Origin of the sequence: Vibrio cholerae (assembly GCF_008369605.1) — a bacterium.
Lineage (GTDB): Bacteria > Pseudomonadota > Gammaproteobacteria > Enterobacterales > Vibrionaceae > Vibrio > Vibrio cholerae.
In genome coordinates, this window is the sequence record NZ_CP043554.1 from 2875001 (window position 1) to 2932671 (window position 57671).

56 protein-coding genes and 1 riboswitch (2 of these 57 running past the window's edge) are annotated in these 57671 nt (G+C 49.3%); of the genes, 16 read left to right on the top strand and 40 right to left on the bottom strand.

Annotated elements, in window-relative coordinates:
- Positions 1–358, bottom strand: the start of a protein-coding gene (locus F0316_RS13440) for a TrkH family potassium uptake protein (protein WP_149560549.1). The gene continues 1100 nt to the left of window position 1, outside the view; the window shows 358 of its 1458 coding nt (coding positions 1–358); it begins with the start codon at positions 356–358; its stop codon lies beyond the left edge, outside the window.
- A 19-nt stretch (positions 359–377) separates the two neighbouring features.
- Complete coding sequence (locus F0316_RS13445) at positions 378–1010, bottom strand: YigZ family protein (protein ID WP_001048718.1); 633 nt, start codon at positions 1008–1010, stop codon at positions 378–380.
- A 210-nt stretch (positions 1011–1220) separates the two neighbouring features.
- Here F0316_RS13445 and fadB point away from each other — a divergent pair, with 210 nt between their 5' ends.
- Together fadB and fadA are read left to right on the top strand one after the other, a co-directional pair.
- The gene (gene fadB, locus F0316_RS13450; RefSeq protein WP_000640240.1) at positions 1221–3392 is read left to right on the top strand and encodes a fatty acid oxidation complex subunit alpha FadB; all 2172 of its coding nucleotides are present in this window, start codon (positions 1221–1223) and stop codon (positions 3390–3392) included.
- Positions 3393–3417: 25 nt separating this feature from the next.
- Entirely contained in the window at positions 3418–4581 is a 1164-nt protein-coding gene (gene fadA, locus F0316_RS13455) for an acetyl-CoA C-acyltransferase FadA (RefSeq protein ID WP_001099262.1), read from the top strand.
- A gap of 66 nt (positions 4582–4647) precedes the next feature.
- On the opposite strand, the gene punR is transcribed toward fadA, so the two are convergent.
- On the bottom strand, positions 4648–5553 hold the full coding sequence (gene punR, locus F0316_RS13460; RefSeq protein WP_000491961.1) for a DNA-binding transcriptional activator PunR: 906 nt from the start codon (positions 5551–5553) through the stop codon (positions 4648–4650).
- 158 nt (positions 5554–5711) lie between these two features.
- Between punR and punC the strand changes: the two genes are divergently transcribed.
- The gene (punC, locus tag F0316_RS13465; protein WP_000868543.1) at positions 5712–6914 is read left to right on the top strand and encodes a purine nucleoside transporter PunC; all 1203 of its coding nucleotides are present in this window, start codon (positions 5712–5714) and stop codon (positions 6912–6914) included.
- A gap of 59 nt (positions 6915–6973) precedes the next feature.
- On the opposite strand, the gene glmU is transcribed toward punC, so the two are convergent.
- The 23 genes from glmU to F0316_RS13585 form a co-directional block, all read right to left on the bottom strand.
- A complete protein-coding gene (glmU, locus tag F0316_RS13470; protein ID WP_001892013.1) occupies positions 6974–8335 on the bottom strand; it encodes a bifunctional UDP-N-acetylglucosamine diphosphorylase/glucosamine-1-phosphate N-acetyltransferase GlmU in 1362 nt (453 codons plus the stop codon).
- A gap of 246 nt (positions 8336–8581) precedes the next feature.
- On the bottom strand, positions 8582–9004 hold the full coding sequence (locus F0316_RS13475; RefSeq protein WP_000719050.1) for a F0F1 ATP synthase subunit epsilon: 423 nt from the start codon (positions 9002–9004) through the stop codon (positions 8582–8584).
- A gap of 18 nt (positions 9005–9022) precedes the next feature.
- Positions 9023–10426, bottom strand: coding sequence for a F0F1 ATP synthase subunit beta (gene atpD, locus F0316_RS13480; protein WP_000190491.1), 1404 nt, complete (start codon positions 10424–10426; stop codon positions 9023–9025).
- 34 nt (positions 10427–10460) lie between these two features.
- Positions 10461–11327, bottom strand: coding sequence for a F0F1 ATP synthase subunit gamma (atpG, locus tag F0316_RS13485; protein ID WP_000896515.1), 867 nt, complete (start codon positions 11325–11327; stop codon positions 10461–10463).
- Between the two features lie 44 nt (positions 11328–11371).
- Positions 11372–12913, bottom strand: a complete 1542-nt coding sequence (atpA, locus tag F0316_RS13490) for a F0F1 ATP synthase subunit alpha (protein WP_001176739.1) — start codon at positions 12911–12913, stop codon at positions 11372–11374.
- 13 nt (positions 12914–12926) lie between these two features.
- On the bottom strand, positions 12927–13460 hold the full coding sequence (gene atpH, locus F0316_RS13495) for a F0F1 ATP synthase subunit delta (protein WP_001281808.1): 534 nt from the start codon (positions 13458–13460) through the stop codon (positions 12927–12929).
- A 14-nt stretch (positions 13461–13474) separates the two neighbouring features.
- Positions 13475–13945, bottom strand: a complete 471-nt coding sequence (gene atpF, locus F0316_RS13500) for a F0F1 ATP synthase subunit B (RefSeq protein ID WP_001886316.1) — start codon at positions 13943–13945, stop codon at positions 13475–13477.
- Between the two features lie 73 nt (positions 13946–14018).
- The gene (gene atpE / locus F0316_RS13505; RefSeq protein ID WP_000450922.1) at positions 14019–14276 is read right to left on the bottom strand and encodes a F0F1 ATP synthase subunit C; all 258 of its coding nucleotides are present in this window, start codon (positions 14274–14276) and stop codon (positions 14019–14021) included.
- A 43-nt stretch (positions 14277–14319) separates the two neighbouring features.
- Positions 14320–15132 (bottom strand): F0F1 ATP synthase subunit A, encoded by an 813-nt coding sequence (gene atpB / locus F0316_RS13510; protein WP_000729881.1) that lies wholly within the window; start codon positions 15130–15132, stop codon positions 14320–14322.
- An 8-nt stretch (positions 15133–15140) separates the two neighbouring features.
- Complete coding sequence (locus F0316_RS13515; protein WP_000226753.1) at positions 15141–15530, bottom strand: F0F1 ATP synthase subunit I; 390 nt, start codon at positions 15528–15530, stop codon at positions 15141–15143.
- Positions 15531–15719: 189 nt separating this feature from the next.
- Positions 15720–16601, bottom strand: coding sequence for a ParB/RepB/Spo0J family partition protein (locus F0316_RS13520; protein WP_000166627.1), 882 nt, complete (start codon positions 16599–16601; stop codon positions 15720–15722).
- A gap of 26 nt (positions 16602–16627) precedes the next feature.
- Entirely contained in the window at positions 16628–17401 is a 774-nt protein-coding gene (locus tag F0316_RS13525) for a ParA family protein (RefSeq protein WP_000516546.1), read from the bottom strand.
- A 14-nt stretch (positions 17402–17415) separates the two neighbouring features.
- On the bottom strand, positions 17416–18048 hold the full coding sequence (gene rsmG / locus F0316_RS13530; RefSeq protein WP_114743414.1) for a 16S rRNA (guanine(527)-N(7))-methyltransferase RsmG: 633 nt from the start codon (positions 18046–18048) through the stop codon (positions 17416–17418).
- Positions 18048–19943: a tRNA uridine-5-carboxymethylaminomethyl(34) synthesis enzyme MnmG gene (gene mnmG, locus F0316_RS13535; RefSeq protein WP_149560550.1), complete on the bottom strand. Its 1896-nt coding sequence runs from the start codon at positions 19941–19943 to the stop codon at positions 18048–18050. Before mnmG ends, rsmG begins: the two co-directional genes overlap by 1 nt.
- 474 nt (positions 19944–20417) lie before the next feature.
- Positions 20418–20852 carry an FMN-binding protein MioC gene (mioC, locus tag F0316_RS13545; RefSeq protein WP_000581314.1) on the bottom strand — a complete coding sequence of 145 codons (435 nt, stop codon included), beginning with the start codon at positions 20850–20852 and terminating at the stop codon, positions 20418–20420.
- 9 nt (positions 20853–20861) lie between these two features.
- Entirely contained in the window at positions 20862–22223 is a 1362-nt protein-coding gene (mnmE, locus tag F0316_RS13550) for a tRNA uridine-5-carboxymethylaminomethyl(34) synthesis GTPase MnmE (RefSeq protein WP_000205962.1), read from the bottom strand.
- A 93-nt stretch (positions 22224–22316) separates the two neighbouring features.
- A complete protein-coding gene (gene yidC / locus F0316_RS13555) occupies positions 22317–23942 on the bottom strand; it encodes a membrane protein insertase YidC (RefSeq protein WP_000378233.1) in 1626 nt (541 codons plus the stop codon).
- A gap of 2 nt (positions 23943–23944) precedes the next feature.
- On the bottom strand, positions 23945–24202 hold the full coding sequence (gene yidD / locus F0316_RS13560) for a membrane protein insertion efficiency factor YidD (protein ID WP_001886301.1): 258 nt from the start codon (positions 24200–24202) through the stop codon (positions 23945–23947).
- Positions 24169–24492 (bottom strand): ribonuclease P protein component, encoded by a 324-nt coding sequence (gene rnpA / locus F0316_RS13565; protein WP_000957257.1) that lies wholly within the window; start codon positions 24490–24492, stop codon positions 24169–24171. The genes yidD and rnpA overlap by 34 nt, the downstream gene beginning before the upstream one ends.
- Positions 24493–24537: 45 nt before the next feature.
- Positions 24538–24675 carry a 50S ribosomal protein L34 gene (gene rpmH / locus F0316_RS13570; protein WP_000044781.1) on the bottom strand — a complete coding sequence of 46 codons (138 nt, stop codon included), beginning with the start codon at positions 24673–24675 and terminating at the stop codon, positions 24538–24540.
- Between the two features lie 241 nt (positions 24676–24916).
- Positions 24917–25654: an amino acid ABC transporter ATP-binding protein gene (locus F0316_RS13575; protein WP_000593852.1), complete on the bottom strand. Its 738-nt coding sequence runs from the start codon at positions 25652–25654 to the stop codon at positions 24917–24919.
- Positions 25651–26322: an amino acid ABC transporter permease gene (locus F0316_RS13580; protein WP_000505205.1), complete on the bottom strand. Its 672-nt coding sequence runs from the start codon at positions 26320–26322 to the stop codon at positions 25651–25653. The genes F0316_RS13575 and F0316_RS13580 overlap by 4 nt, the downstream gene beginning before the upstream one ends.
- A gap of 77 nt (positions 26323–26399) precedes the next feature.
- The gene (locus F0316_RS13585; RefSeq protein WP_000683499.1) at positions 26400–27146 is read right to left on the bottom strand and encodes an amino acid ABC transporter substrate-binding protein; all 747 of its coding nucleotides are present in this window, start codon (positions 27144–27146) and stop codon (positions 26400–26402) included.
- 311 nt (positions 27147–27457) lie between these two features.
- Here F0316_RS13585 and dnaA point away from each other — a divergent pair, with 311 nt between their 5' ends.
- From dnaA to F0316_RS13620, 6 genes are all read left to right on the top strand, one after another.
- Positions 27458–28861, top strand: a complete 1404-nt coding sequence (dnaA, locus tag F0316_RS13590) for a chromosomal replication initiator protein DnaA (RefSeq protein ID WP_149560551.1) — start codon at positions 27458–27460, stop codon at positions 28859–28861.
- Between the two features lie 57 nt (positions 28862–28918).
- On the top strand, positions 28919–30019 hold the full coding sequence (gene dnaN / locus F0316_RS13595; RefSeq protein ID WP_000673169.1) for a DNA polymerase III subunit beta: 1101 nt from the start codon (positions 28919–28921) through the stop codon (positions 30017–30019).
- A 17-nt stretch (positions 30020–30036) separates the two neighbouring features.
- On the top strand, positions 30037–31128 hold the full coding sequence (gene recF, locus F0316_RS13600; protein WP_001884355.1) for a DNA replication/repair protein RecF: 1092 nt from the start codon (positions 30037–30039) through the stop codon (positions 31126–31128).
- 20 nt (positions 31129–31148) lie between these two features.
- Positions 31149–33566, top strand: a complete 2418-nt coding sequence (gyrB, locus tag F0316_RS13605; protein ID WP_000070027.1) for a DNA topoisomerase (ATP-hydrolyzing) subunit B — start codon at positions 31149–31151, stop codon at positions 33564–33566.
- A gap of 423 nt (positions 33567–33989) precedes the next feature.
- Entirely contained in the window at positions 33990–34412 is a 423-nt protein-coding gene (locus F0316_RS13610; protein ID WP_000934723.1) for a hypothetical protein, read from the top strand.
- Positions 34413–34813: 401 nt separating this feature from the next.
- Positions 34814–35251 carry an Hsp20 family protein gene (locus F0316_RS13620; RefSeq protein WP_001261062.1) on the top strand — a complete coding sequence of 146 codons (438 nt, stop codon included), beginning with the start codon at positions 34814–34816 and terminating at the stop codon, positions 35249–35251.
- Positions 35252–35337: 86 nt separating this feature from the next.
- On the opposite strand, the gene F0316_RS13625 is transcribed toward F0316_RS13620, so the two are convergent.
- The 3 genes from F0316_RS13625 to glyQ form a co-directional block, all read right to left on the bottom strand.
- On the bottom strand, positions 35338–36594 hold the full coding sequence (locus tag F0316_RS13625; RefSeq protein WP_149560552.1) for a valine--pyruvate transaminase: 1257 nt from the start codon (positions 36592–36594) through the stop codon (positions 35338–35340).
- A 318-nt stretch (positions 36595–36912) separates the two neighbouring features.
- The gene (gene glyS / locus F0316_RS13635; protein ID WP_149560554.1) at positions 36913–38994 is read right to left on the bottom strand and encodes a glycine--tRNA ligase subunit beta; all 2082 of its coding nucleotides are present in this window, start codon (positions 38992–38994) and stop codon (positions 36913–36915) included.
- Positions 38995–39008: 14 nt separating this feature from the next.
- Positions 39009–39926 (bottom strand): glycine--tRNA ligase subunit alpha, encoded by a 918-nt coding sequence (glyQ, locus tag F0316_RS13640; RefSeq protein WP_001174901.1) that lies wholly within the window; start codon positions 39924–39926, stop codon positions 39009–39011.
- 213 nt (positions 39927–40139) lie between these two features.
- Positions 40140–40250, top strand: a riboswitch (yybP-ykoY riboswitch).
- Between the two features lie 91 nt (positions 40251–40341).
- Here glyQ and F0316_RS13645 point away from each other — a divergent pair.
- Together F0316_RS13645 and F0316_RS13650 are read left to right on the top strand one after the other, a co-directional pair.
- Entirely contained in the window at positions 40342–40896 is a 555-nt protein-coding gene (locus F0316_RS13645) for a TMEM165/GDT1 family protein (RefSeq protein WP_000114372.1), read from the top strand.
- 105 nt (positions 40897–41001) lie between these two features.
- Positions 41002–41259: a hypothetical protein gene (locus F0316_RS13650; protein ID WP_000958001.1), complete on the top strand. Its 258-nt coding sequence runs from the start codon at positions 41002–41004 to the stop codon at positions 41257–41259.
- An 86-nt stretch (positions 41260–41345) separates the two neighbouring features.
- On the opposite strand, the gene tusA is transcribed toward F0316_RS13650, so the two are convergent.
- A complete protein-coding gene (gene tusA / locus F0316_RS13660; protein ID WP_000143763.1) occupies positions 41346–41594 on the bottom strand; it encodes a sulfurtransferase TusA in 249 nt (82 codons plus the stop codon).
- Between the two features lie 135 nt (positions 41595–41729).
- On the opposite strand from tusA, the gene F0316_RS13665 reads away from it, so the two are divergent.
- Positions 41730–41915, top strand: coding sequence for a hypothetical protein (locus F0316_RS13665; RefSeq protein ID WP_000958278.1), 186 nt, complete (start codon positions 41730–41732; stop codon positions 41913–41915).
- 171 nt (positions 41916–42086) lie between these two features.
- On the opposite strand, the gene acuI is transcribed toward F0316_RS13665, so the two are convergent.
- The 6 genes from acuI to ilvG form a co-directional block, all read right to left on the bottom strand.
- On the bottom strand, positions 42087–43067 hold the full coding sequence (acuI, locus tag F0316_RS13670) for an acrylyl-CoA reductase (NADPH) (protein ID WP_000481249.1): 981 nt from the start codon (positions 43065–43067) through the stop codon (positions 42087–42089).
- 247 nt (positions 43068–43314) lie between these two features.
- A complete protein-coding gene (gene ilvA, locus F0316_RS13675) occupies positions 43315–44847 on the bottom strand; it encodes a threonine ammonia-lyase, biosynthetic (protein ID WP_000524713.1) in 1533 nt (510 codons plus the stop codon).
- Positions 44848–44850: 3 nt separating this feature from the next.
- The gene (gene ilvD / locus F0316_RS13680) at positions 44851–46692 is read right to left on the bottom strand and encodes a dihydroxy-acid dehydratase (RefSeq protein WP_001127457.1); all 1842 of its coding nucleotides are present in this window, start codon (positions 46690–46692) and stop codon (positions 44851–44853) included.
- Positions 46693–46701: 9 nt separating this feature from the next.
- Positions 46702–47640, bottom strand: a complete 939-nt coding sequence (gene ilvE / locus F0316_RS13685; protein ID WP_000201999.1) for a branched-chain-amino-acid transaminase — start codon at positions 47638–47640, stop codon at positions 46702–46704.
- A gap of 11 nt (positions 47641–47651) precedes the next feature.
- Positions 47652–47936, bottom strand: a complete 285-nt coding sequence (gene ilvM, locus F0316_RS13690; RefSeq protein ID WP_001190201.1) for an acetolactate synthase 2 small subunit — start codon at positions 47934–47936, stop codon at positions 47652–47654.
- An 11-nt stretch (positions 47937–47947) separates the two neighbouring features.
- Positions 47948–49594, bottom strand: a complete 1647-nt coding sequence (gene ilvG / locus F0316_RS13695; RefSeq protein ID WP_149560555.1) for an acetolactate synthase 2 catalytic subunit — start codon at positions 49592–49594, stop codon at positions 47948–47950.
- Between the two features lie 535 nt (positions 49595–50129).
- On the opposite strand from ilvG, the gene F0316_RS13700 reads away from it, so the two are divergent.
- Complete coding sequence (locus F0316_RS13700) at positions 50130–51653, top strand: YifB family Mg chelatase-like AAA ATPase (RefSeq protein ID WP_148530777.1); 1524 nt, start codon at positions 50130–50132, stop codon at positions 51651–51653.
- Positions 51654–51742: 89 nt separating this feature from the next.
- Entirely contained in the window at positions 51743–52627 is an 885-nt protein-coding gene (locus F0316_RS13705; protein ID WP_042987770.1) for an acyltransferase, read from the top strand.
- A 77-nt stretch (positions 52628–52704) separates the two neighbouring features.
- Here the strand turns inward: F0316_RS13705 and F0316_RS13710 are convergent, their stop codons facing one another.
- From F0316_RS13710 to F0316_RS13725, 4 genes are all read right to left on the bottom strand, one after another.
- Positions 52705–53307 carry a thiol:disulfide interchange protein DsbA/DsbL gene (locus F0316_RS13710; protein WP_000732281.1) on the bottom strand — a complete coding sequence of 201 codons (603 nt, stop codon included), beginning with the start codon at positions 53305–53307 and terminating at the stop codon, positions 52705–52707.
- Positions 53308–53337: 30 nt separating this feature from the next.
- The gene (locus F0316_RS13715; RefSeq protein WP_000189623.1) at positions 53338–54324 is read right to left on the bottom strand and encodes a serine/threonine protein kinase; all 987 of its coding nucleotides are present in this window, start codon (positions 54322–54324) and stop codon (positions 53338–53340) included.
- Between the two features lie 47 nt (positions 54325–54371).
- Positions 54372–55796 carry a cytochrome c oxidase accessory protein CcoG gene (gene ccoG, locus F0316_RS13720; protein WP_000076155.1) on the bottom strand — a complete coding sequence of 475 codons (1425 nt, stop codon included), beginning with the start codon at positions 55794–55796 and terminating at the stop codon, positions 54372–54374.
- Between the two features lie 400 nt (positions 55797–56196).
- Positions 56197–56463 carry a YihD family protein gene (locus F0316_RS13725; protein ID WP_000649654.1) on the bottom strand — a complete coding sequence of 89 codons (267 nt, stop codon included), beginning with the start codon at positions 56461–56463 and terminating at the stop codon, positions 56197–56199.
- Between the two features lie 29 nt (positions 56464–56492).
- On the opposite strand from F0316_RS13725, the gene F0316_RS19870 reads away from it, so the two are divergent.
- Both F0316_RS19870 and F0316_RS13735 read left to right on the top strand, forming a co-directional pair.
- Entirely contained in the window at positions 56493–56723 is a 231-nt protein-coding gene (locus tag F0316_RS19870) for a hypothetical protein (RefSeq protein ID WP_001051899.1), read from the top strand.
- Between the two features lie 300 nt (positions 56724–57023).
- Positions 57024–57671, top strand: the 5' portion of a protein-coding gene (locus F0316_RS13735) for a sporulation protein (RefSeq protein WP_000008136.1). 144 nt of this gene lie beyond the right edge of the window; only the first 648 of its 792 coding nucleotides appear in the window; its start codon is at positions 57024–57026; its stop codon lies beyond the right edge, outside the window.

Here is a 57671-nt window from a genome sequence, read left to right on the forward strand (position 1 = left end):
AGCCAACAATCACGGTCGCCCCCGTGGTCGTTAACGCCGAAAAGGATTCGAAAAACGCATCGGTGACTGAAATGTTGGGATCGGCTGCGAGCAAAAAAGGTAATGCGCCAGCGCTGCCGATTACTGTCCAGAACAATACGACGATTAAAAAACCATCCCGTGCCTTGAGTTCATGTTTATGATGGCGGTTCGGAAACCAAAATAAACCACCGCACAGCAGCAGAACAAAAAAAGTTGAGACAAACGGCACACCTGCCCCATCGCGGTAGATCAAAGCCACCAACGCAGGCGCAAGCATAGAAACGCTAAATAGAGCGAGCAAAAGCCCGACAATACGGATAATTGAACGAAATTGCATTATGGTTCGAGCTGACTCGCTAATTCTGACTATGTTGTGGTGAGCGACTCACCTGTATTTTCGCGCCACTTTTATTGATCAAGGCTTGTGTGAAAGCATCTGATTGCAATGCCTCTAATTCCACCACCATTTCGACTTGTTCATTATAGTGAGCCTCCATTTCCGTCGCAGAAAATTGCGCCATTAAGGAATGGAGTAATGGAATCATGGCGTAGTCTAGCGTCAGGTGCACAGATGTGGTGATTTTTTTCTCAATAGTTTGAAGTCGCTTGAGCGCTTGTTGCACACCGCCACCATACGCTTTCACTAAGCCACCGGTTCCCAATAGAACACCGCCATAATAACGGGTCACTACCGCCGTAATTTCGCCGATATGAGACCCCGTGAGCTGAGCCAAGATGGGTTTTCCCGCAGTACCGGATGGCTCACCATCATCACTCAATCCCCACAGCATGGAGTTTTCAGGTCGCCCAGCCACAAACGCCCAGCAGTTGTGTCTCGCATCCGCATGACGCTGCTTAATCTCATCAACAAACGCTTTGGCACTGGCAAGATCTGGCGTATGTGCCAAATAGGTAATAAACAGACTCTTTTTAATCTCTTCTTCAAACCGAACAGAAGCCATGGGAATGAGGTAGGGATGAAGATTCATAACTCAGGTCTCAATAAAAAAGGCGCCCAGTGTAACACGGCCTCACCATAAGCTCGACTCGACTTAACGCACAATGTTAAACACTTGTTTAAAAAATGTATTGAAATTAGCTAATCTCAGGTTCAAACTTAGGCAACTGGTCAAACCAGAACATAAAAATGACAACCGCTCTCTCACACAATCACTGATTGTATGTCACGGAGATAGACAATGATTTACCAAGCCAAAACCCTACAGGTAAAGCAACTCGCTAATGGAATTGCCGAGCTCTCTTTCTGTGCTCCTGCTTCCGTTAACAAACTGGATTTACACACACTGGAATCCCTCGATAAAGCGTTAGATGCGCTCGCTGCCGATTCCAGTGTCAAAGGCCTCCTACTCAGCTCAGATAAAGAGGCTTTTATCGTCGGCGCTGATATCACCGAATTTCTGGGGCTATTTGCCAAACCGGAAGCAGAATTGGATGAGTGGTTGCAGTTTGCTAATCGCATTTTTAACAAGTTGGAAGATTTACCTTTCCCCACCTTGTCAGCGTTAAAAGGCCATACACTTGGCGGCGGCTGTGAATGTGTACTCGCCACCGATTTTCGGATTGGTGATGCCACCACCAGCATTGGCTTGCCTGAAACCAAACTGGGCATCATGCCGGGATTTGGCGGCACCGTGCGTCTGCCACGTTTGATTGGCGCTGATAGCGCGATGGAAATCATCACCCAAGGTAAAGCGTGCCGCGCGGAAGAAGCGTTAAAAGTGGGATTACTGGATGCGATTGTCGATAGCGACAAACTGATCGATTCCGCAATCACCACGTTGACTCAAGCGATTGAAGAAAAACTGGATTGGCAAAAACGCCGTCAGCAGAAAACCTCAGCGCTGACTCTAAGCAAGCTGGAAGCCATGATGAGCTTTACCATGGCAAAAGGCATGGTGGCGCAAGTGGCAGGTAAACACTATCCAGCACCGATGACATCTGTCGTGACCATTGAAGAAGCGGCGCGTTTACCACGCGATGCTGCGCTGGATATCGAGCGCAAACACTTCATCAAGCTCGCAAAATCTACCGAGGCGCAAGCACTGGTTGGTATTTTCCTCAATGATCAATACATCAAAGGCTTAGCCAAACAATCCGCGAAAGCGGCAAGCCAAGACACCCAACACGCCGCCGTGCTCGGCGCGGGCATTATGGGTGGCGGCATCGCCTATCAATCAGCTCTCAAAGGTGTACCTGTGCTGATGAAAGACATCGCACCGCACTCTTTAGAACTGGGCATGACCGAAGCGGCCAAGCTCCTCAACAAACAGTTAGAGCGCGGCAAGATCGATGGTTTCAAAATGGCTGGCATTCTGGCTTCCATCACCCCTTCTCTGCATTACGCTGGGATTGATCAGGCGGATGTGATTGTTGAGGCCGTGGTGGAAAATCCGAAAGTAAAAGCCGCGGTACTGAGCGAAGTGGAAGGATTGGTCGATGCAGAAACGATTCTGACCTCCAATACCTCGACCATTCCCATTAACCTGCTCGCCAAATCACTCAAGCGCCCACAGAATTTCTGTGGCATGCACTTCTTTAACCCTGTGCATCGCATGCCTTTGGTGGAAATCATCCGTGGTGAACACACCTCAGAAGACACCATCAACCGAGTGGTTGCTTATGCGGCGAAAATGGGCAAATCACCGATTGTGGTCAATGACTGCCCAGGCTTCTTCGTTAACCGCGTACTCTTCCCTTACTTTGCAGGCTTTAGCCTACTGATGCGTGATGGTGCAAACTTCACCGAAATCGACAAAGTGATGGAGCGTCAATTCGGCTGGCCAATGGGCCCTGCGTATTTGCTTGATGTGGTCGGCATTGATACTGCACACCATGCTCAGGCAGTGATGGCGGAAGGCTTCCCAACTCGCATGGCGAAAAGCGGCCGAGAAGCGATTGATGCCCTGTACGAAGCGAAAAAATTTGGCCAGAAAAATGGCAGCGGCTTCTATCAGTACACCGTTGATAAAAAAGGCAAACCGAAAAAAGCCTTCAGCGATGACGTGCTCGCCATTCTTGCGCCTGTATGCGGCGCACCACAAAGCTTTGACCCACAAACCATTATCGAACGCACTATGATTCCAATGATTAATGAAGTAGTGCTCTGTCTTGAAGAAGGGATCATCGCCTCCGCGCAAGAAGCTGACATGGCGTTGGTGTACGGTCTTGGCTTCCCTCCGTTCCGTGGTGGTGTATTCCGTTACTTAGATACCATCGGCATCGCCAACTATGTGGCTATGGCGGAAAAATACGCTGACCTCGGCGCGCTCTATCAAGTACCGCAGCTGCTGAAGAACATGGCGCAACAAGGAACATCTTTCTACAGCGCTCAGCAAGCCAGTGCCCTGTAAATCGGTTTAGAAAAGGAATAACAAAATGAATACAGTAGTGATTGTTGATTGCCTACGTACTCCGATGGGACGCTCCAAAGGCGGTGCGTTTCGCCACCAACGTGCGGAAGATCTTTCAGCACATTTGATGAAGGGCATTCTGGCGCGCAACCCACAGGTCAATCCCAAAGAGATTGAAGACATTTATTGGGGCTGTGTGCAGCAAACGCTTGAACAAGGCTTTAACGTTGCGCGTAACGCAGCGCTGCTTGCGGGTCTGCCAATTGAGATTGGCGCGGTCACCGTCAACCGTTTGTGTGGATCGTCCATGCAAGCACTGCATGATGCGGCGCGCGCAATCATGGTTGGCGATGCAGAGATCTGTTTAGTGGGAGGCGTTGAGCACATGGGCCACGTGCCAATGACTCACGGCGTTGATTTCCATCCGGGCCTGTCTAAGAACGTGGCCAAAGCAGCGGGAATGATGGGACTGACCGCAGAGATGCTTGGCAAGCTGCATGGTATTAGCCGTCAGCAGCAAGATGAGTTCGCTGCGCGCTCCCATGCGCGTGCTCATGCGGCAACATTAGAAGGTCGCTTTAAAAACGAGATTCTGCCCACCGAGGGGCATGCTGCCGATGGTACGCTGTTTACCCTCGATTACGATGAAGTGATCCGCCCGGAAACCACAGTGGCGGGATTAGCTGAACTGCGTCCCGTATTCGATCCGGCTAACGGAACTGTGACTGCAGGAACCTCTTCAGCCCTTTCGGATGGTGCTTCAGCGATGTTGGTGATGAGTGAACAGAAAGCCAAAGCGCTCGGTTTAACCATTCGCGCCCGCATTAAAGCGATGGCCGTGGCCGGTTGCGATCCTTCCATCATGGGTTACGGCCCAGTACCTGCAACCCATAAAGCGCTCAAACGTGCGGGTTTAACCATGCAGGATATGGATGTGGTGGAATTGAACGAAGCGTTTGCCGCGCAATCTCTACCTTGCGCAAAAGACTTGGGCTTACTGGAGATGATGGATGACAAGGTCAACCTCAATGGCGGCGCGATAGCGCTCGGTCATCCACTGGGTTGCTCGGGTACACGTATCTCAACCACGCTGATCAATTTGATGGAAGCCAAAGATGCGAAATATGGCCTTGCCACCATGTGTATCGGCTTAGGTCAGGGTATCGCGACCATTTTTGAGCGCCCATAACCCTTACGTTTTGTCTATCACTGAAGCGTCGTTTAAGAGCCAGCAACGCTGGCTCTTATTATTAGGTTATTTAGCTTGTAGCCAATCACTGTAAAGTTGATCGCTACTGCCCAGATAATTCACCATCCACTCAATCAATTTATGATTATCGTCTTTGCGCCACACTAGGCAGCAGTGGCTAAGCAGTTTTTCATCGGGCAGTACCTTCTCCACCAACTGACCGCTGGCCAGTAGCGGCTGCGCCATATGCCTTGGCATATAGCCGACCCCGAGTCCACTTTTTAAACTTTCAATCGCGCTGTACCAGTTTGGCAGCAGCAAACGACGCTGTTTAGGGTAGTGTTCAGTATGGCGTTTGGGTAATACGCTTGAGGTATCGTCCAAACAGATGGCTAAAAACTGGCTGATAAACTCTTCACTCAAATTCTGCTCGCGCACGCAGGGGTGATTGGGTGACATCACAAATGCCCAGTCAAGAATGCCCATATCGCGCACTTCAAAATCGCCGCCCACTGGTACTGCTGCCGTTGCGCCAATCACGATATCGGCGCGGCCTTGTGCAATCGCTTCCCACGAGCCGTTGAACACTTCCATGTTGATCTGTAGCTCGGCGAAATCAAAGGTTTGGTAGAAGGCTTCCACCATCGGCTTCATCTTGTCCAGCTTGACTACGTTATCGAGTGTCACTTTCAAGGTTTTACGCCAACCATGCGCAGCGCGTTTGGTTTGCGCGCGGATCTCCTCCATCTGGCGCAGTAACTGCCTTGCCTCAAGCATAAACAGCTCACCAGCCGGGGTTAGCTCGACCTTACGCGGTAAACGGCGAAACAGCACCACACCCAGTTCACTCTCTATTTGGCGCACACTGTAGCTGATCGCCGAAGGCACTTTGTGCAGCACCTCTGCTGCCGCAGTAAAACTGCCTAAACGCGCTACGGCATCCAACATCTCCAAAGAGGATTTGGAAAACATCACTCACCTACCTATCAATTTTTTTGCATGATAACCGAAAAATTTGCCGTTTCTCTTCATCAAAAGACAAAACTAGAATGTAACTACAGAAAAATCCTGGTTGGCGCCAACGGATACTGAAAAAAACATGTGTGAATAATTTTGATGGACATGAAAAAATGAAAGTATCTTTCTTCCAGTTGGTTTACCTTTCGGCACTCTCCATGCTCGGTTTTATTGCCACCGACATGTATCTGCCTGCGTTTAAAATGATGGAAACCGCTTTTGCGACCGGCCCTGAACAAATCGCTCTATCACTGACGGTGTTCTTAGTGGGGATGGCGCTTGGCCAGTTACTGTGGGGCTTAGCTTCCGACAAATTTGGCCATCGTAATACGCTGATTGCTGGCTTACTCGTTTTTACCCTCGCCTCTGCCGGACTCGCGTTTAGCTCAACGGTATGGCAACTGCTACTGCTGCGTTTTATCCAAGCGATTGGGGTGTGCGCGCCAGCGGTCATTTGGCAGGCGATGGTGATCAAGCGTTACCCAAGCTCAGTCAGCCAACAGCTTTTTGCGACCATCATGCCACTGGTAGCGCTCTCTCCAGCACTAGCACCGCAACTGGGTGTGCTGCTGGCAGATTACTTTGGCTGGCACAGCATCTTTTTGACGTTAACCTTGATGGGTATTGTGTTGGTGGTGAGTACGGGCTTACAAACCAATGAAATTGCTGAGCCAAAAACCACTTCTATCGCGCAAGATATTAAAGGTTTACTGAAAAGCAAAACCTATCTCGGCAATGTGATGATGTTTGCTTGTGCATCGGCGGCGTTTTTTGCCTACCTGACCGGGATGCCGGAAATCATGGCGCAGCTTGGTTATCAAGCACGGGACATTGGCCTGAGCTTTATTCCACAAACCATTGCATTTATGGTGGGTGGCTACCTAGGTAAGAAAGCGGTTCAGAAATACGGTGATGAACTGGTGCTCAAACAGTTGATTGCGCTGTTTACCCTGTCAGCGGCGATGATTTTTGTCGCCTCACAATGGACGCTCAGCTCAATTTGGCCAATCTTGGCTCCATTCTGCTTGATTGCGGTGGCCAATGGTGCCATGTATCCGATAGTGGTCAACCGTGCTTTATCCAGTGCTAAGCAAAGCCCAGCAACCGCTGCCGGATTACAAAACAGCTTACAGATCAGTGTCAGCAGTTTATCCAGCGCCCTAGTGGCTGCGCTTGCCAGCCAAGCTCAGCCAGTGACAGGCATTGCGATTGTGTTGTGTACAGGCGGGTTGTGGATAGGTTACATACTCTCTAACCGTCAGTTACGTGAACAGTTCACCACCCCCGACAATGCTCGCGTGGTCAGTGACGAATAAACTGTACTTGAGTAATACAAAAAGAGCCGCGAATGCGGCTCTTTTTTCAATCGGTTCAATTATTTCTTTTTCGCCGGACGCTGCCAGCCAGCAATTTTGCGCTCTGGCGCACGAGTGATGACTAACTCACCTTCAGCGACATTCTTCGTCAGGGTTGTACCGGCACCAATGGTCGCACCGTTACCAATGGTTACAGGCGCTACGAGCTGGCAATCAGAACCCACAAACACATCATCGCCAATCACGGTTTTGTGCTTATTGGCACCGTCGTAGTTACAGGTGATCACCCCAGCGCCCACATTCACGCCTTTGCCAATCTCAGCATCGCCAAGATAAGTCAGGTGATTGGCTTTTGAACCTTCACCAAGACGAGCATTTTTCATCTCCACAAAGTTGCCGACATGCGCATCATCGCGTAGCTCTGCTCCGGGACGTAGACGAGTAAACGGCCCAACTGTACAGTTTTCACCGACCGTCGCCCCTTCAATTACGCTGTATGGGCGGATCACCGTGTTGTCATCAATCTCACAATCTTTGAGAATTGAGCCCGCGCCAATCACTACGTTATTACCGATCGATACATTGCCTTCAATAATCACGTTAACATCGATTTCCACATCCGAACCGCACTGCAGTGTTCCGCGCAGGTCAAAACGTGCAGGATCGCGCAGCATCACACCTTGCTCAAGCAGCTTCTTGGCCTGACGCGCTTGGAAAGCACGCTCAAGACGCGCCAATTGAATGCGATCGTTTACCCCTTCCACTTCGATTGAGTGTGAAGGATGCACCGCTTCGACGGCACGACCTTCATCATGCGCTGCCGCAATCACGTCAGTCAGGTAGTATTCGCCTTGCGCGTTATTGTTGTTTAGCCCTGCCAACCAACGCTTAAGGTCACGGCCAGTCGCCACCAGCACCCCTGTGTTGACTTCTTTGATCAGCTTTTGCTCTTCACTGGCATCTTTTTGCTCAACGATCGCCACCACAGGGCCACGTTTACGCACAATACGGCCGTACCCCGTTGGGTCTTCCAGAACAACAGTCAGTAGTGCAATGCCATCGGTGGGCTGTGCTTCAAGTAAACTTTCAATAGTGTCTTCAGAAATCAGCGGTACATCCCCGTACAACACCAAGATTTTTTCATCATCTTGGAAATGGGGAGAGGCCTGATCTACGGCGTGCCCTGTTCCCAGTTGCTGCGCTTGCAAAACCCAGTTGACGTTTTCGTTCACCAGAGCTTGCTGCATCTGGTCGCCACCATGGCCATAAACCAGATGGATATTTTGCGCGCCTAGGTTATTACACGTATCAATGACGTGTTTGACCATAGGCTTACCCGCCAATGTATGCAGCACCTTCGGCATATTGGAGTGCATACGAGTTCCTTTCCCTGCCGCGAGAATTACCGTACTGAATTTCATTTGTTATCTACCTAGTCATTTTTCTGCGTCGTATTCTAAACAGCAAACTGAAAATAGTTAATTGCCGATTATCTCGAAAATAAGAAGAGCGATTATTTTCATAGAAAATCACGTTTATTTATTAGTGATCAGTCAATAACGGGACAAAAAACATCCCATAACGTCACACGCTCTTACCGATAAGCGGAGCATAAGAGACAAAAAAGCCTGACATAAGTCAGGCTTTTTATCAGCTTATTTGCATGATTAACGACGCTTTTTGGTCAGTTCAATCACGCGAAGCTGTGCGATGGCTTTAGCCAGTTCACTGGCCGCTTGTGCAAAGTCCATATCGCCATGCTGGTTGAGAATACGCTCTTCCGCACGACGTTTGGCTTCTTCTGCCTTAGCTGCGTCCAGATCTTCTCCACGGATTGCGGTATCGGCCAACACAGTCGCTGTGCCCGGCTGAACCTCAACAATACCACCTGAGACATAAATGTACTCTTCGTGGCCGTGCAGTTTCACAATACGCACCATACCAGGCTTGATAGCGGTCAGCAGCGGTGTATGGCCGTGGAAAATACCCAGCTCACCTTCGCTACCGGTCACCTGAAACGTTTCAACCAAGCCAGAGAACAGTTTTTTCTCTGCGCTCACTACGTCCAGATGAAAGGTTATTGCTGCCATATCGCCTCCTAGTCAGCCTTATAGCTTCTTCGCATTCTCGATAGCATCGTCAATCGTACCGCAGTACATAAACGCTTGCTCTGGAATGTCATCGTAGTCACCTGCCAGCAGACCTTTGAAACCACGCAGGGTTTCTTTCAGAGGTACGTATACCCCTGGATCGCCAGTAAAGACTTCTGCTACGTGGTAAGGCTGTGTCAGGAAACGTTCGATCTTACGCGCACGAGCAACGACTTGCTTGTCCGCTTCAGACAGTTCGTCCATACCTAGAATCGCGATGATGTCTTTCAGCTCTTTATAGCGTTGTAGCGTTGCTTGCACGCCACGCGCCACATCGTAGTGCTCTTGACCAACAACCAGTGGATCCAATTGACGTGAAGTCGAATCCAGTGGGTCGATCGCTGGGTATAGACCCATAGCGGCGATGTTACGGTTCAGAACCACAGTTGCATCTAAGTGAGCAAACGTGGTTGCTGGTGATGGGTCAGTCAAGTCATCCGCAGGTACGTATACCGCTTGTACAGAGGTGATAGAACCTTTTTTGGTTGACGTGATACGTTCTTGCAGAACACCCATCTCTTCAGCCAGTGTTGGCTGGTAACCTACCGCTGAAGGCATACGGCCAAGCAGAGCAGATACTTCCGTTCCCGCTAGGGTGTAACGGTAGATGTTGTCGATAAACAGCAGTACGTCACGGCCTTCATCACGGAACTTTTCCGCCATAGTCAGACCAGTCAGTGCTACACGCAGACGGTTGCCTGGTGGCTCGTTCATCTGACCGTAAACCATCGCTACTTTCGACAGTTCTGGTTGTTCAACGTTTACAACGCCCGCTTCCTGCATTTCGTGGTAGAAGTCGTTACCCTCACGAGTACGCTCACCTACCCCAGCAAATACTGACAAACCTGAGTGCTGTAGCGCGATGTTGTTGATAAGTTCCATCATGTTAACGGTCTTACCTACACCCGCACCACCGAACAGACCGATTTTACCGCCTTTCGCAAACGGACAGATCAGGTCGATAACCTTAACACCCGTTTCCAAAAGTTCAGTTGCACTAGACTGTTCTTCGTAGCTTGGAGCAGGACGGTGAATCGAGTACACCTCTTCTGCGCCAATGTCGCCACGTTCGTCAATCGCATCACCAAGCACGTTCATGATACGACCTAGGGTTTTAGTACCTACTGGTACTGAAATTGGAGCGCCAGTGTTTTGTACTGTCATTCCACGACGTAAACCATCCGAGCTACCCATAACGATAGCGCGAATTACGCCACCGCCTAGCTGCTGTTGAACTTCCAGAACCAGACGTTCTTTGGAATCCACAACATTCAGAGCATCGTAAACACTTGGTACTTCGCTCTGTGGGAACTCTACGTCGACTACCGCACCGATGATCTGTACGATCTTACCTGTAGCCATCGTTAATCCTCTAAACTGTTTGTTTTACCTAAGCTTAAACCGCAGCCGCGCCGCCTACGATTTCCGACAATTCTTGTGTAATCGCCGCCTGACGGGCTTTGTTGTACACAAGTTGTAAATCATCAATCAGGTTGCTCGCGTTATCGGTAGCAGCTTTCATCGCAACCATTCGGGCTGCTTGCTCACACGCTAGGTTTTCTACAACACCTTGATAAACCTGCGACTCAATGAAGCGCAGTAAAAGCGCATCTAATAGAGGCTTTGGTTCAGGCTCGTAGATGTAGTCCCACATGTGATCACGCTGCATATCTTCGCTGTCCGATTTTGGCAAAGGTAGCAATTGATCGATCTTTGGTTTTTGCACCATGGTGTTCACAAACTGGTTGAACACCAGATAGAGGCGGTCTAACTCACCTTTATCGTATTTCTTCAGCATGACGCCAACCGAACCGATCAGATCTTCTAAGCTTGGGCTGTCGCCCAAACCAGAAACCTGAGCGGCAACTTTCGCGCCGCTGTTGTTGAAAAAAGCGGTCGCTTTCGAGCCGATAATCGCCAGCTCAATCTGCGCACCTTTCTCTTTCCAAGTTTGCATATCCGTGATGGCTTTTTTGAACAAGTTAATGTTCAAACCACCACACAAACCGCGGTCTGTAGAAATAATGATGTAACCAACTCGCTTCGCTTCACGCTCTTCTAGATACGGATGACGATACTCTAGACTTGCGTTGGCGACATGACCGATCACTTTACGTATTGTTTGTGCGTAAGGGCGTGATGACTCCATAGCGTCCTGTGAACGACGCATTTTTGAAGCAGCCACCATTTCCATCGCTTTCGTAATCTTCTGAGTGCTTTTCACACTCCCGATCTTAGTACGTATCTCTTTTGCGCCGGCCATCGTTACTCTCCGTTAGTTGGTGGCAGAAACTGCCACCGACCTCATTACCAAGTTTGGGTTGCTTTGAAATCGTCAACCAGCTTCTTCAGCTGAGCTTCGATCTCATCGTTGTAAGCACCCGTCTTGTCGATTTGCGCTGCCAATTCAGCGTAATGAGCACGAGCATACGATAGTAGAGCAGCTTCGAAGTCGAGAACTTTGTTCAGTTCTACGTCTGTCAGATAGCCACGTTCCGCAGCAAAGATCACCAGAGCCTGATCAAAGACAGACATTGGTGCATACTGTTTCTGCTTCATCAGTTCAGTCACTTTCTGACCGTGAGTCAGCTGACGCTTGGTCGCTTCATCCAGATCCGAAGAGAACTGAGCAAACGCCGCCAATTCACGGTAAGCAGCCAGAGCAGTACGGATACCACCAGAGAGCTTCTTAACGATCTTGGTTTGCGCTGCACCACCTACACGAGAAACTGAGATACCTGGGTCAACCGCTGGACGTACGCCCGCGTTGAACAGTTCAGTTTGTAGGAAGATCTGACCATCAGTGATCGAGATTACGTTGGTCGGTACGAATGCCGATACGTCACCAGCTTGAGTTTCGATGATTGGCAGAGCGGTTAGAGAACCGGTCTTACCTTTCACTTCACCCTTAGTGAAACGCTCTACGTACTCTTCGTTTACACGAGCGGCACGCTCTAGTAGACGAGAGTGGAGGTAGAACACGTCGCCAGGGAAAGCTTCACGGCCTGGTGGACGACGCAGAAGCAGTGAGATTTGACGGTAAGCAACAGCCTGTTTAGACAGGTCATCGTATACAATCAGCGCATCTTCACCGCGATCGCGGAAGTATTCACCCATCGCACAGCCTGAGTAAGGCGCGAGGTATTGCAGTGCAGCAGATTCAGACGCTGAAGCCACCACAACAATGGTGTTTTTCAGTGCGCCGTGCTCTTCCAATTTACGAACTACGTTCGCAATGGTTGACGCTTTCTGGCCGATAGCAACATAGATAGAGTAAATACCAGAGTTTTTCTGGTTGATGATCGCATCAATCGCCAACGCAGTTTTACCTGTTTGACGGTCACCGATGATCAGCTCACGCTGGCCACGGCCGATTGGAATCATCGAGTCCACTGATTTGTAACCAGTTTGAACAGGTTGATCAACCGACTTACGATCGATAACACCCGGTGCGATCACTTCAACTGGTGAAGTTTGTTTTGCACCGATTGGGCCTTTACCATCAATCGGCTCACCCAGAGTGTTAACTACACGACCTAGCAGCTCAGGACCAACAGGAACTTCCAAAATACGGCCAGTACCTGTTACTTTCATGCCTTCACGCAGATCCGCGTATGGACCCATTACTACCGCACCGACCGAGTCACGCTCAAGGTTCAGTGCCAGTGCATAACGGTTGCCCGGTAATTCAATCATTTCACCTTGCATAACATCTGCAAGGCCGTGAATACGAATGATACCGTCGCTTACCGATACGATAGTACCTTCGTTGCGAGCTTCACTAACAACGTTGAAAGATTCAATGCGTTGTTTGATCAGATCGCTAATTTCCGTGGAATTAAGTTGCATGCTCCAATCCCCATCAAGACTGCAATGCATCGCTCAGACGCTTCAAACGTCCGCGTGCTGAGTTATCGATGACTAAGTCTCCGGCTCGAATAATAACTCCGCCAAGCAGAGTCTCATCTACACTGCAATTCAGCTGAACTTTGCGCTCTAAACGCTGCTCAAGCTTGCTGCCAATTTCTGAACGCTGTTGTTCACTGAGTTCAGTAGCGGAAATCACTTCCACATCTACTTTCTTCTCATGTTCCTGCTTTAGCACAGCAAAGTGCTCATAAAGCGCAGGAATCGCCAACAGACGACCATTTTCTGCCATTACCTTAATCAGGTTTTGGCCATGACCATCAAGCTGTTCGCCACAAACTGCAATAAAAATCTCAGCCAATTTATTAGCTGAGCCCGAGCTGGTTAACAGCTCGTGCATTTGTTCGTTTTTTGCGACTTCAGCGGTGAAAGCAAGCATCTGGCTCCAATGGCCAAGTTGCTGTTTTTCTACCGCAAAATCAAAGGCTGCTTTAGCGTAGGGGCGTGCGATTGTAGTCAGATCCGACATATGCGCCCCCTCCGTTAAAGTTTTGCAGTAATGTTGTCGAGAATATCTTTGTGCGTATCTTTATCGATTGAACGCTCAAGAATTTTCTCAGCACCAGCAATTGCCAGAGTTGCAACCTGTTTACGCAGCTCATCGCGAGCACGGTTACGTTCTGCTTCAATCTCCGCTTCGGCTTGAGTCAGGATTTTCTGGCGTTCTGCCTGAGCTTCCTCACGTGCTTCGTCGATGATTTGTGCTTTACGTTTATTCGCTTGCTCAATGAGCTCAGTTGCTGTGCGTTTTGCTTCTTTCAATTGATCCGAAGCATTAGCTTGTGCCAGGTCTAGATCTTTCTTTGCACGCTCAGCGGCTTGCAAACCATCAGCAATTTTCTTCTGACGATCTTCAATCGCTTTGATAATCGGCGGCCACACATATTTCATGCAGAACCACACAAACATACCAAAGGCAATTGCTTGACCTAGCAGAGTTGCGTTCATATTCACAACAGCTACCCCCTAAAGTGGACTTAGTGTTAATCAACGACAAATCTTATCGATTTGTCAGGACAAAGCTTGATTAACCAGCTAGCTGACCAACGAATGGGTTTGCGAATGTGAATAGCAGAGCGATTACGATACCGATCATTGGAACCGCGTCCAGCAGACCTGCGATGATGAACATCTTAACTTGCAGCATAGGAGCCATTTCAGGTTGACGCGCAGCGCCTTCCAAAAACTTTCCGCCTAATACAGCGAAACCAATCGCAGTACCAACCGCACATAGACCAACAATAATAGCTACAGCGATTGCAGAGAAGCTCAATACAGTTTCCATCTAATTTCTCCAAAGATTCAATGGGTATTAAAAATTCAATTTATTAATGATCGTTATCTTCATGAGCCATTGACATATACACAATGGTCAACATCATAAATACAAACGATTGGATCAAAATAACCAAGATATGGAAGATAGCCCAAGGTAGGGATCCCATCCATTGCAGGTACCATGGCAGCATAGCCGCACAAAGAATAAACACTACTTCACCTGCAAACATGTTACCGAACAGACGCATACCGAGTGATAGCGGTTTCGCCAGCAGCGAAACAACTTCAATCAATAGGTTGAACGGAATCATGATCCAGTGATTAAACGGGTGTAGTGCCAACTCTTTTGCAAACCCGCCCAGACCTTTCACTTTGATGCTGTAGTAAATCATCAGAGCAAATACGCCTAGAGCCATAGCCATGGTGATATTCACATCAGCTGACGGCACCACTTTTAGGTAAGGGATACCAAGCCAATGCTGTGCTGGGTAAGGTAAGAAATCGATAGGCACAAGGTCCATCAAGTTCATTAAAAATACCCAACAAAAGATAGTGAGTGCCAAAGGAGCAATTAGTGGATTGCGACCATGGAAAGTGTCTTTGACGTTTTTGTCAACGAACTCTACCACCATCTCAACAGCACACTGCAGCTTACCCGGAACACCCGCTGTCGCTTTTCTGGCTACTGCACGGAATACTCCAAGGAATATCAGTCCAGTTAAAACAGAGAAGAACAGGCTATCGATGTGTACATTCCAGAAACTCGACTCTTCCGCCACTAGCCCCAACTTGTAAGTTGAAAGGTTAGTAAGGTGGTGAGTGATATAACTGGAAGGTGTGAGCGCTTCACCTGGCGCAGCCATAACTCATCCTATTTTTTGTTGTTAATGAATAGCACTGGCGCACAGATATTGATACCTAGAGCCAGCAAATAGGTTAGCTTCAGTGGAACAAGTTCCAACTGCATATACATGTAGGCAACGGAAAACAGGACGATAGTGATGAGAATTTTCAGCGCTTCACCCGTATAAAACGAGATGGCGACCATTTTTAACGCGCGCGCCCCTGCAAACAGGAAAGCACAACCCGCAAAAACAGCGTTAGCAATGACAAAAATGCCACCACCGACTAAGGCTGAAAGCCCCCAATCACCATTTACCGCCACTGCAAACACAGCTGCCGCAACCATAACTGCACTGAACTGGATCAATAACAATCGCTTTGCAAGCTCTCGTCCTTGCCTCGCTAGCACAGCTACCATGTATTCTTACCTCTAGTAATCACCACAGCTCGAACCGCTTTTTCGGACTGGGAAATTGGCGAAAATTATACGGTGGCATCAACTGATTGCAATGAAAACACCGCAAAAAGTTACAATTTTGCATACAATCCGACAACTTTCGCATAAACAATGTGATTTAACACAATTGATTTAAATCAATTATCTCACTTAGTTTTGCAGCTTGGCAATCAGTAGCTCTAATTTGTGAGGCTCATCAAGACTAATCGTCACTTTCGATTTACCGTTTGGGGTTCTCACTATAGAGACTTTTGCTGCTAATTTCTCACTTAAATTTTGTGACAATTGTTGTATTTCTAGGTCTTCTGACACGTTTTTTGCGTCAGATGGGTCAGATAAACATTTTTTTACAAGTTGCTCAGTTTGACGAACGGTCAGTTGCTTCTTCGCCACTTGCTGCGCAATTTCCACTTGCTGTTCACCTTCTAACATCAGAAGAGCACGAGCATGGCCCATTTCCAACTGTTTGGTCTCCAATAAGCGCTTTACGTCATCGCTCAATTGGTTCAAACGCAGCAGATTGGTCACGGTCGTGCGTGACTTGCCGATCACTTCCGCAACCTGCTGATGGGTAAGATTAAATTCGTTTTGTAAACGCTCTAGCGCTTGTGCCTCTTCCATCGCATTCAGATCTTCGCGCTGAATGTTCTCGATCAATGCCATGGCGATCGCACCACGATCTTCCACTTGCTTGATCAAACAGGGCACTTGCTTTAACCCCGCTTGTTTGGCGGCACGCCAACGACGTTCACCCGCAATGATCTCATATCCTCCGGTGGGCAGATGACGCACGACAATCGGCTGGATAATACCTTGAGACTGAATGGATGCCGCCAACTCTTCCAGAGCTTCTGGGGAAAGATCTTTACGTGGCTGATAGATACCGGGCTTGAGATTAGAGATGGAAAGATCCGCCAACTCACCTTCCGCCGACATCGACTGACTGAGTGAAGCAACTTGCTGCTTTTCGCGAGCCAATGAACTGGTCGCGAGTAGTGCATCCAGCCCTTTTCCTAAACCACGTTTAGTCATGTAAACGAATTCCTATAGTTGTTGTTTTATGCGGGAATCTCTTCGCGACGTAACATCTCACCAGCTAACGCTAAATAGGCCTTAGCCCCGGCCGATTGCTTATCGTAATACATCGCTGGTTTACCATGACTTGGCGCTTCGGCCAGTCGGACATTACGTGGAATAACCGTACGATACACTTTACTACCAAAGTGCTTTTTCAATTGATCAGACACTTCATTGGCCAAGCGGTTACGTGGGTCGTACATGGTACGCAAGATACCTTCAATTTTAAGGTTATCGTTAACCACGGCGGCCAGTTTGCTGATCGTATCCATTAACGCGGTTAAGCCTTCCAACGCAAAATACTCACATTGCATAGGAACCAGCACGGAATCGGCGGCTGCCATGGCGTTGATTGTAAGAAGGTTTAAAGAAGGCGGACAATCAATAAAGATGAAATCATAGTTATCACGCACTGAGGCGAGTGCGTTTTTCAAGCGCACTTCACGGGCAAACACTTCCATCAGTTTGATTTCAGCCGCAGTGACATCGCCATTGGCGGCAATCAAGTCATAGTGACCGGTGGTTTTGCGACATACCACTTGGTCAAACGGCGCATCTTCAACCAAAAGCTCATAAGCCGTGGAGTCAACCTGATATTTATCGACGCCACTAGCCATAGTGGCATTACCTTGTGGGTCAAGATCGACCACCAGTACTTTACGTTTGGTGGCGGCCATAGAGGCGGCCAGATTGATACAAGTTGTTGTTTTCCCAACTCCGCCTTTCTGATTGGCGATTGCTACGATTTTACCCACGGTATGCCTCGCTGTTATCCCTTGCGCGATAAGATTACAAGATGACGCTCACCTTCCAACTCAGGAACTTGCAAAGCTTTGATATCGGTCACAGAACACCACTCAGGGAGTAGGGAGATTTCATCATCAGGCCGTACTCCTTTGAGGGCTAAAAATACCCCACCATTCGGTTTTGGTAGATGCTGACACCAGTTGACCATGTCGGTCATCGACGCAAAAGCGCGGCTTAATACGCCATCAAAACCAGATTCAGGATCAAACTCTTCCACTCGACTCTGCACGGGTAACACATTGTTGATCTTGAGATCGTGGATCACCTGTTTTAGAAAACGGATCCGTTTACCAAGACTATCGAGCAGCACAAACTCTTTATCTGGGTGCATGATCGCAAGCGGGATACCAGGCAATCCAGGCCCAGTACCCACATCAATAAAGCGCTCACCGACGAGATGCGGACTGACCACTAAACTATCAAGAATGTGTTTCACCAACATTTCCATCGGATCCCGCACGGAAGTGAGGTTATAAGCTTTGTTCCATTTGTCGAGCAGCTGCACATACCCAACGAGCTGCTCACGTTGCTGCTCTGTCACCGTTAAGCTGGTTTTGCTGATCAAGGCGTCGAGTTTGACTCGTAACGGATTCATTACGCCGCTTCTCCCTTTTTCAGCATGCCGTGTTTTTTCAGGTGAACCAGCAAAATCGAAATCGCCGCAGGCGTGATACCTGAAATACGTGATGCAATTCCAATGGTTTCTGGTTTAGTCGCATTGAGCTTCAATACCACCTCGTTTGAAAGACCTTTGACTTGCTTATAATCAAGCTCTGCTGGCAACTTGGTATGTTCATGGCGCAGCGATTTTTCAATTTCATCTTGCTGGCGTTGAATGTAGCCATCGTATTTAACTTGAATCTCTACCTGTTCGGCGGCTTCAGCATCTTCCAAAGCTGGGGCAAAAGCCGGCAAAGTGGTCAGCAGCTCATAGGTCATTTCAGGGCGACGCAGTAAGTCTTCACCACTGGCTTCACGCGACATCGGCGTTTTAAGCAGAGTATTGAGCTGTTCGACGCCAACCGAGTTTGGATTCATCCAAGTTTCTTGCAAGCGTTGACGCTCTTTGGCCATGTTGTCGATTTTTTGGTTGAAACGCGCCCAACGCGCATCATCCACAAGGCCAAGCTCACGCGCTTTTTCGGTCAAACGCAGATCAGCGTTGTCTTCACGCAGCAGCAGACGATATTCCGCGCGCGAAGTGAACATACGGTAAGGCTCTTTAGTGCCCATGGTCGAAAGATCGTCGATCAACACGCCCATGTACGCCTGATCGCGACGTGGGCTCCAGCCTTCTTTGTCTTGGCTGTACAAGCTGGCGTTCAGACCCGCCATCAAGCCTTGCGCAGCGGCTTCTTCGTAACCAGTAGTGCCGTTGATTTGTCCTGCAAAGAACAAACCATGGATATATTTGGTTTCATACGTTTGCTTCAAATCACGTGGATCGAAGAAGTCGTATTCAATCGCGTAACCCGGACGAACGATATGTGCGTTCTCAAAACCTTTCATTGAACGTACGATCTGCATTTGCACGTCAAATGGCAAGCTGGTGGAAATGCCGTTCGGATAGAGTTCAGTGGTGGTTAAACCCTCTGGCTCAATAAAAATTTGGTGACTGTCTTTATCGGCAAAACGCATCACTTTATCTTCGATCGATGGACAGTAACGCGGGCCGATCCCTTCGATGATCCCGGCATACATAGGGCTGCGATCAAGGTTAGCGCGGATCACATCATGGGTGCGCTCATTGGTGTGCGTGATGTAACACGGAATTTGGCGTGGATGGTGCTCACGTTTACCCATAAAAGAGAATACTGGAGTTGGGTTGTCACCGTGTTGCGCTTCCAATACCGAGAAATCAACGCTATTGGCATCGATACGTGGTGGTGTGCCGGTTTTTAAGCGATCAACACGAAATGGCAGTTCACGCAGTCGGTGCGCCAAAGCGATCGATGGTGGATCCCCAGCACGACCTCCAGCATAGTTTTCAAGGCCGATATGGATCTTACCGCCAAGGAAAGTCCCTACGGTTAACACTACCGCTTTGGCATGAAATTTCAGGCCCATCTGAGTCACAACACCACGAATATGATCATGCTCGACGATCACATCATCTACCGCTTGTTGGAACAGGGTGAGATTCGGGGTGTTTTCTAACACATTACGCACATAGGCTTTGTACAGAGCACGATCGGCTTGTGCACGAGTTGCACGCACGGCTGGCCCTTTTGAAGCGTTCAGTGTACGAAATTGAATACCTGCGTGATCGATAGCTTGCGCCATCAAACCGCCCATTGCATCCACTTCTTTGACTAAATGACCTTTACCGATCCCACCAATGGCAGGGTTACAGGACATTTGGCCTAGGGTGTCAATATTGTGGGTAAGAAGTAACGTACGCTGTCCTGTACGTGCTGCAGCGAGAGCGGCTTCCGTTCCTGCGTGACCGCCACCAACCACAATGACGTCAAATGTTTCGTGATAAAGCATGAACGACCTCAGGTATTCATCGAGACTATGGGTTAACAAAAGAGGCGTATTCTAACCTCTTTCGGTTGGCTAGAAAATCGCTTTCCTGTTTTTTCGATCAAGGAGGGTCATTAAATATATATAAAGATCTATATAGAGATCTTTTTATTAGATCTACTATTAAGGAGCAGGATCTTTGTGGATAAGTGAAAAATGATCAACAAGATCATGCGATTCAGAAGGATTAGATCGTGTGATCAACCACTGATCTGATCAAGGATTAGCTGGGATCAAAATTCTATGTTATACACAGCCACCTTGGGATCTAAAACTTGTTATATGGATAACTATAGGAAGATCACCGGATAATCGTCTAGTTATCCACATTAGATTTGATTGAAAAAGCATCAATCAATTTTTTCACTACTATTAAATTTATCCACAATCCAAAAAAAAGAGCGGCATTAAGCCGCTCTGCATGGAATAGGTCATTATTTAGAAGCGATTGATGACGCGTTTGAGCCAAGCTTCAGCGGCATCTTCAGGCACTGGGTGCTCTTGTACATCGATGGTAAAGCAGTTGGCCAGAGGTTTAGCACCAATATCCCCCAGCAGCTGATAGGCATGTTTACCTGCCGCGCAGAAAGTATCGTAGCTTGAATCACCAATCGCGACCACGGCATAACGTAGTGCAGAGGTATTCGGTGGTGTATTCTGCAGAGCCTGAATAAAGGGCTGGATATTATCCGGGTACTCACCAGCCCCGTGGGTTGAGGTGATGATCAGCCAAGTCCCTTTAGCAGGGATCTCACTCATGTTGGGCTGGTTATGAATTTTGGTGTCAAAGCCTTGTTCTTGCAGTAAATCACTCAGGTGGTCACCCACATATTCCGCACCGCCTAGGGTGCTGCCAGTAATGATATGAATCATAGCGTTACTCTATTTCCCAATACAGAATGATGAAAAAATGCGGCCAAGCAGATCATCGGAGCTGAACTCGCCCGTAATTTCGTTAAGGTGTTGCTGGGCTATACGCAGCTCTTCGGCGAGGATTTCTCCGGCCATATAGCCTTCAAGTTGTTGCTGGCCAATCGCTAAGTGCTCTGCGGCTCGCTCTAGGGCATCGAGATGACGGCGGCGTGCCATAAAGCCACCTTCCTGATTGCCTGAAAAACCCATGCACTCTTTGAGGTGCTGACGCAAGGCATCGACCCCTTGGCCTGTTTTGGCTGATAGGCGGATCAAGGTGGGTTGATTAACATGGCAGATCCCAAGGGGCTCACCAGTTTGATCGGCTTTATTACGGATCACAGTGATCCCAATATTCTCTGGCAGTTTGTCAACAAAATCAGGCCAGATGTCCTGTGGATCGGTGGCCTCTGTGGTGGTGCCATCGACCATAAACAGTACGCGATCGGCTTGGCGGATCTCTTCCCATGCGCGCTCAATACCAATTTTTTCTACCGCATCAGAAGCGTCTCGTAGTCCCGCAGTATCGATGATGTGCAGCGGCATCCCATCAATATGGATATGCTCACGCAGAACATCACGGGTGGTACCGGCAATGTCGGTGACGATGGCAGACTCTTTACCTGAAAGCGCATTGAGTAGGCTCGATTTACCCGCATTAGGACGCCCAGCAATCACCACCTTCATCCCTTCGCGCATAATGGCGCCTTGGTTGGCTTCACGGCGCACTGCGGCAAGATTATCTATGATGGTTTGCAGATCAGCGGAAACCTTACCATCGGCCAGAAAATCGATCTCTTCTTCTGGGAAATCAATTGCTGCTTCAACATAGATGCGCAGGTGAATCAGCGATTCCACCAAGGTATGGATGCGTTTAGAAAACTCGCCTTGCAGTGATTGCAGCGCGGATTTTGCGGCTTGCTCAGAGCTGGCATCAATCAGGTCTGCGATGGCTTCCGCTTGGGTTAAATCCATCTTGTCATTGAGGAAAGCGCGTTCTGAGAATTCACCGGGACGGGCTGGGCGCACTCCTTTAATCTGCAAAATACGGCGGATCAGCATATCCATGACGACCGGGCCACCGTGACCTTGCAGCTCAAGCACATCTTCACCGGTAAATGAATGAGGATTGGGGAAAAACAGCGCAATGCCTTGATCGAGCTGCTGGCCATCTTCATCGGTGAAAGGCAAGTATTCGGCATAGCGGGGTCTGAGCGTGCGTCCAGTGACTGTCTGCGCGACGTGGGCAGCCAGTGGGCCTGATACACGAATAATGCCGACACCACCACGGCCGGGTGCCGTAGCCTGCGCGACAATGGTATCTGTTGTCATAGTGTTACCTGAACAGGATTGAATTAGCGCCATTGTAATCAGCAGCCAACAAAAAGGCGACCTTTTGGCCGCCTCTTTATTACTCAATCAAACTTACTTGGAGTGTAAGCCTTTTTTCTCTAGCGCTTTATAGATCAGCGTTTGCTGGATTAGCGTTACGATGTTCGACACCAACCAGTACAGAACCAGACCTGATGGGAACCACAGGAAGAAGAAAGTGAACATCACTGGCATGAAGGTCATGATCTTCTGTTGCATTGGATCGGTGATCGTGGTCGGGCTCATCTTCTGGATAACGAACATGCTCGCACCCATCAGCAGTGGCAAGATGTAGTAAGGATCTTGCGCGGACAAGTCATGAATCCAACCAAAGAATGGAGAGTGACGCAGCTCTACCGACTCCATCAGTGCCCAGTACAGCGCAATGAAAATCGGCATTTGCAGAAGGATAGGGAGACAGCCACCCAGTGGGTTTACTTTCTCTTTCTTATACAGCTCCATCATCTCTTGGCTCATGCGCTGGCGATCATCGCCAATCCGCTCACGCATCGCTTGCAATTTGGGTTGCAGCATGCGCATTTTCGCCATTGAGGTGTACTGTGCTTTGGTCAGTGGGTACATCGCACCTCGAACAATAAAGGTTAAGCAGATGATGGCCACACCCCAGTTGCCAACAAAGTTCTGAATCACAGACAGCAACCAGTGCAATGGCTTAGCAATGAACCACAACCAACCATAATCAACCACCAGATCAAGATTAGGCGCTGTTGCAGCCATTTGGTCTTGCAGTTTTGGGCCTACCCATAAGGTTGCTTCAAACTCTGCTTTATCACCGTTGGCAATGGTTTTGTTTGGTGTACGGATACCCATATCACCTAAATTATTGATAACGCGTGAGTAAAGCTGTGCTTGCGGCTCATCGCGTGGGATCCATGCTGAAGCGAAGTAGTGCTGGATCATCGCGACCCAGTTTACCGTCACATCGTTTGGTGCACTGAGGTTGCGATCTTTCATGTCATCGAAGCTGTACTTCTTGTAACGCACATCGCTGGTTGAGTAAGCACCACCACGGTAAGTTGGCATGGCGAGGTTGCCACCAGAATCCAGCAGATTTTGGCGCAGGTGAGCATACATACCTAGTGTGGCTTCGCTACCTGAATTATTGGCGACGTCAAACACCACATCCACGGCGTAGCTACCACGCTTAAGAATGAAGGTTTTCGTGTAGTCAATGCCATTGGCTTGATAGGTCATAGGAATGCGCAGTTCATCTTGGCCTTCGGCCAGAGTGAAACTATCCGCACTCACTTGGTAAGCGGGACGATTATTGCTAGTGACGTCAATGCCTTGTGGGCCGACTAAACCACTTTGAGCAATAAACTGATGGCCTTGGGTGTTTTGCAACAAGACAAAAGACTCAGGCGAATTGAGCTCTTCTGAGTATTGATTCAGTTTTGCGCTAACCACATCGCCGCCGAGCGTATCAATAGACAGAGTCAGTACATCGGTTGAGACGGTAATGGTCTTGGCCTTCGCCGCCACATTTTGTGCAGGCGTTGGATCTAACTCATCGGAAAATGAAGGAGCAGGAGCTGCGCCTGTGGATTGGGCCTGCTGTGTCGCTTGCGGTGCAGGGTTCTTCGCTACTTGCCATTGTTGAAACAGTAGGAAAGAAACCAGCGCCAGAGCGATTAACAAGATATTACGTTGAGAATCCATCGTTATTTATCTCTGTCTTGTTTTTGGACTGGTGGAACGGGGTCAAAGCCCCCTTCGTTCAAAGGGTGGCATTTTAATAGACGTTTGGTGGATAACCAACATCCTTTTATAAAACCGTGAGCTCGCAGCGCTTCTATCGCATACGTGGAACAAGTAGGAGTGAATCGGCAGCGTGGGCCGATAAGTGGACTAATAAACCACTGGTAAAGTTTTACAATACCAATGGCTAACCACGAGAAGGGCGAGAGAGGCGTTGCCATAGTTTGCCAAGCAAGTTAAACAGTTCTTCATTGCTCAAATCTTGCGCGCTCTTTTTCGCGATGACAACAAAATCTTTGTTAGCCAGTTGATTTTGATGTAAGCGAAAGCTTTCTCGGCAAATACGTTTGAATCGATTACGGCCGACGGCAGTTTTGATCTGCTTTTTAGGAACCGCGAGTCCCAAACGAGGATGAGAAAGATTATTAGCGCGAGCGATGATTGTGAGATGGGGAGAACCAGCACTGTGAGCTTGCTGGAAGACTTTTTGATAATGTTCGGGAGTTAACAAACGTAACTCCCGATTGAATGCGTACGTACTCAAAATAATTCGAGATTATTTTGACAGGCGCTTACGGCCTTTTGCACGACGTGCATTCAGAACTTTACGACCGTTCGCAGTCGCCATGCGAGCACGGAAACCGTGAGTACGCTTGCGCTTCAGAACTGAAGGTTGAAAAGTGCGTTTAGACATGATGTTACCTTTACTGATCAGTAGTTTTAGGTTCTTGGTTAACCCGGCGTGGGCATTAAGGTCTTCACTGAAGACGCCGACGCCTCTCAACAAAGAGGCGGAATTGTAATCACTGTCACAAAAGGTGTCAATGATTGGGTTTTCCCCAGTCTGAACTCACTCAATGAGCTGGCTCATTCTGGTTGCCGCTTTATTTCCGGTCGGCCGATTATACGGACAAACCGCAAAATCTCAAGGATCCTTAACGGATCCCGACTTGATTGAGGAATTTTCTTAAGCGCGGATCCTGTGGATGGTCAAAGATATCCTGTGGAGAACCTTGCTCGACAATCTTTCCTTCGGCCATAAAGATCACACGATCGGCGACTTCTTTGGCAAACTGCATCTCATGAGTGACCACCAACATGGTTTGATGTTGAGTCGCCAATTTTTTCATAAGAGCCAGCACTTCACCCACCCATTCAGGATCGAGGGCGGAGGTGGGTTCATCGAACAGCAGCAGTTCAGGTTGCAGCGCCATCGCGCGGCCAATCCCAACCCGTTGCTGCTGGCCGCCAGAGAGTGCTGCGGGATAGCTATCACCTTTATCGCCAAGGCCGATATCATCGAGAATTTGCTGCGCTCGTTGGTGCGCTTGAGCTTTTTTCCAGCCGCGTACCGTGATCAAGGCTTCTGCAATGTTTTGTCGCGCGGTTAAATGAGCGAATAGCGCATAGTTTTGAAACACAAAACCGGTTTTACGGCGCAGTGCCAGCACATCAGCTTTGGTATGTTTTTGGGTATCGACGGTGAGTTCATCAATACGAATACTGCCCTGATCGGCTTGCTCAAGAAAGTTCACGCAGCGAAGTAGAGTGGATTTACCTGTGCCACTGGAGCCGATGATGACCACGATCTCTCCGCGTTGGATTTCAAGATCAATGCCTTTTAGTACTTCACTGGTACCAAACCTTTTGTGGATATTCTGCAATTTAATCATCGTGCGTACGCCTTATTGAGTTTCTGCTCTGCCCAAGATTGCAGGCGAGTGAGCACCAAAACCACCACCCAATAGATGAGGGCTACCGCCAAGAAGGCTTCGAAAAAACGGAAACTGGATGAAGCTTCCATCTGCGCTTTAGCCATGATCTCAGCCACGCCAAGGGTAAAGGCGAGGGAGGTTGATTTGATCATATCAATGAAATAGTTCATCAATGAAGGCAGAGCAACGCGTGTGGCTTGTGGCAAAATGATCCGGCGCATCGCCTGAGAAGTGGTCATTCCGACGGATAAGCTGGCTTCCATTTGGCTGCGATCTATACCGATGATCGCAGCGCGAATGCTTTCCGCCATGTAAGCGGCAAAATGCAGAGTTAAACCGATCACCGCAGCGCTGAATGCATCAAGCCCAACCAACAGGGGGAAGACTTGCGGTAAACCGTAGTAGAGCAAAAATAACTGTACAAGCAGCGGCGTTCCGCGGAAAAAACTGATGTAGAGCTGGCTAAGGGGATCCAACACTGGCACTTTGAATACCCGAATATTGGCTAGAAACAGCGCCAAAATCAGCGCGAAAACTAGCCCCCAGCTGGCCATTTCCAGAGTCGTACCCAGATATTTGAGCAAGATTGGCAGCAGCTCAAGCATGTAGTGAAAGTCAAAACCCATCTGCTTTCCTTCCTAAAATAATCAAAGGTGGGAAAGTCCCACCTTTATAGAATAGAGTCTAGCTTGGTGAAGCAGAATTATTGCGAGATATCGGTACCGAACCATTTGAGCGCGATTTGGCTTAATGTACCGTCAGCACGCATGGCGGCGAGCGCTTTATTGACTTCACCTTGCAGTTGCTGACCTTTTTCGTTATTCACAAATGGCCACGCGTTTTCGATAGTTTCAAACGGTGAACCCGCGAGTTGCAGTGGTAAACCGGTCTTTTCGATCAGCTCAAGCGCAGACAGACGATCCATCACAAACGCATCGGCACGGCCTAAAGCCACATCGTGTTCAATGCCGGTATCGTAGGTTTTGATGTTGATTTTGCCGTCTTTATCATGGTTGCGCAGGAGCTGTTCAAAGTTAGAACCTAAATTAACCGCAACGGTTTTGCCCGCTAAATCGTCAATACCTTTAATCGCTTCATTGCCTTTACGCACCGTAATTTGTGCACCATCAATCACATACGGATCGGAGAATAGATATTTAGCCTTACGCGCATCTGTGATAGTGATTTGGTTAGAAATGGTGTCGATGCGCCCAGTTTCGAGCAGGCCAAACAAACCGGAGAAGTTCGCAGTAACAAACTCGACCTTATAATCATTACGTTTACCAATTTCATTCCACACATCCACTTCAAAGCCTTGCAGCTCGTCTTGTTTCACGAAGGTGAAGGGGAAATAACGGCCCGACATGCCGACTTTCACCTCGGTAGCTGCCTGAACGGTGGCAGAAGAAAGGGCTAGGGCAGCCAGAGCGATGTTAAACCAGTGTTTCATTGTGTGACTCCTGTATAATTTATGTTTATATCCTACTGGCAATTAAATCATTAAAAGAAATAACCAGTAGTTATTAACAATAACTGATCAAAATCAAAAACATGGGGATAACTACTAAAGATCTTGAGATATGTGGATCTTTATGTGGGTAGCACGGGCAAAATGTGTGAGGATCTTAGTTATCGGTCGAAAAATAATGTGAATAACTTAGATCTTATTCACTGGATCGACGATCCAGCGCTGGCGATCTGAGTTATCAACAGGTAGAATTGCTCCTCTTTACCGATCGTTGATTTTTGAGTGAGGGAATCGTGTCATCTTCGCTATGGTTGCAATGTTTGCAACGGCTTCAGGAAGAGCTACCTGCCGCAGAATTCAGTATGTGGGTGCGTCCGCTTCAAGCGGAGCTCAATGACAATACTCTCACTTTATTCGCCCCGAACCGCTTTGTGTTGGATTGGGTACGCGATAAGTACCTCAATAACATCAATCGTCTGCTGATGGAATTCAGTGGCAATGATGTGCCTAATTTGCGCTTTGAAGTGGGTAGCCGCCCTGTGGTTGCGCCAAAACCCGCGCCTGTACGTACGGCTGCGGATGTCGCGGCGGAATCGTCGGCGCCTGCGCAATTGGCGCAGCGTAAACCTATCCATAAAACCTGGGATGATGAAAGCGCAGCGGCCGATATTACTCACCGCTCAAATGTGAACCCGAAACACAAGTTCAACAACTTCGTGGAAGGTAAATCTAACCAGTTAGGTCTGGCCGCGGCTCGCCAAGTCTCTGATAACCCAGGTGCGGCGTATAACCCCCTCTTTTTGTATGGCGGCACCGGTTTGGGTAAAACTCACTTGCTGCATGCGGTGGGTAACGCGATTGTTGATAACAACCCGAACGCTAAAGTGGTGTACATGCACTCTGAGCGTTTCGTGCAAGACATGGTAAAAGCCCTGCAGAACAACGCGATTGAAGAATTCAAACGCTACTATCGCAGTGTAGATGCCTTGCTGATCGACGATATTCAATTCTTTGCCAACAAAGAGCGTTCGCAGGAAGAGTTCTTCCACACCTTTAACGCGCTGCTGGAAGGCAACCAACAAATTATTTTGACTTCTGACCGCTATCCAAAAGAGATCAGTGGTGTAGAAGATCGTCTCAAATCGCGTTTTGGCTGGGGCTTAACGGTAGCGATCGAGCCGCCGGAGTTGGAAACCCGCGTCGCGATCTTGATGAAAAAAGCCGAAGATCACCAAATTCATCTGCCGGATGAAGTGGCTTTCTTTATTGCGAAACGCCTGCGCTCTAACGTGCGTGAGTTGGAAGGCGCACTGAACCGCGTGATTGCCAACGCCAACTTTACCGGTCGCCCAATCACGATTGATTTCGTGCGTGAAGCACTGCGTGACTTATTAGCGCTGCAAGAAAAGCTGGTCACGATTGATAATATTCAGAAGACCGTTGCCGAATACTACAAAATTAAAGTGGCGGATCTGCTCTCGAAACGCCGTTCGCGCTCAGTCGCTCGTCCTCGTCAATTGGCGATGGCACTGGCTAAAGAGCTGACCAACCACAGCTTGCCAGAGATTGGCGATGCGTTTGGCGGCCGTGACCACACGACTGTGTTACACGCTTGCCGTAAAATCGAGCAGTTGCGCGAAGAGAGTCACGATATCAAAGAAGATTATTCGAACCTGATTCGTACGCTTTCCTCTTAATTTGCGCTATGGTTAGCGCACTTGCGTATTTCGCTTTCACCCGTTTAAGAGAAGACTATGAAATTTACCATTGAACGTAGCCACTTGATTAAACCCTTGCAACAGGTGTCCGGCACTTTAGGTGGCCGCGCCAGCTTGCCGATCTTGGGCAATTTATTGCTTAAGGTGGAAGAGAATCAACTGTCGATGACCGCCACTGATTTGGAAGTGGAACTGATCAGCCGCGTGACGTTAGAAGGTGAATTTGAAGCAGGCAGCATTACCGTTCCTGCGCGTAAGTTTTTAGATATTTGCCGTGGTTTGCCCGATAGTGCGGTGATCACTGTGCTGCTTGAAGGCGATCGCATCCAAGTGCGTTCTGGTCGTAGCCGTTTCTCGCTCGCAACTTTACCTGCCAATGATTTTCCGAACATCGAAGATTGGCAAAGTGAAGTGCAAGTCTCACTGACTCAAGCGGAGCTGCGTGGCCTGATTGAGAAAACCCAGTTTTCCATGGCCAACCAAGATGTACGCTACTACTTAAACGGCATGCTGTTTGAAATTGATGGCACCACCTTGCGTTCTGTGGCGACTGATGGTCACCGTATGGCGGTGGCGCAAGCTCAGCTCGGTGCGGATTTTGCGCAAAAGCAGATCATTGTGCCGCGTAAAGGGGTGCTTGAGCTGGTGAAATTGCTTGATGCGCCAGAGCAACCTGTGGTGCTGCAAATCGGTCATTCGAACTTGCGTGCTGAAGTGAATCATTTTGTGTTTACTTCGAAGCTGGTTGATGGTCGTTTCCCTGATTATCGCCGCGTATTGCCGCAACATACCAGCAAAACGCTACAAGCGGGTTGTGAAGAATTACGTCAGGCGTTTTCGCGTGCCGCGATTCTGTCGAATGAAAAATTCCGTGGTGTACGGGTTAATTTGGCCGATAACGAAATGCGCATTACTGCCAATAACCCAGAGCAAGAAGAAGCGGAAGAGCTACTGGATGTGAGCTTTGAAGGCGAGCCGATTGAGATTGGCTTTAACGTCAGCTACATCTTGGATGTGCTTAACACCCTGCGCTGCGACAATGTGCGCGTTTCGATGTCGGATGCCAACGCCAGTGCCTTGGTGGAGAATGTCGATGATGACAGCGCCATGTACGTGGTCATGCCAATTCGTCTGTAAGGTATAACCGAGTTACCATGCCGCTTTCCCGGTTAATGATCCAACAGTTTCGTAATATTAAAGCCTGTGATATTCGCCTATCAGCAGGCTTTAACTTTCTTATCGGGCCGAATGGCAGCGGTAAAACCAGCGTGCTTGAAGCGATTTATCTGCTCGGCCATGGCCGTTCATTTAAAAGCTCGCTGACCGGACGGATCATTCAAAATGAGTGCTCAGAACTGTTTGTGCATGGCCGGATTTGTGAGCATTCTTTGAGCTCTGATCAATTTGAGCTACCCGTTGGCATTAATAAGCAGCGTGACGGCTCAACTGAGGTTAAAATAGGCGGCCAAACGGGGCAAAAGTTGGCGCAGTTAGCGCAGATTTTGCCACTGCAATTGATTCATCCGGAAGGCTTTGAACTGCTGACCGATGGACCGAAACAGCGTCGGGCTTTTATCGATTGGGGTGTGTTTCATACTGAGCCCGCTTTTTTCGATGCATGGGGTCGGTTTAAGCGGCTCAGCAAGCAGCGTAATGCGCTGCTCAAAAGCGCGCAAAGCTATCGTGAGCTCAGTTATTGGGATCAAGAATTAGCCCGTTTGGCTGAGCAGATTGATCAGTGGCGTGAAAGTTACGTCAATCAATTGAAAAATGTGGCAGAGCAGTTATGTCGCACATTTTTGCCAGAATTCGATATCGACTTAAAGTATTATCGAGGTTGGGAAAAAGATCAGCCTTATCAATCGATTCTGGAAAAAAACTTCGAACGGGATCAGCAGTTGGGCTATACCTTTAGCGGGCCTAACAAAGCGGATTTGCGGATTAAAGTGAACGCAACCCCGGTGGAAGATGTGTTGTCGCGGGGACAACTGAAGTTGATGGTGTGTGCGTTGCGCGTGGCGCAAGGGCAGCACCTGACCGAGTTGACGGGAAAGCAATGCATTTATCTTATCGATGATTTTGCTTCCGAATTGGATAGCCTACGTCGCCAACGTTTGGCAGATAGCCTAAAAGGGACGGGGGCGCAGGTTTTTGTAAGTTCTATTACCGAAAGCCAAGTGGCGGATATGTTGGATGAGTCCAGTAAAACATTTCATGTTGCCCACGGTGTAATAGAGCAAGGATAAACAGAGTGAGAGAGTAACTCATGTCGAACAATTACGATTCATCGAGTATTAAGGTACTGAAGGGTCTGGATGCGGTACGTAAGCGTCCGGGTATGTACATCGGCGACACTGATGATGGCACCGGTCTGCACCACATGGTTTTTGAGGTGGTGGATAACTCAATTGATGAAGCGTTGGCAGGTTACTGTAAAGACATCGTGGTCACCATCCACGAAGACAACTCAGTGTCAGTCAGCGATGACGGTCGTGGTATCCCGACCGAAATGCATCCTGAAGAGAAAGTGTCTGCGGCAGAAGTCATCATGACTGTACTGCACGCCGGCGGTAAATTTGACGACAACTCCTATAAAGTCTCTGGCGGTCTGCACGGGGTAGGTGTGTCGGTGGTTAACGCGCTCTCTGAAAAAGTGCTACTCACCATCTATCGCGGCGGCAAAATCCACACCCAAACTTACCATCATGGTGTGCCACAAGCACCGTTGGCTGTAGTGGGTGATACTGAGCGTACCGGTACTACCGTACGTTTCTGGCCAAGCGCACAAACCTTTACCAATATCGAATTCCATTACGACATTCTGGCTAAGCGCCTGCGTGAGCTGTCATTCCTGAACTCTGGCGTGTCGATCAAGCTGACCGATGAACGTGAAGAAGATAAAAAAGACCACTTCATGTATGAAGGGGGTATTCAAGCGTTTGTGACCCACTTGAACCGTAACAAAACGCCGATCCATGAGAAAGTCTTCCACTTTAACCAAGAGCGTGAAGATGGCATCAGCGTGGAAGTGGCAATGCAGTGGAACGATGGTTTCCAAGAAAACATCTACTGCTTTACCAACAACATCCCACAGCGTGATGGTGGTACCCACTTAGCCGGTTTCCGTGGTGCGTTGACCCGTACTTTGAACAACTACATGGACAAAGAAGGCTTCTCGAAGAAAGCCCAAGCGGCAACCTCGGGTGATGATGCGCGTGAAGGCTTAACGGCTGTGGTATCGGTGAAAGTGCCGGATCCTAAATTCTCGAGCCAAACCAAAGATAAGCTGGTTTCTTCGGAAGTGAAATCTGCGGTTGAGTCAGCCATGAATGAGAAGCTGGCGGATTTCCTAGCGGAAAACCCAAGCGAAGCGAAAAACGTTTGTTCGAAGATTATTGATGCGGCGCGTGCGCGTGAAGCGGCGCGTAAAGCCCGTGAAATGACTCGCCGTAAAGGCGCGTTGGATCTTGCTGGCTTACCCGGCAAACTGGCAGATTGTCAGGAAAAAGACCCAGCATTGTCTGAACTCTACATAGTGGAGGGTGACTCAGCGGGCGGTTCAGCTAAGCAAGGCCGTAACCGTAAGAATCAAGCGATTCTGCCGCTGAAAGGTAAAATCCTCAACGTAGAAAAAGCGCGTTTTGACAAGATGTTGTCTTCACAAGAAGTCGCGACCCTCATCACCGCTCTTGGCTGTGGTATCGGCCGTGATGAGTACAACCCAGATAAACTGCGTTATCACAACATCATCATCATGACCGATGCGGACGTCGACGGCTCGCATATTCGTACTCTGCTGTTGACCTTCTTCTACCGCCAAATGCCTGAGCTGATTGAGCGTGGTTATATCTACATTGCTCAGCCACCACTGTATAAAGTGAAAAAAGGCAAACAAGAGCAGTACATCAAAGATGAAGAGGCGATGAACCAGTACCAAGTGGCACTGGCGATGGATGGCGCAGAGCTGCACGTGAACGCCGATGCGCCAGCGTTAGCGGGTGAACCGCTGGAGAAGCTGGTTCAGCAATATAACGCCGCGATCAAGCTGGTTGAGCGCATGAGCCGCCGCTATCCTTACGCGATGCTGCATGAGCTGATTTACGTACCACGCATCAATGCCGAGCTGTGTGCGGATAAAGCCGCAGTTGAAGCTTGGACACAGCGTTTAGTGGAACAGTTGAATGCTAAAGAAGTGGGCGCAAGCCAATACAGCGTTTTGGTTGAACACAATGCTGAGCTGAATGTGTACCTGCCAAAAGTTCAGGTGCGTACTCACGGTGTGACTCATGAATACTTACTGAGCGCGGATCTGATTAACTCGAAAGAGTACGCTAAGTTAGCCGATCTGTCGGAAGCACTGGACGGTTTGATTGAAGTGGGTGCGTTTATCAAACGTGGTGAGCGAGTACAACCGATCAGCAGCTTTGCCGCCGCGCTGGATTGGTTGATCAAAGAGTCGCGCCGCGGTCTGTCTATCCAACGCTATAAAGGTCTGGGCGAAATGAACCCTGATCAGCTGTGGGAAACTACGATGGATCCAGAAACGCGTCGTATGATGCAAGTCACTATCGAAGATGCGGTAGGCGCGGACGAACTGTTCACGACGCTCATGGGCGATCAAGTTGAACCACGTCGTGCATTTATCGAAACCAACGCACTGAAAGTGGCCAACCTCGACGTATAAGCGTTTGGTTGATTAACAATCTGCGATAAAAAAGCAGCGCTGTGGCGCTGCTTTTTTTATCTCTGCATTTTGTCCCTTCCCTCTGTTGGATGACGGCAGCCTCAAGCAATGACAAAAGGGAGCCATAAAAATTTTGTGTCGAATATCCTAGGTTGTTGGGCTAAAGCACCAAAATCAGAGGTTAACTAAGACTTTTCTATCCTGAAAACGGCTTTATTAGACTTTCCTTTTTTCTCTAAATTTCATGAGGTTGCATTCATTTTTTTAGTGTCTATAGTGGTTTGTGAACCCTATTGTTATCCCTCACTTTTTGACTGGAGGTCAGGATGGTCGCCTTTGTGAATTGAACCGGGAGTGTATTTCACTCCCGGGCATACTCATCGATTTGTCACTGTTGGTAATGGAATGAGCAAAGGAAGTATCATGCTGAACCGGTTATCTTTGAATATTCGGCGTTTTCTCGCCGGTTGGTGGCTACGTAGCCGCTTTTTGACCTATCAATCTCCGCTGTTGCTGCTCGAATTGTTCGAGAAGCTGGAGCATCCTCGCTCGCCCATTGAACGAGCGCCACAGCGCATTAAGCTTGGGGATACGGTGAGCCTTGTTGATGCTCATCGTCAGTTGTCGTTTCAAGTCACTCTGACCACGTCTGAAAATCAGCACGAAGTGCAGGGTGGCGTGACGTGCGATTCCCTACTTGGTGCCGCTTTACTTGGCCGTCGTCAGCATGAAGTGTTTACCTTGTCGATTTGGGGGCAACCCCATTGCTTTGCCATTACTCACGTTCAGCACTCAATGCAGGGTAAGCCAACCAAGCTTTGCCATGCTTGTTATGTCAGTAATTAGGAGTTTGTCATGAGTAAACAAGAGATGAAAAAACCACAACTCAGCCTCAAAGAGAAGCGCAAGCTGAAGCAAGAAAAAGCGCAAGAGAGCTCAGTGATTAAGCCACGCAAAAGCAAAGGCCGTTAATTAAGGATAAAGTGCATTATCCAAATGACTAGCCCGACTCAATGTCGGGCTTTTTTTCAAAAAAATTTTTGGGCAAAAACTTGAAATGGTTTTGAGTGACCCTATATCTAAGCGTGAAGAGGATGCCGCTAGGACCTCTGAATGAGACTAACACCCTTGCTCAATTGAGGAGTGTGTTACCTAACTGAAATCACGCCGATTCAGGTCATAAGAATGGATCGAGCGACTTAACAAGTCATTGTTAAGACTATTGCTTAATCAAAGAGGATAGGAATATGAGAACTGTAGATTTTACTCCACTGTACCGCAACGCGATTGGCTTTGACCGTCTACTGAACATGATGGAAAACAGCGCGGCGAAAAACGCCCAAGGCGGATACCCTCCATACAATATCGAGCAAAAAGAAGACAACCAATATCGCATTACCATGGCGGTAGCGGGTTTTGGCGATGAAGAGATCGATATTACTCAACAAGAGAATACTTTGATTGTGCGCGGTGAGCGTAAACCTGAAGAGAGCAAAAACTACATCTATCAGGGCATTGCCGAGCGCGATTTTGAACGTAAATTCCAATTAGCGGATTACGTGAAAGTGACTGGCGCGACTATGGAACATGGTCTGCTGCACATTGATTTAGAGCGCGAAATTCCAGAAGCGATGCAGCCACGCAAAATTGCGATTAACGGCAAGCACCTACTGGAAAACAAATAACTCTGCGCAGCGTTTAACGCACTGAACGCGAGATAAAACGAAGCCCGCGAATTTCGCGGGCTTTTTGCATTGCTTAGTTTGGGTGTTTAGAGATTGGCTTGTTGATACGCTTTTTGTACTTCTTCGGCGATGATGGCAATGCCTTGTTCCATCGCTTGCTCGTTCTGCACATAGTTCATACGCAAGCACTCATGAGCGTGTGGCCATTCTTGCGGCTGGCCGATAAAGAAATATTCGCCCGGTACAATCAACACCCCACGCGCTTTCAAACGTTGGTAAAGCTCCATTGTGGTGATCGGCAGTTCATCAAACCACAGCCAGAGGAAGATCGCCCCTTCGGGTTTATGAATGCGAAAACGCGGATCAGTAATCGCACTTTGCAGCAGCTCTACCGCATGTTGCGCTTTTTGGCGATAAAACGGCTTGATCACCTGCTCGCTAAGTCTCAGCAGATCGCCTTTTTCTATCATGCGTTGCACCAGTGCGGGTCCCATACTGCCGGGTGCTAAGCTAATGATGCCATTCATGTTGGTCAGCGCTTGAGTCACCGCTTCATTGGCGATCACAATGCCGCAGCGCAGACCGGGCAAGCCCAGTTTGGATAGGCTCATGCACAAGATGGTGTTGTCATTCCAAAACGGTTCAACATCTTCAAAAATGATATTCGGAAATGGCACGCCGTAAGCATTGTCGATAATTAACGGCACGCCGTTATCACGCGCCAATTGGTCGAGTTTGTGGATTTCCTCTTCGGTTAACACATTACCGGTTGGGTTGGTGGGGCGAGACACACAGATCGCGGCCACCGACTCATCGACTTTCAGCTCAGAAAAGTCCACATGGTATTTGAAGAGCCCTTGGTCGAGCAGTTCAATCTCCGGACGGTAGGAGACAAAAATACCGTCATCAATGCCTGCATCACCGTAGCCAATGTATTCTGGCGCGAGGGGTAGGAGAATTTTTTTGTGTGAACCATCGGGCTGTTTACCGGCAAACAAGTTAAACAGGTAGAAAAAGCCACTCTGGCTGCCGTTGGTTAAAGTGATGTTTTTTTCGCTGATATTCCAGCCATACGTCTCACGCAGCAGCATCGCGAGAGATTTTACAAACACATCTTTGCCTTGTGGACCATCGTAATTGGTCATGGCATTGAGTAGTGAACCATCGGCCAGCATTTCGGCGCTGGTCTTGTGGAAATAATCGAGCATGGCAGGAATGGCGGCAGGATTACCTCCACCAAGCATGATCGCGCCTGGAGTGCGCAGACCATCGTTCAAATCATCCATTAACTGGGTAATACCGGAGTAGCGATTAAACTTTTCGCCAAAAGAGGAATACTGCATTGCTCGACTACCTAATGATTGCTGTGTGTTTGCGAAACGATATACCGGTGGAATCTCCGCCGTTTAGAATAGTTCTTGAACATACCGCAATGTATTTGCGAGGCAAAGCAATATTTTTGTGTCCCCTTCCTACTTGAAGCTGCAGCGGTGTTGGCTGCGTTCGTTCACCCCAATCACATAGTTTATCTATGCTCATGGGGATGAACTCACTTGCCGCCTACCTGCAACTCCAAGTCGTTTGGGGAGTGCGAGCAAAAACAAAGCCCAACTCAAAAGAGCTGGGCTTAAAGTTTGTTGACGAAATTATCGTGCTGCAGATTATTTTTGCAGCAGCGAAATGTCGGCAATTTGCAGGAACAGGTTACGCAGTTTGTTGAGCAGCGTGAGACGGTTCTTCTTCAGTGCTTCATCGTCAGCCATCACCATCACGTTGTCGAAGAAGGCATCGACAGGCGCGCGCAGGCCAGCCAGTTTGCTCAGCGCTTCTTGGTAGTTACCGGTTGCAAACGCAGGTTCTAACGCTTCTGCCATGATTTCGACGGCTTCGGCTAAGGCTTTTTCCGCATCTTCTTGCAGCAGAGCGAGATCGATTTCTTCACCCAATTTGCCATCGTACTTAGCCAGAATGTTACCTACACGCTTGTTGGCAGCGGCCAGTGCTTCGGCTTCTTCAAGAGCGCGGAAATGCGATACCGCTTTCACTCGCTGATCAAAGTCAGCGGGTTTGGTCGGGTTACGCGCTAGTACCGCTTGGATGATGTCGATGCTAAAGCCCGCATCTTGGTACCAGGTTGGGAAACGGCCAAGCATAAACTCGATCACTTCCTGCTCAACGTTGGCATTCGTCAGGCGGTTACCAAACAGGGATTTGGCTTTGGCGATCAAATCCACCAGATCTAACTGGTAGCCGTACTCAACCAGAATACGCAGTACACCCAGTGAAGCACGACGTAGCGCAAAGGGGTCACTGCCTTTCGGCGCTTGGCCAATACCAAAGATACCGACGATAGTATCGAGTTTGTCAGCCATCGCGACCGCAGCAGAAACCCCACGGCTTGGCAGTTCATCACCTGCGAAACGTGGCATGTACTGCTCGTTCAGCGCAACCGCCACTTCTTCTGCTTCACCATCGTGACGCGCATAGTGCATACCCATCACGCCTTGGGTGTCGGTAAATTCAAACACCATCGAGGTCATGAGATCACATTTTGCCAGTAGGCCTGCACGCTTAGATTTCTCTACGTCAGCACCGATCTGCTCTGCGATGTAGCCTGCCAGTTCAGTAATGCGGTCGGTTTTGTCTTTAATCGTGCCGAGTTGCTGTTGGAAAATCGCGTTTTCTAGCAGAGGTAAGCGATCCACCAATGGGCGCTTGCGGTCTGTATTAAAGAAGAACTCTGCATCTGCCAGACGTGGACGAACTACCTTCTCGTTACCTTCCACAATGTGGCGAGGCTCTTTCGATTCGATGTTCGAAACGAAGATGAAGTTAGGCAGCAGTTTTTTGTTCGCGTCGCCCATTTTATGAGAATAAACGGGGAAGTATTTTTGGTCACCTTTCATGGTGTATACCAAAGCTTCTGCCGGAACTTTGAGGAATTTTTCTTCAAATTTCGCCGTCATCACCACTGGCCATTCCACCAGCGAGGTCACTTCTTCTACCAGCGCATCTTCCAGATCCGCGATACCGCCGAGCTGTTGAGCCGCTTGTTGTGAGCCTTCGATGATCATCGCTTTACGAGTCGCGTAGTCAGCGATGACTTTACCGCGTTCTTCAAGGATCGCAGGGTACTGCTCAGCCGATTCGATGGTGAACTCAGGTTCGCCCATAAAGCGATGACCACGTACGATGCGGTCAGATTTCACGCCTAGGATTTCGCCTTGGATCAGTTCGCTACCAAACAGGATAGTCAGTGTTTTCACTGGGCGGATAAATTGGGTTTCTTTATCGCCCCAACGCATCGGTTTCGCAATCGGCAGGTTAGCCAGCGCTTTAGCAGCCATCTCCACGACCACAGAAGCGGTTTGTTGGCCTTGCACTTGTTCTTTGAACAGCAGCCATTCGCCTTTGTCTGTGACGAGACGTTCTGCTTGCTCTACCGTGATGCCATTGCCACGCGCCCAGCCTTCAGCGGCTTTGGTTGGCTTGCCATCGGCATCAAACGCAACGTTGACGGCAGGACCACGTTTTTCAACGACGCGATCCGGTTGGCTTTCTGCCAAATTGGCCACTTTCAGTGCCAAACGGCGTGGCGTGGCAAACCAAGTTACGCCTTCATGGGCGATGTCAGCTGTTGCCAGTTCTGCCGCAAAATTCGCCGCAAAGGCTTCAGCCAGTGTGCGCAGTTGCTTTGGTGGCAGCTCTTCTGTGCCTAGCTCAATTAAAAATTCTTTTGCCATGTGACGTCTTCCCCTTACTTCTGTTCTGACTTCTTACACATAGGGAAGCCCAGAGCTTCACGGGATGCGTAATAAGCTTCGGCGACCGATTTGGTTAGGTTGCGAATGCGCAGAATGTAGCGCTGACGCTCAGTCACTGAGATCGCTTTGCGTGCATCGAGCAAGTTGAAGGCGTGTGCCGCTTTCAAAATACGCTCGTAGGCTGGCAGAGGCAGTGGCTTTTCAAGCTCTAGCAGATATTTACACTCTTTTTCGCACTGGTCGAAGTAAGTGAAGAGGAAATCCACATCCGCGTGTTCAAAGTTGTAAGTGGATTGTTCAACTTCGTTTTGGTGGAAGATGTCACCGTAAGTGACTTTGCCGAGTGGGCCATCGGTCCAGACCAGATCGTAAACCGAATCCACGCCCTGAATGTACATTGCCAGACGCTCAATACCGTAAGTGATTTCGCCGGTCACAGGCTTACACTCAAGACCGCCAACTTGCTGGAAGTAAGTGAACTGAGTCACTTCCATGCCGTTTAGCCACACTTCCCAACCAAGACCCCAAGCACCTAAGGTTGGGTTTTCCCAGTTGTCTTCCACAAAGCGGATGTCATGCACACAAGGGTCAACGCCCAGTACGCGCAGTGAACCTAGGTACAGCTCTTGAATGTTGTCTGGTGAGGGTTTGATGATCACCTGGAACTGGTAGTAGTGCTGCAGACGGTTTGGGTTTTCACCGTAGCGGCCGTCAGTTGGGCGGCGTGAGGGTTGAACGTACGCGGTTGCGATAGGTTCAGGGCCTAATGCTCGTAAGCAAGTCATCGGGTGAGAAGTACCTGCACCCACTTCCATGTCGAGAGGTTGCACAATAGTACAGCCTTGTTGGGCCCAATAATCCTGCAGCGCGAGGATCATACCCTGAAAGGTTTTGATGTCGTATTTTTGCATAGTCAGGTTCGCGCGATTCTTCTGTCTGAATTGATAAAAAATAACACTGAAGTATACCCAGATATTCCCTGACAAAGTAGCGGAAATCTTGCTGAATTAATCGACAATAATTTCTTTTACGCTCATTTTTCCCGACTTTTGTGCCAATTTCTCTCTGAGTCATGGAAAAGTGGGTAACGAGGGTTGCGATTCTGGATTCCGGTGGTTAGAATTCGCTCCGTCTTTGGGGAGTAGCTGGTCGCTAAGTTTTCAACTTGGTGATTCACACATCAACATATTTGGTACTCAATTACCATGGTGTGTGAGACCTGAGCCTTCAGGTTTAGCAAGACCTTAGACAAACAACGCGAACTGGGATAGGGCGTGATTGTTTGTCTACGGTTCGATAATAAATCCCTGTCCCACAGAGCATGTCATGAGCGTTTTAGCTATTTCGATTACTACTGTGGCTTTAGCCGAGATCGGGGATAAAACCCAACTGTTATCCTTGTTACTCGCCAGCCGTTACCGTAAACCCATTCCGATTATTGCCGCCATTTTTCTTGCGACGTTAGCCAATCATGCACTGGCCGCTTGGTTAGGTGTGGTGGTGGCGGATTATCTTTCTCCCGACATTTTAAAATGGGTGTTGGTGGTCAGTTTCCTTGCGATGGCGGGTTGGGTTCTCATCCCAGATAAATTGGATGGAGAAGAGTCTATCTCTACTCGCGGTCCTTTTGTGGCAAGTTTTATTGCCTTCTTTATGGCTGAAATTGGCGATAAAACCCAAATTGCCACCTCGATTTTAGGGGCGCAGTATGCCGATGCCCTCAGTTGGGTGATTGTTGGGACGACCTTAGGTATGTTGCTTGCGAATGTTCCAGTGGTGCTGATTGGTAAATTGTCCGCCGACAAAATGCCGCTGGGTTTGATCCGTAAAGTAACGGCAGGGTTATTCTTGCTAATGGCACTGGCTACGGCGTTTTTTTGAGTCGTAACGCGCGGATTTCGACTGTGCAGCGTGACCTATCACCCATCCTGATGTGGATTATCATGCTAGGGTATGAGCAGGGTTCAAGAGTAAGAGGACACCATTATGCTGACTCGTTACATGGGGATGACACCAAAAAGCCAGAGTTACTTATTCAGTTTTGGCTTAGTGTTAACGTTACTCGGTATGTCGTTGACCGATTTATGGATGCCAATGGTGGTGGGTGCGATTGTGATGACGGCGTTAGCGGTCGAATCTTGGATTCGCGTTGCCCATATTATTCCGCTGCACGATGAAGTGCGAGCGCTGCAAAAACAACTCAACAGGTTGCAGGCAGAGCTGCGTAACCTCGAAGAAGAGTAAATCAGATTGCTATCAAAAAAGACTGCCTCGGCAGTCTTTTTTATTGTTATCCCTAAACCACCGCTTTTAGCGGTAGTGATGGTTTGTTAGGCCAACCCTTTTTTAATCAGGTACTGATAAGGCAGTTGGTCGATCTGCGCACCGAGTAATTGGTGATCCATAAAGCGGCAAAAACTCGGAATATCACGCGTGGTGGAGGGGTCATCGGCCGTAACCAATAACACTTCGCCGTCTAGCATCGTACGAATGGTTTTCCTGACCATCATCACTGGCTCTGGGCAGCGTAATCCTTCTGCTTCTAAAGTATGCGTGGCAATGTTCGGATTGAAAGTCATGCTAAAACCTGTTGGGTGTCACAATTAAGGCGTAGATGATACTGGTGGAGAAAAATTATTCAATAATCGCTTGGCAAAAGGATCATTTTGTTATAACTTCTTTAACAAGTTAGTAACAAGTTAAGCGAGGGAATGATGTTAACCACACTCGATAGACTGACCATCTATGCCGTTTTGTGTTTTATTTCCTTGTGTGCTTTGGGCTTGGGAGAGACCACACAAGCTCAATTGATGCCAGTGTTAGGTACCGCTGCCTCCATCTTTGGTATTTGGCTAGAGATGCGTAGCGAACAAGACACCACTCAGCAACCACATCGTTAACCAACGTGACTGACTACGCTCAATTACATTCCGACACTATCCCCATTTTTCTTGGGCTTCCCCGCTGAAAGGCGGGATTTTTTTGCCTGCTATTTATAACCAGATAAGGTTCACAATGAGAAACCCGCCAACAGTGCGGGTTTCTTTCCATTCGAATCAATACGTTTTGGCTTAGAGTTTAACGACCACGCGGCCTGTCACTTGGCCATTAGTAATCGCTTCGGCGTATTCTGGCACTTGTGACAAGCTGATTTCGTGGCACGCTTGAGCGTAGTAGCTTGCAGGCAACAACTCCGCCAGCTTCTTCCATGCAGCAAGGCGTTTCTCGACAGGGCAAGAGACGGAGTCAACGCCCTGTAAACGTACATTGCGCAGGATAAATGGCATGACTGTGGTCGGCAGATCAAAACCACCTGCCAGACCACAAGCGGCAACGACCCCGTTATAGTGCATTTGTGCCAGCACTTTTGCTAACACTTTACTGCCTACGGTATCGACCGCACCAACCCAGAGCTGTTTTTCGAGCGGTCTGGAGGCTTCACTAAATTCTTGGCGATCGATAACGCGCGAGGCACCGAGTTGTTCTAAAAGAGGGCCATTCTGTGCTACGCGTCCTGTCACCGCCACGACCTTATAGCCAAGCTGAGCAAGTAAAGTGACGGCGACAGAGCCGACACCGCCACTGGCTCCGGTGACTAAGATTTCGCCATCTTCCGGTTTGATGCCACCGTCAATCAGCGCTTGTACACACAACATGGCGGTAAAGCCTGCAGTACCAATCATCATGGCTTGCTGGCTGGTTAAGCCTTGTGGCAATTTCACCAACCAATCGGCATTTAATCGCGCTTTTTGCGCCATGCCCCCCCAATGATTTTCACCCACACCCCATCCGGTCAGAACCACGGCATCACCGACTTGATAACGCGCATCGGCTGATTCCAAGACTGTGCCTGCAAAATCAATCCCCGGAACCATAGGAAATTCACGGATAATTTTGCCTTTGCCAGTAATGGCGAGGCCATCTTTGTAATTGAGTGAAGAGTAGTTGACCGCTACCGTCACATTGCCTGCGGGCAGCTGATCATCGTTAATTTGAGTGACCGTCGCGTGAGTGATTTTGTCTTGTTGAGTAAGCAGCAACGCGTTGAACATATGGGATTTCCCTCTGTTATGCCTTTTCTACCTGAATGGACAAGTAGTCGGGTATGGATGGTAAAGCCAAGCGAAAGCGAGGAGTATGCCAGCCTATCTATAGAGCGGACTGGATATAGAACAAGTTTTAGCAAGAATTGTTCAGGAATGAAATGGTTGATTTTTCAACACTTGACCTTGGCCACTTCGCTCGATGCTGATGGCTCGCCGGTAAAGAGAAAGAGCCCCACATAAGGTGGGGCGAAGATTATTTAGCTAGGAAGAAACGATACGCAGGGTTATCGGTTTCATCTTTATAGCGATAACCGAGTTCAACCAAATGCTCTGAAAAGCGCACTAGGTCTGGTGTATCCAGTTCAAAACCACACAGCACGCGGCCGTAGTCTGCGCCGTGGTTGCGGTAGTTGAACAAGCTGATGTTCCAGTGGGTGCCGAGCATGCTCAAGAATTTGAGCAGTGCGCCGGGGTATTCAGGAAACTCAAAGCTGTACAAACGCTCGGTCAGTGGTTTGGAAGGGCGACCACCAATCATGTAGCGAATGTGTAGCTTGGCCATTTCATCATCCGAGAGATCTTGCACCGGATAGCCGGATTGGCGCAGCTCGTGAATGATCGATTTCAGCTCATCTGGGCCGCCGACTAAACGCACACCGACAAAAATATTGGCCAGTTGATCATCACTGTAACGGTAGTTAAATTCGGTGACGGCGCGGTTACCAATAATTTGGCAGAAGTCGAAAAACGCCCCTTTGCGCTCTGGAATGGTCACCGCCAGTAAGCCTTCGCGTTTTTCACCCAGTTCGCAGCGCTCCGACACATAACGCAAACCGTGGAAGTTGGTGTTGGCGCCAGAAAGTACCGTACCCAACTGTTTGCCTTTGAGCTGCTGCTGTTCGGCAAATTTCTTTAGTCCCGCCAGCGCCAATGCGCCAGAAGGTTCAGCGATGGCGCGCGTATCTTCAAAAATGTCTTTCACCGCCGCGCAGATTTCATCACTGGACACCGTCACGTGGCCGTCAATGTATTGCTGGCAAAGGCGAAAGGTTTCATCGCCAATTCGTTTTACTGCCACACCATCAGCAAACATGCTGACTTGATCCAGCACCACAGGTTTACCCGCATCTAAGGCTGCTTTGAGGCAGGCTGAGTCTTCCGGTTCAACCGCGATGACTTGGATCTCCGGCATCAACTGTTTGACCAGAACCGCCACTCCCGCCGCTAAACCGCCGCCACCGACCGGCACAAAAATGTAATCCAAATGACCGTTTTGCTGCAGCATTTCCATGCCAATCGTGCCTTGACCGGCAATCACCAAAGGGTGATCGAACGGAGGTACAAAGGTGTAGCCTTGCTCTTTGGATAAACGTTCGGCTTCGGCTTTGGCTTCATCGAAATTGCTGCCATGCAGCAGTACTTCGCCGCCAAATCCGCGTACCGCTTCAACTTTAATGTCTGGCGTGGTGCGTGGCATGACGATGGTGGTTTTGATGCCAAGTTTCGTTCCTGACAGCGCCATACCTTGGGCATGATTACCTGCGGAAGCGGCAATTACGCCCGCGGCTTTTTGTGCTTCGGTTAGGTGCGACACCATGTTGTAAGCGCCGCGCAGTTTAAACGAGTGTACTGGCTGGCGATCTTCACGTTTGATCTGCACTTGGTTACCAATCCGCGCCGAAAGACGCGGCATGGTTTGCAATGGCGTGACGTTCGCTACCTCATACACCGGAGAGCGCAAGATCTGGCGCAGATACTCTGCGCCAGTTTGATTGGTTAACCCCATGGCTTAGCCCTCAAGTTTGGACTTATCGCGCACTGCACCTTTGTCGGCGCTGGTTGCCATGCTGGCATAAGCTTTCAGCGCCAAAGAAACGGTACGCTGGCGATCCACTGGTTTCCAGCCGAGTTTATCTTGTTCAGCGCGGCGAGCTGCTAGCTCAGATTCGCTGACTTCGAGCGTGATCGAACGGTTGGGAATATCAATCGCGATGCTATCGCCACTGCGTACCAAGCCGATCGTACCGCCATTCGCCGCTTCCGGAGAGGCGTGACCAATCGACAAGCCGGACGTACCACCGGAGAAGCGGCCATCGGTCAGTAGCGCGCACTGTTTACCCAGTCCCATCGATTTGAGGTAGGTGGTTGGGTAGAGCATCTCTTGCATGCCCGGACCGCCTTTTGGCCCTTCATAACGAATAACCACGACGTCACCGGCTTTGACTTGGCCGCCAAGAATGCCGTTGACCGCGTCTTCCTGACTTTCATACACCACAGCAGGACCACGGAATTTGAGGATACTTTCATCCACGCCAGCAGTTTTTACGATGCAGCCGTCAATCGCCAAGTTGCCTTTGAGTACGGCAAGGCCACCATCTTGACTGAATGCGTGCGCTTTATCGCGAATACACCCCTCTTGGCGATCGTCATCGAGCGTATCCCAACGGCAATCTTGTGAGAAAGCTTGAGTGGTGCGAATGCCAGCAGGGCCTGCGCGGAACATAGTATGTACCGCTGGATCTTGGGTTTGTTTCACGTCGTATTGCGCCAGCTGCTCTTGCAGCGAGATGCCTAGTACGGTGCGGGTTTGATCCTTGAGTAGACCTGCACGTTGTAGCTCACCCAAAATGCCCATTACACCGCCCGCGCGGTGTACATCTTCCATATGGTATTTCTGAGTGGAAGGCGCGACTTTACATAAGTGTGGCACTTGGCGAGACATGCGATCGATATCGGTCATATCAAATTCCACTTCGCCTTCCTGCGCAGCGGCCAACAGGTGTAACACCGTGTTGGTGGAGCCGCCCATCGCAATATCCAGCGCAATGGCGTTTTCAAACGCTGCTTTGTTGGCAATGTTGCGTGGCAAAACTGAGGCATCATCTTGCTCGTAGTAACGTTTAGTCAGCTCAACAATCCGTTGCCCAGCAGTCAAAAACAGCTGTTTGCGATCGGCATGCGTGGCGAGCAGTGAGCCGTTACCCGGCTGAGAGAGACCCAGCGCTTCGGTCAAGCAGTTCATTGAGTTGGCGGTAAACATCCCCGAGCAAGAGCCACAAGTAGGACAGGCCGAGCGTTCAATCTGCTCACTTTGGGCATCCGATACTTTGGGGTCAGCGCCTTGCATCATGGCATCGACCAAGTCGAGCTTGATGATTTGGTCAGAAAGCTTGGTTTTTCCCGCTTCCATCGGGCCGCCAGAGACGAAAATCGCCGGAATATTAAGGCGCATCGCCGCCATCAGCATTCCTGGAGTGATTTTGTCACAGTTGGAGATACACACCATGGCATCGGCGCAGTGCGCATTGACCATGTATTCGACGGAATCGGCGATCAGTTCACGCGATGGCAGCGAGTAGAGCATGCCGCCGTGGCCCATGGCGATGCCGTCATCGACCGCAATGGTGTTGAATTCTTTGGCAATGCCGCCCGCGGCTTCAATTTCGCGTGCGACCAGTTGGCCGAGATCTTTTAAATGCACATGGCCGGGAACAAATTGGGTGAAGGAGTTGACCACCGCAATGATCGGTTTACCAAAATCTTCCTCTTTGACGCCGGTGGCGCGCCATAATGCGCGCGCACCCGCCATGTTACGTCCGTGTGTGGTGGTGGCGGAACGGTACTTAGGCATGGAAACTCCTTACTTCGCTGCTGGGTAAACGTAATCCAACCAGCCCCACTTATCTTCTGTGGTGCCTTTGAACAGACCAAAGTAAGCATCTTGTACTACCTTGGTGATGGGGCCGCGCTTGCCTGCGCCTACGGTAATCTTATCCACGCTACGCACGGGAACCACTTCGGCGGCGGTACCTGTCATGAAAATTTCATCGGCCAGATAGAGCGCTTCACGGGAGATGTTGGCTTCGCGCACTTCATAACCCATGTCGCGTGCCAGCGTCATGATCGAATCACGGGTGATACCCGGCAGGATAGAGCTGGTGGTCGGTGGGGTCAGGATCACGCCGTTTTTCACCACGAAAATGTTTTCGCCTGCGCCTTCAGAGAGATAACCATCCACACTGAGCGCAATGCCTTCCGCGTAACCGTGGCGACGTGCTTCGCCACCAACCAGTAGAGAAGATAGGTAATTACCGCCAGCTTTTGCCGCGGTTGGAATGGTGTTCGGTGCCGCACGATGCCAGCTTGAAACCATGGCATCCACGCCATTTTCTAGCGCTTCTTCACCGAGGTAAGCCCCCCAAGGGAAAGCGGCAATCATCAGATCCATTTCGGTGCCGACTGGCGGGCACACGCCAAGACCCACGTTACCCACATACGCCAATGGGCGAATGTAAGCGTTATCGAGTTTGTTGACGCGTAAGGTTTCGCGCGTCGCTTCCATGATGGTCTCAATCGAATAAGGGATTGGAAAGCGGTAGATCTTGGCTGAATCAAGCAGGCGCTGTGCGTGTTCGCGATGGCGGAAGATGATAGGGCCTTTTGGGGTGTTGTAGCAGCGAACGCCTTCAAACACCGAAGTGCCGTAGTGCATTGCATGGGTGAGTACGTGAACGGTCGCATTCGCCCATGGGATCATCTCGCCATTGAACCAAATGTAATCAGCAGTTTTTGTTGCCATGATTGCCTTCCTTATGCGCAAATCTTTTGTTGTAAGTTGTTATTGGGCAGCTCGTCATTTCTGATCGCTGTGACTTCCACAGTACGCACATCCCACAGTTTTTCAATTTGATTGGTCAGGGTCGTGATCGGTCTGTCACTGTCGACAATGATCTCAACGCTGGCGATTTTGCTTTCATGATTTTGGGTTGCCGCGACTTGCTTGATGACAAAACCACGATGACGCGTCACGCGCAACACGCGCTCTAATAACACCGGTTTATCGTCCGCTTTAATATCGAGTAGATAACGTTGCATGTGGCCTCTCCTTAGGTGTTCTCAAGCATGTCGGTATTGGATGCGCCCGGTGGCACCAGTGGCCACACGTTCTCTTCTTCATCAATCAGCACGTGCAGCAGATAAGCGGTTTTGCTGGCCAGCATTTCACGCAGCGCAGGTTCCACTTCTTCTTTGCGGCTGATGGTTTTGCCGGGGATGTTGAAGGCTTTGGCCAGCATCACGAAATCTGGGTTGTCATCCAAAATGGTTTCGCTGTGGCGGCCATCAAAGAACAGTGATTGCCATTGGCGCACCATGCCCAAACGTTGGTTATCCAGTAGCACCATTTTGACGGGGATCTGGCGACGCTTCAGTGTGCCAAGTTCTTGCACGTTCATCATGAAAGAACCATCACCGCTGATCAGGATCGATTGATCGTCAGGACGCGCAACCGCAGCTCCCATTGCCGCCGGTAAACCAAAGCCCATGGTGCCAAGGCCTGCGGAGGAGATGAAGTTTTGTGGTGCGCGTGGCTGAATGTGCTGCGCGGCCCACATTTGGTGTTGGCCAACGTCGGTCGAGACAATCGAAGAGTCCGGCATCATATCCGACAGTTGCTTGAGCAGTAGTGGTGCGAAGATGTTGTCGCCCGGATGATCGTAGCGCCATTTGAACCCGCTACGCAGGCTCTCACTATGATGCACCCAAGGTGAAATATCGTGGCTCAGCTCTAACTGCGGCAGGATGAGGTTGATATCACCGCGCAGTGCAGCATGGGCATGACGCAGTTTGTTGAACTCGGCGGCATCAATATCGACATGAATCACTTTGGCATGAGGCGCAAAGGTATCGAGCTTGCCTGTCACGCGGTCATCGAAACGCGCGCCAACCGCGATCAGCAAATCACACTCTTGCACGATCAAGTTTGCCGCTTTGGTGCCGTGCATGCCGAGCATGCCAAGATAGTGTGGGTCGTGACGTTCAATGGTTCCTAAGCCTTTGAGTGTACTCACAGAAGGCATAGGATTGAGGCGTAAAAACTCACGCACTGTGTTTTTGGCATTCGCCAGTTGCACACCACCACCGACATACAATACTGGGCGTTTACTTTGTGCAAGTAGGCCTTGCGCATTCGCCAGTTGTGTTGCATCCACATGTGGTATGGCGGGTGGAGTAAAGCTTGGCAAAGCGGAGACCGGCGCTTTGCCGAGCTGTACGTCTTTGGCTATGTCCACCAGCACGGGGCCGGGACGACCAGTTTTTGCAACTTCAAACGCTTCTGCCAGAGTTGGTGCCAGCTCGTTGATGTCGGTGACTAAGTAGCTGTGTTTGGTACAAGAGAGCGACATGCCGATCACATCCATCTCTTGAAACGCATCGGTGCCGATGTGTGAGCTGGCCACTTGGCCGGTGATGGCGACCAGCGGAACCGAATCAAGAAAGGCATCCGCCAAACCTGTCACCAAGTTGGTGGCGCCGGGGCCCGAGGTGGCCATGCACACCGCCACTTTCTGCGTTGAGCGCGCCATACCAATCGCGGCCATCGCCGCACCTTGTTCATGGCGGCAGAGGATGTGCTCAACACCTCCGTCATACAGTGCATCATAAATCGGCATGATAGCGCCGCCAGGGTAACCAAAAACGGTTTTGATGCCCTGTTGTTTCAATGCGGCAACGACTAACTGTGCTCCGGTCATCGTGCCTCCTTATGGCAACAATACGTGTCGCTGCCTTCCTGTGTGTTGTGTTTGCACTTCATGTGCCGCTCCCATTCTTCCTGCGTATTCTGGGGGGTGTTCCAACGGATAAGTACTGACCTGTATCTATCCGAGCTTGGGTATAACCTGTTCAGAATGTGCTTTTTTTAGTCTGTCTAAGTTGTAAAAAAAACCCCCGGACTTTTCAGTGCGGGGGTTTTTTTGGATTTGGTTACTTATTTTTCGCCCACTCGCCCCCGCGTCGTCACTAGAATGACCACGATAATTAGGTTAATTAGAGCGTTGATGCGAGTGTTCAAGTTCATAGTAAAGTCGTTTTTTAGGGTTGAACTAATATCTTACCAATGTGTTTGCGCTTCTAGTGTTAACACACATCTTCGTTACATGACAAGCAAAAACTCATTCTTTTTTCACATTCCCGTTTTATCTCACCACGCTATATAACCCATTCTGTGCTTTTTATCGCCACTTATTCAGGCGCTGAAGGCTTTTTGATCAAATACTAAGGGATGCAATGGGACTTGCGATCATTCATAGCCGCGCCAGTATTGGCGTGCAGGCACCTCCGGTCACGGTTGAGGTTCACATCAGTAACGGGATGCCGGGGTTTACCTTAGTTGGGTTGCCGGAAACCACGGTAAAAGAGTCGCGCGATCGGGTGCGCAGCGCGATCATCAATTCTCGCTTTGAGTTTCCAGCGAAGCGCATTACGGTCAATTTAGCGCCAGCCGATTTACCCAAAGAGGGGGGACGTTTTGATTTGCCGATTGCACTTGGCATTTTGGCGGCCTCGGATCAAATTGCGCGAACTAAGCTCGAAAGTTACGAATTTATCGGCGAATTGGCGCTATCGGGCGAAATTCGTGGCGTGAAAGGGGTTTTGCCTGCCGCGCTCGCGGCTAACCAAGTGGAGCGCTGTTTGGTGGTTCCGCACAGTAATGGCGATCAGGCGGCTTTGGTCGGGGTTGAGCGGCATAAGTCGGCGCAAAGCTTACTCGAAGTGTGCGCAGACTTGTGTGGTCAGCAAACTCTATCTTTGTTTCAAAGTTCGCCCAGTGTGCAACAAGTAAGTCAGATCCGCGATCTGCAAGACATCATAGGTCAGCAGCAGGGAAAACGAGCTTTGGAAATCGCTGCGGCTGGCAATCACAACCTGCTGTTTCTCGGCCCTCCGGGGACGGGTAAAACCATGCTCGCTTCACGGCTGTGCGATTTACTGCCAGAAATGAGTGATGAAGAGGCAATGGAAACAGCCTCGATTGCCTCTCTTACGCAGCAAGAGATTAACCAACACAACTGGAAGCTACGCCCTTTTCGTGCACCGCACCATTCAAGCTCAATGGCGGCTTTAGTCGGGGGCGGCACCATTCCGCGCCCCGGTGAAATTTCTCTCGCCCATAATGGACTACTGTTTTTGGACGAAATGCCAGAGTTTGAGCGTAAAGTACTTGATTCACTGCGTGAACCGCTGGAATCGGGTGAGATCGTGATTTCGCGCGCGCAGGGGAAAACCCGTTTTCCAGCACGCTTTCAATTGGTCGGTGCGTTAAATCCAAGCCCCACGGGCTACTACGAAGGCAGTCAGGCGCGTGCCAATCCGCAGAGTATTTTGCGCTATTTGAGTCGGCTTTCGGGCCCTTTGTTGGATCGCTTTGATATGTCGATTGAGATCCCAGCATTACCCAAAGGTACGCTCGCCAATGGGGGCGATCGTGGTGAATCGACGGCGGCTGTGCGCCAGCGAGTGTGGGTAGCGCGTGAGCGTATGTTGGCGCGATCGGGCAAAGTGAATGCTTTGCTGCAAAGTCGAGAAATTGAACAGTATTGCCCTTTGCTTAAAGCGGATGCGGAATTTCTAGAAAGCGCGCTGCATCGCTTGGGTTTATCTATTCGGGCTTACCATCGCATCATTAAAGTGGCGCGAACCATAGCGGATTTGCAAGGTGAAGCGCAGATCGCTCGCCCACATTTGGCCGAGGCGTTGGGCTATCGAGCCATGGATCGCTTACTCAAACAGCTCAGTGCGCAGAACGTCTAGTACTCTGACCTGCAGAGTTCATGTTTCATTACGATGACAAGTTTGTATAATCACACGCTGTTTTTTTACTCATCTTTGAACTGAGAACTATGTTGGCTTACTTGCTCCTTGTGCTGAATGTGACCGTGGTGGTGTTAAATTCGGCCTTTCATTCGCTGCTGATCTGCTTGATTGCTTTGATTAAACTGTTGCTGCCGTCAGCCGCATGGAAAGCGCAGGCGACGCAAGCGGCGAATTGGGTGATGTGGTCATGGGCGAGTGTGAACGCTTGGGTTTTGCAGCTTTCCAACCGCGTGGAATGGGATATTCAAGGCGGTGAAACCCTGACTAAGCAGGGATGGTATCTGCTGATTTCCAATCACTTGAGTTGGACGGATATTGTGGTGCTGTGCTGCGTGTTTAAAGACCGCATTCCAATGCCGAAATTTTTCCTCAAGCAGCAACTGCTGTATGTGCCTTTCATTGGTATGGCGTGTTGGGCGCTGGATATGCCGTTTATGCGCCGCTATTCGCGCGAGTATCTGCTGCGCCATCCACACAAACGCGGCCAAGATTTAGCGACGACGCGCCGTTCGTGCGAAAAATTCCGCGCCGTTCCTACCACTGTCGTGAATTATGTGGAAGGGACTCGTTTTAATTCACAGAAGCAGCAACGTAGCGGCGTGGGATATCAGCATGTATTGCAGCCGAAAACCGGTGGTATTGCCTACACGTTAGCTGCCATGGGTGAGCAGTTCGAGCATATTATTGATGTGACTTTGGCCTATCCGGATAACCGTCAACAACCGTTTCGTGATTTATTGATGGGCCGTATGCAGCGTATTGTGGTGCACATTGATTTGCTACCGGTGGATGAACAGGTACAAGGTGATTACTTCAACGATAAACAGTTTAAGCGTCAGTTTCAGCTTTGGCTGAGCGGGGTGTGGCAGCGTAAAGATCAGCGATTAGAGCAGATTTACAAAGTCGATTAGCACTGAGAGGCTGATAAAGCGAAGGGAGCCATGGGCTCCCTTTGTCTTTTTTCTCAATACCAAATCATGGGTTGAGATTACTTCAGCGTCAGCAGGTAGTTTACTAGAGCAAAATATTCGTCGAGGGATTTGACGGACTGACCTTGTACCAAATAACGGTTGTTAACAACAACGGCAGGTACACCGGTTAGGCCGCTATCTTGGAACTGTTTATCGAAACGGCGCACCATAGAATCCACGGCAAAGCCGTTGTAAGCTGCATCAAATTTCGCAGCATCAATTCCTTCATCTAGGAAGATTTGGCGCAGTTCTTGTTCATCTTTCGGTGGCTTACGCAGAGTGTGGATGCGGTTAAACATCACTGGCACCATTTTATCTTCCACTTCCAGAGCAATCATGGTTGCGTAGGCTTTGCTCATCGCTTGACCCATGTTACCACCCATGAAAGAGACGTGGTTTTTCTGGAATTTCGCGCCTTCAGGCAACTGCTGCTTCAACTGAGCAATGATGGGTTCGAAAGTGTTACAGTGCGGGCAGTAGAATGAGAAAAACTCACTGACGACTGGTGAAGAAGAGGCGGGTGTTTTTAACACTTGGTAGTGTTCACCTTCTTTAAATTGAGCCGCATAGGCTGACACGCTTAACATCAGAGTTGCAACCAGTGCAAACAGCTTTTTCATGACTTTCTCCATTGGATTTATTGTGTTGGCTTACCACTGCGGCTGCAATGATAACGGGGGTTCTTGTAAAGTGGCAATCTGCTCTTTAAAAGCGAGGATCTGATTCTCCCAGTATTTCGCGTCATTAAACCACGGAAATGCGATTGGAAAAGCCGGATCTTGCCAGCGTTTGGCGAGCCATGCCATATAGTGCACCATGCGTAGACCACGTAAAGGCTCGATTAGTTTCAATTGTTGAGGATTAAAATCGCAAAACTCTTGGTAGCCTTCCAAAACGATATCTAATTGGATCAGTTTGTCTTGGCGATCACCATGCAACAGCATCCAGAGATCTTGAATGGCAGGGCCGTTGCGTGCGTCATCCAGATCAACAAACATCGGGCCATCGCGCCATAAAATATTGCCGGGGTGGCAGTCTCCGTGCAGACGGATCTGAGGCTGGGTGGGTACCCAATGCTGCTTGATTTCAGCAATCAAAATATCGAGATCGTGAAAAAACACCCGCTGCAAATGGGCAGGAATGCAGTGACTGTACTCCAAGGTATGTCTGGGTTGATGTAAGTATTCATCCAGCGACAGAGTTGGGCGGTGGAGAAAGGGTTTACTTGCTCCGACTTTGTGAATGCGCCCCAGAAAGCGGCCAACCCACTCTAAGTGTTCCTCATTATCCACTTCGTATTGGCGACCGCCCATGCTGGTAAACAGGGCAAAACGGTAGCCTTGGTAGTGGTGTAGCGTCGCGCCATTGAGTCTCAGCGGCGGGACGATCGGGATCTCTTCTTGTTCCAGTTCGAGCGTGAAATCATGCTCTTCTTGGATCTGCTCATCGGTCCAACGTTGTGGGCGATAAAATTTCACCACAAAGCGGCGACGCTCTTCATCGGTAAACTGGTAGACGCGGTTTTCATAGCTGTTGAGTGGCAAAAAGCCTGACTCAGCACGAATGCCGATACTTTCCAGCGCGTACCAAATCAGATCGGGAGTTAAAGCATCAAAATGAAACGTGGCTTGGGTCATTGAATAAAAAGGGCTCATTACTGAGCCCTTTACCATACTGGTGAGTGTCAGAGCTTTTGAATAAATCGGCTCTCGACTTCAAGGGTAAATTGGTGGCTTTCGTCGTGCAGTATAAACTGAATTGTCGTGACCGCAGAGCTGAGATTTTCTGGTTTGGCTCCGAGCGTCATCGGGAGATTGAGTACTTCACCCGGTTGCACAACCACACTTTGTTTGCCGTACCAAGAGACCGGATCCAATCCTTTAACTGACAGCTGATAGGTCTGTGGTTGCTGGGTTTTGTTGATCACCTTGAGGTTGTAAGTGTTTTCAATTTCGCCCGAGCTGTTGGTTCTAAACAGTTGAGTGCGATCGCGAAGAACGGTTAACCCCGCGGGATCCACTGCGGCCACTTGAGCAAAGAACAAGCCAATCATGACCAAGAACACCGCTCCATAACCGAGCAGTTTGGGGCGCATCACTTTGGTGTGTTTGCCAGATAGGCGATGTTCTGTGGTGTAGCTGATCAGCCCTTTCGCGTAGCCCATACGTTCCATGGTGTTGTCACAAGCATCAATACACGCACCGCAGTTGATGCACTCATACTGCAAGCCGTCACGAATATCGATACCGGTTGGGCAGACTTGCACGCAGAGATCGCAATCAATACAGTCGCCTAAACCGAGCGCTTTGGGATCCGTTTTGCGAGAGCGTGGCCCACGTTGTTCGCCGCGCGCGACATCATAGCCGACAATAAAGGTATCTTTATCGAACATGGCCGATTGGAAGCGCGCATATGGGCACATGTGGATACACATGATTGAGCGCATCCAGCCTGCGTTGCCGTAAGTACAAAGGGCAAAAAACAGTACCCAAAATACCGGCCAGAATGCGGCACTTAAAGTAAAGAAGTCGATTACCAGTGCGCGAATGGGCACAAAGTAGCCGACAAAAGTGAAACCAGTGACTAAGGCAATCGCCAACCAAGCGATGTGCTTTAAGGTTTTACGCGCCACGAGTTCTGCCGTCATCGGACTGTTGTCTTGCTTACGTCTTTTGTTGGCATTGCCTTCGAGTTTTTCTTCAAACCAGATGTACATAAACGTCCACACGGTTTGCGGGCAGAGATAACCACACCAGACACGGCCTAAGAAGGTAGTGATAAAGAACAGGCCGAAGGCGGCGATCATAAACAGCAGCGCCAATAAGGTCAGATCTTGCGGGTAGAGTGTGGTTCCGAAGAAGTTAAATTGCTGGTTGCCAATATCAAGCAAGATGGCTTGCCGATCGCCATAAGAGATCCAAGGAACCAATCCAAACAACAGTAGCAGAAACCAGCCACCATAACGGCGCAGTTTCTGGTAGGTTCCTTTACTTTCACGAACATAGATGCGATTACTTGGGTTAAAGCGATCCCCGCCTTGCCCTTTATGGGTCTTGGGGTTGAACACTTTGGGAGTCACATCTTTAACATCGATTTTATCCTGACTCATGACACTATCCTTTTCAGGCATTCGGTGTGATTTCTTTTGTTCACACTCAAATACATTGCTCATTCCCTCTTAAAGGCTGATGTAAGAGGGGACTGATGGTTTTTTAGGCCGTAAGTATAGCGTCAATCAAACGTTCATTTCTTTAAGGCAATCAACCTTTAACAACAAATTTCCTTACAATTCTTCACCCTATTAACGACTTGATAAAAAAGCGGCTTTCGCCGCTTGCTCATTTTTGGGGTTGGATCTGGGCTGCCGAACGTTATAACTTTCCTACTTGAAGCTGCAGCGGTGTTGGCTACGCTCGTTCACCCCAATCACACAGTTTGCCTATGCTCATGGGGATTCACTTACTTGCCGCCTACCTGCAACTCCAAGTTGTTTGGGTATATCAGCAGAATTATTTGATGATGCCTCGTGCACGTAAAATGGCGGTTTTGAAATCATCTTCATAATCTTTTTTAAGTCCTGGGATCACCGCATCTTTTGCGCTGTTACGCATCTTGAGATGGTAAATCAGTACATCATCGGTCAGATCTTCGAGAGCACCTTGGTAACCTGCTTCTTGAGCCAGTTTAAGTAAGAATTGAATCAAGTTGAGCTCGGAATCTTTGTGCCATTCAGGCTCAAGCAGTTGCAGTAGTTCTTCTACGCGATGACATTTCATGACTTTCTCCACAATTTTTATAGTGATTTGTGGCTAAAGGTACCAAAAGCGCTGAGCAATACCAATTCGCGGGCAAGAAAAAAGCGCAGGTTTTACTGCGCTTTTCAATTAAGCTGCCTGAACCACTTTGGTTTCGGGGGATGCGGTCAACGCATTTCTTTCAACCAGCGTGGGGGCTGTTGCTGTTTTTTTCGCAACGGGAGCCACTGCAAAACCACTGCGGCGACGCATTGCACTACGGTTTGTATTTGAAAACCTGACGGTTGTTGGGCGCATGACATAACCTAACTGTCAGGCATATCCATTGCCGATGCTACACCCTGGCTCATTATGAGTGGCTCTTGAGTACAGGACGTAACCGAGATTCACTCTTTTGGCGATTGCCGATCCGAACAATGAGACAGGAATAATGATATGCGTTCATATCGCAAATAGAGTAGCACCAGTTACTAAAATGATCGATAGTTGACCAATTTTGCGTAACATTTATTTTCAACTGCGTGGATTGAGTGAGACAAGGGTTAGCCCTTACTATGCAATTCTCACAACAGGAGGTGTCTATGTCGTTTATCAAGAAAACCCTCGCCAGTTTTGGGATTGGCTCTGCGAAAGTCGATTCGGTGTTGCAGCAGGAAGTGCTCTATCCCGGCCAATCCGTTAAGGTCATCATCCATGTTTATGGCGGCGCAACAGCGCAAGTCATTGATAACATCGAGCTCAAACTTTGTTGCCGTTATATAGCGGAAGTGGCGGATGAGCGCGGTCAGCAACAAGGCCAGTCAATGCGCCGAGTTCCTCATACCTACACCTTAGCCAACTGGTCTTTACCGTACGCCTTTACGATTGAGGCGGGTGAAACGCGTAATTTTGATATCGAACTCAGCATCCCTTGGAATACCCCAGTGACGATAGGGGATGCCAAAGTTTGGTTAGAGACTGGACTCGATATTGCGTTGGCGCTGGATCCTACCGATAAGGACATTCTCACGGTGCGCCCTGAGCCGATGATGGATGGTATTTTTAGTGCGCTGGAAGCACAAGGTTTGCGTTTACGTCAGGTTGAGTGTGAGCAAGCCAAAGGCTTCGCACTGCCTTTTGTGCAAGAGTTCGAATTTGTCCCTACCACGGGGCCATTTCAAGGCCGCTGGCGTGAAGTTGAAATCGTGGCTTATCGTGATCCTGAAGCCTTACAGCTCTGGTTTGAAGTC

Coding starts and splice junctions, on each gene's coding strand:
- F0316_RS13445 (WP_001048718.1), bottom strand. CDS start 1,010: ATGAATCTTCATCCCTACCTCATTCCCATGGCTTCTGTTCGGTTTGAA.
- fadB (WP_000640240.1), top strand. CDS start 1,221: ATGATTTACCAAGCCAAAACCCTACAGGTAAAGCAACTCGCTAATGGA.
- fadA (WP_001099262.1), top strand. CDS start 3,418: ATGAATACAGTAGTGATTGTTGATTGCCTACGTACTCCGATGGGACGC.
- punR (WP_000491961.1), bottom strand. CDS start 5,553: ATGTTTTCCAAATCCTCTTTGGAGATGTTGGATGCCGTAGCGCGTTTA.
- punC (WP_000868543.1), top strand. CDS start 5,712: ATGAAAGTATCTTTCTTCCAGTTGGTTTACCTTTCGGCACTCTCCATG.
- glmU (WP_001892013.1), bottom strand. CDS start 8,335: ATGAAATTCAGTACGGTAATTCTCGCGGCAGGGAAAGGAACTCGTATG.
- F0316_RS13475 (WP_000719050.1), bottom strand. CDS start 9,004: ATGGCAGCAATAACCTTTCATCTGGACGTAGTGAGCGCAGAGAAAAAA.
- atpD (WP_000190491.1), bottom strand. CDS start 10,426: ATGGCTACAGGTAAGATCGTACAGATCATCGGTGCGGTAGTCGACGTA.
- atpG (WP_000896515.1), bottom strand. CDS start 11,327: ATGGCCGGCGCAAAAGAGATACGTACTAAGATCGGGAGTGTGAAAAGC.
- atpA (WP_001176739.1), bottom strand. CDS start 12,913: ATGCAACTTAATTCCACGGAAATTAGCGATCTGATCAAACAACGCATT.
- atpH (WP_001281808.1), bottom strand. CDS start 13,460: ATGTCGGATCTGACTACAATCGCACGCCCCTACGCTAAAGCAGCCTTT.
- atpE (WP_000450922.1), bottom strand. CDS start 14,276: ATGGAAACTGTATTGAGCTTCTCTGCAATCGCTGTAGCTATTATTGTT.
- atpB (WP_000729881.1), bottom strand. CDS start 15,132: ATGGCTGCGCCAGGTGAAGCGCTCACACCTTCCAGTTATATCACTCAC.
- F0316_RS13515 (WP_000226753.1), bottom strand. CDS start 15,530: ATGGTAGCTGTGCTAGCGAGGCAAGGACGAGAGCTTGCAAAGCGATTG.
- F0316_RS13520 (WP_000166627.1), bottom strand. CDS start 16,601: ATGACTAAACGTGGTTTAGGAAAAGGGCTGGATGCACTACTCGCGACC.
- rsmG (WP_114743414.1), bottom strand. CDS start 18,048: ATGAATCCGTTACGAGTCAAACTCGACGCCTTGATCAGCAAAACCAGC.
- mnmG (WP_149560550.1), bottom strand. CDS start 19,943: ATGCTTTATCACGAAACATTTGACGTCATTGTGGTTGGTGGCGGTCAC.
- mioC (WP_000581314.1), bottom strand. CDS start 20,852: ATGATTCATATCATTACTGGCAGCACCCTAGGCGGTGCGGAATATGTG.
- mnmE (WP_000205962.1), bottom strand. CDS start 22,223: ATGACAACAGATACCATTGTCGCGCAGGCTACGGCACCCGGCCGTGGT.
- yidC (WP_000378233.1), bottom strand. CDS start 23,942: ATGGATTCTCAACGTAATATCTTGTTAATCGCTCTGGCGCTGGTTTCT.
- yidD (WP_001886301.1), bottom strand. CDS start 24,202: ATGGCAACGCCTCTCTCGCCCTTCTCGTGGTTAGCCATTGGTATTGTA.
- rpmH (WP_000044781.1), bottom strand. CDS start 24,675: ATGTCTAAACGCACTTTTCAACCTTCAGTTCTGAAGCGCAAGCGTACT.
- F0316_RS13575 (WP_000593852.1), bottom strand. CDS start 25,654: ATGATTAAATTGCAGAATATCCACAAAAGGTTTGGTACCAGTGAAGTA.
- F0316_RS13580 (WP_000505205.1), bottom strand. CDS start 26,322: ATGGGTTTTGACTTTCACTACATGCTTGAGCTGCTGCCAATCTTGCTC.
- F0316_RS13585 (WP_000683499.1), bottom strand. CDS start 27,146: ATGAAACACTGGTTTAACATCGCTCTGGCTGCCCTAGCCCTTTCTTCT.
- dnaN (WP_000673169.1), top strand. CDS start 28,919: ATGAAATTTACCATTGAACGTAGCCACTTGATTAAACCCTTGCAACAG.
- recF (WP_001884355.1), top strand. CDS start 30,037: ATGCCGCTTTCCCGGTTAATGATCCAACAGTTTCGTAATATTAAAGCC.
- gyrB (WP_000070027.1), top strand. CDS start 31,149: ATGTCGAACAATTACGATTCATCGAGTATTAAGGTACTGAAGGGTCTG.
- F0316_RS13610 (WP_000934723.1), top strand. CDS start 33,990: ATGCTGAACCGGTTATCTTTGAATATTCGGCGTTTTCTCGCCGGTTGG.
- F0316_RS13620 (WP_001261062.1), top strand. CDS start 34,814: ATGAGAACTGTAGATTTTACTCCACTGTACCGCAACGCGATTGGCTTT.
- F0316_RS13625 (WP_149560552.1), bottom strand. CDS start 36,594: ATGCAGTATTCCTCTTTTGGCGAAAAGTTTAATCGCTACTCCGGTATT.
- glyS (WP_149560554.1), bottom strand. CDS start 38,994: ATGGCAAAAGAATTTTTAATTGAGCTAGGCACAGAAGAGCTGCCACCA.
- glyQ (WP_001174901.1), bottom strand. CDS start 39,926: ATGCAAAAATACGACATCAAAACCTTTCAGGGTATGATCCTCGCGCTG.
- F0316_RS13645 (WP_000114372.1), top strand. CDS start 40,342: ATGAGCGTTTTAGCTATTTCGATTACTACTGTGGCTTTAGCCGAGATC.
- F0316_RS13650 (WP_000958001.1), top strand. CDS start 41,002: ATGCTGACTCGTTACATGGGGATGACACCAAAAAGCCAGAGTTACTTA.
- tusA (WP_000143763.1), bottom strand. CDS start 41,594: ATGACTTTCAATCCGAACATTGCCACGCATACTTTAGAAGCAGAAGGA.
- F0316_RS13665 (WP_000958278.1), top strand. CDS start 41,730: ATGTTAACCACACTCGATAGACTGACCATCTATGCCGTTTTGTGTTTT.
- acuI (WP_000481249.1), bottom strand. CDS start 43,067: ATGTTCAACGCGTTGCTGCTTACTCAACAAGACAAAATCACTCACGCG.
- ilvA (WP_000524713.1), bottom strand. CDS start 44,847: ATGGGGTTAACCAATCAAACTGGCGCAGAGTATCTGCGCCAGATCTTG.
- ilvD (WP_001127457.1), bottom strand. CDS start 46,692: ATGCCTAAGTACCGTTCCGCCACCACCACACACGGACGTAACATGGCG.
- ilvE (WP_000201999.1), bottom strand. CDS start 47,640: ATGGCAACAAAAACTGCTGATTACATTTGGTTCAATGGCGAGATGATC.
- ilvM (WP_001190201.1), bottom strand. CDS start 47,936: ATGCAACGTTATCTACTCGATATTAAAGCGGACGATAAACCGGTGTTA.
- ilvG (WP_149560555.1), bottom strand. CDS start 49,594: ATGACCGGAGCACAGTTAGTCGTTGCCGCATTGAAACAACAGGGCATC.
- F0316_RS13700 (WP_148530777.1), top strand. CDS start 50,130: ATGGGACTTGCGATCATTCATAGCCGCGCCAGTATTGGCGTGCAGGCA.
- F0316_RS13705 (WP_042987770.1), top strand. CDS start 51,743: ATGTTGGCTTACTTGCTCCTTGTGCTGAATGTGACCGTGGTGGTGTTA.
- F0316_RS13710 (WP_000732281.1), bottom strand. CDS start 53,307: ATGAAAAAGCTGTTTGCACTGGTTGCAACTCTGATGTTAAGCGTGTCA.
- F0316_RS13715 (WP_000189623.1), bottom strand. CDS start 54,324: ATGACCCAAGCCACGTTTCATTTTGATGCTTTAACTCCCGATCTGATT.
- ccoG (WP_000076155.1), bottom strand. CDS start 55,796: ATGAGTCAGGATAAAATCGATGTTAAAGATGTGACTCCCAAAGTGTTC.
- F0316_RS13725 (WP_000649654.1), bottom strand. CDS start 56,463: ATGAAATGTCATCGCGTAGAAGAACTACTGCAACTGCTTGAGCCTGAA.